The organism is Kitasatospora sp. NPDC058478 (assembly GCF_042720345.1).
GTDB lineage: Bacteria > Actinomycetota > Actinomycetes > Streptomycetales > Streptomycetaceae > Kitasatospora.
Genome location: NZ_JBHXML010000047.1, coordinates 1 through 57,671, shown reverse-complemented (window position 1 = coordinate 57,671; position 57,671 = coordinate 1). Strand labels below are relative to the sequence as shown.

The 57,671-nt window shown below is 71.6% G+C and carries 35 protein-coding genes, 1 pseudogene and 5 CRISPR repeat arrays (1 of these 41 running past the window's edge); of the genes and pseudogenes, 20 read left to right on the top strand and 16 right to left on the bottom strand.

Annotated elements, in window-relative coordinates; all coding sequences use genetic code 11:
- From ACFWPT_RS25265 to ACFWPT_RS25240, 6 genes are all read left to right on the top strand, one after another.
- A protein-coding gene (locus tag ACFWPT_RS25265) for an acyltransferase domain-containing protein (protein ID WP_380484449.1) crosses the window boundary here: on the top strand, nt 1-2,883 show its 3' portion. Its footprint begins 3,219 nt before the window's first position; 2,883 of the gene's 6,102 nt are visible here — the last part of the coding sequence; its start codon lies beyond the left edge, outside the window; it ends in the stop codon at nt 2,881-2,883.
- Nucleotides 2,880-4,706, top strand: a complete 1,827-nt coding sequence (locus ACFWPT_RS25260; protein ID WP_380484447.1) for an amino acid adenylation domain-containing protein — start codon at nt 2,880-2,882, stop codon at nt 4,704-4,706. The genes ACFWPT_RS25265 and ACFWPT_RS25260 overlap by 4 nt, the downstream gene beginning before the upstream one ends.
- Before the next feature lie 59 nt (nt 4,707-4,765).
- On the top strand, nt 4,766-6,559 hold the full coding sequence (locus tag ACFWPT_RS25255) for a beta-ketoacyl synthase N-terminal-like domain-containing protein (protein WP_380484445.1): 1,794 nt from the start codon (nt 4,766-4,768) through the stop codon (nt 6,557-6,559).
- A complete protein-coding gene (locus tag ACFWPT_RS25250) occupies nt 6,556-7,794 on the top strand; it encodes a cytochrome P450 (protein ID WP_380484443.1) in 1,239 nt (412 codons plus the stop codon). The genes ACFWPT_RS25255 and ACFWPT_RS25250 overlap by 4 nt, the downstream gene beginning before the upstream one ends.
- Nucleotides 7,795-7,799: 5 nt before the next feature.
- Nucleotides 7,800-8,495, top strand: coding sequence for a formyltransferase family protein (locus ACFWPT_RS25245; RefSeq protein ID WP_063346318.1), 696 nt, complete (start codon nt 7,800-7,802; stop codon nt 8,493-8,495).
- A gap of 172 nt (nt 8,496-8,667) precedes the next feature.
- Entirely contained in the window at nt 8,668-8,892 is a 225-nt protein-coding gene (locus tag ACFWPT_RS25240) for a holin (protein ID WP_063346317.1), read from the top strand.
- An 18-nt stretch (nt 8,893-8,910) separates the two neighbouring features.
- On the opposite strand, the gene ACFWPT_RS25235 is transcribed toward ACFWPT_RS25240, so the two are convergent.
- The 3 genes from ACFWPT_RS25235 to ACFWPT_RS25225 are packed head-to-tail and all read right to left on the bottom strand — an operon-like array spanning nt 8,911 to nt 9,496.
- Nucleotides 8,911-9,102 (bottom strand): DUF397 domain-containing protein, encoded by a 192-nt coding sequence (locus ACFWPT_RS25235; RefSeq protein ID WP_380484440.1) that lies wholly within the window; start codon nt 9,100-9,102, stop codon nt 8,911-8,913.
- On the bottom strand, nt 9,099-9,290 hold the full coding sequence (locus ACFWPT_RS25230; RefSeq protein ID WP_380484437.1) for a DUF397 domain-containing protein: 192 nt from the start codon (nt 9,288-9,290) through the stop codon (nt 9,099-9,101). Before ACFWPT_RS25230 ends, ACFWPT_RS25235 begins: the two co-directional genes overlap by 4 nt.
- Complete coding sequence (locus ACFWPT_RS25225) at nt 9,287-9,496, bottom strand: DUF397 domain-containing protein (protein WP_380484435.1); 210 nt, start codon at nt 9,494-9,496, stop codon at nt 9,287-9,289. Before ACFWPT_RS25225 ends, ACFWPT_RS25230 begins: the two co-directional genes overlap by 4 nt.
- 393 nt (nt 9,497-9,889) lie before the next feature.
- On the opposite strand from ACFWPT_RS25225, the gene ACFWPT_RS25220 reads away from it, so the two are divergent.
- Entirely contained in the window at nt 9,890-11,209 is a 1,320-nt protein-coding gene (locus ACFWPT_RS25220) for a cation:proton antiporter (protein WP_380484433.1), read from the top strand.
- 139 nt (nt 11,210-11,348) lie between these two features.
- Here the strand turns inward: ACFWPT_RS25220 and ACFWPT_RS25215 are convergent, their stop codons facing one another.
- Nucleotides 11,349-12,074: a TetR family transcriptional regulator gene (locus tag ACFWPT_RS25215; protein ID WP_380484431.1), complete on the bottom strand. Its 726-nt coding sequence runs from the start codon at nt 12,072-12,074 to the stop codon at nt 11,349-11,351.
- A gap of 205 nt (nt 12,075-12,279) precedes the next feature.
- On the opposite strand from ACFWPT_RS25215, the gene ACFWPT_RS25210 reads away from it, so the two are divergent.
- From ACFWPT_RS25210 to ACFWPT_RS25170, 9 genes are all read left to right on the top strand, one after another.
- Entirely contained in the window at nt 12,280-13,476 is a 1,197-nt protein-coding gene (locus ACFWPT_RS25210) for an FAD-dependent monooxygenase (RefSeq protein WP_380484428.1), read from the top strand.
- Nucleotides 13,473-13,640, top strand: coding sequence for a hypothetical protein (locus tag ACFWPT_RS25205; protein ID WP_380374333.1), 168 nt, complete (start codon nt 13,473-13,475; stop codon nt 13,638-13,640). The genes ACFWPT_RS25210 and ACFWPT_RS25205 overlap by 4 nt, the downstream gene beginning before the upstream one ends.
- A gap of 163 nt (nt 13,641-13,803) precedes the next feature.
- Nucleotides 13,804-15,159 (top strand): M64 family metallopeptidase, encoded by a 1,356-nt coding sequence (locus tag ACFWPT_RS25200; RefSeq protein ID WP_380484426.1) that lies wholly within the window; start codon nt 13,804-13,806, stop codon nt 15,157-15,159.
- Nucleotides 15,160-15,358: 199 nt separating this feature from the next.
- On the top strand, nt 15,359-17,188 hold the full coding sequence (locus tag ACFWPT_RS25195) for a glycoside hydrolase family 15 protein (protein ID WP_380374329.1): 1,830 nt from the start codon (nt 15,359-15,361) through the stop codon (nt 17,186-17,188).
- A gap of 261 nt (nt 17,189-17,449) precedes the next feature.
- Nucleotides 17,450-18,220 carry a ricin-type beta-trefoil lectin domain protein gene (locus tag ACFWPT_RS25190; RefSeq protein WP_107452810.1) on the top strand — a complete coding sequence of 257 codons (771 nt, stop codon included), beginning with the start codon at nt 17,450-17,452 and terminating at the stop codon, nt 18,218-18,220.
- A gap of 603 nt (nt 18,221-18,823) precedes the next feature.
- Nucleotides 18,824-20,009: a CRISPR direct-repeat array (repeat unit 22 nt; unit sequence ATCCCCGCGAGCGCGGGGCCGA).
- A 1,252-nt stretch (nt 20,010-21,261) separates the two neighbouring features.
- Nucleotides 21,262-21,645 (top strand): DUF6191 domain-containing protein, encoded by a 384-nt coding sequence (locus ACFWPT_RS25185; RefSeq protein WP_380484424.1) that lies wholly within the window; start codon nt 21,262-21,264, stop codon nt 21,643-21,645.
- Between the two features lie 20 nt (nt 21,646-21,665).
- A CRISPR array of direct repeats spans nt 21,666-23,219; the repeat unit is 28 nt; unit sequence GAGCAATCCCCGCGAGCGCGGGGCCGAC.
- Nucleotides 23,220-24,000: 781 nt separating this feature from the next.
- Nucleotides 24,001-25,158, top strand: coding sequence for a helix-turn-helix domain-containing protein (locus ACFWPT_RS25180; RefSeq protein WP_380484422.1), 1,158 nt, complete (start codon nt 24,001-24,003; stop codon nt 25,156-25,158).
- Nucleotides 25,155-25,682 carry a hypothetical protein gene (locus ACFWPT_RS25175; RefSeq protein WP_380484420.1) on the top strand — a complete coding sequence of 176 codons (528 nt, stop codon included), beginning with the start codon at nt 25,155-25,157 and terminating at the stop codon, nt 25,680-25,682. The genes ACFWPT_RS25180 and ACFWPT_RS25175 overlap by 4 nt, the downstream gene beginning before the upstream one ends.
- Before the next feature lie 1,228 nt (nt 25,683-26,910).
- Nucleotides 26,911-27,975: a CRISPR direct-repeat array (repeat unit 28 nt; unit sequence GAGCGATCCCCGCGAGCGCGGGGCCGAT).
- A 666-nt stretch (nt 27,976-28,641) separates the two neighbouring features.
- The gene (locus ACFWPT_RS25170; protein ID WP_380374319.1) at nt 28,642-28,914 is read left to right on the top strand and encodes a helix-turn-helix domain-containing protein; all 273 of its coding nucleotides are present in this window, start codon (nt 28,642-28,644) and stop codon (nt 28,912-28,914) included.
- A 204-nt stretch (nt 28,915-29,118) separates the two neighbouring features.
- On the opposite strand, the gene ACFWPT_RS25165 is transcribed toward ACFWPT_RS25170, so the two are convergent.
- Entirely contained in the window at nt 29,119-29,634 is a 516-nt protein-coding gene (locus ACFWPT_RS25165; protein ID WP_380374317.1) for a glycine-rich domain-containing protein, read from the bottom strand.
- Nucleotides 29,635-30,301: 667 nt separating this feature from the next.
- Between ACFWPT_RS25165 and ACFWPT_RS25160 the strand changes: the two genes are divergently transcribed.
- Nucleotides 30,302-31,060 (top strand): GntR family transcriptional regulator, encoded by a 759-nt coding sequence (locus ACFWPT_RS25160; RefSeq protein ID WP_380374314.1) that lies wholly within the window; start codon nt 30,302-30,304, stop codon nt 31,058-31,060.
- 154 nt (nt 31,061-31,214) lie between these two features.
- Nucleotides 31,215-32,707: direct repeats of the CRISPR family, unit length 29 nt; unit sequence GGAGCAATCCCCGCGCGTGCGGGGCCGAC.
- Nucleotides 32,708-33,389: 682 nt separating this feature from the next.
- A CRISPR array of direct repeats spans nt 33,390-34,514; the repeat unit is 27 nt; unit sequence GAGCAATCCCCGCGGGTGCGGGGCCGA.
- Between the two features lie 746 nt (nt 34,515-35,260).
- Here ACFWPT_RS25160 and ACFWPT_RS25155 read toward each other — a convergent pair.
- From ACFWPT_RS25155 to ACFWPT_RS25140, 4 genes are all read right to left on the bottom strand, one after another.
- Nucleotides 35,261-36,565, bottom strand: coding sequence for a cytochrome P450 (locus tag ACFWPT_RS25155; protein ID WP_380484418.1), 1,305 nt, complete (start codon nt 36,563-36,565; stop codon nt 35,261-35,263).
- 4 nt (nt 36,566-36,569) lie between these two features.
- Nucleotides 36,570-37,628, bottom strand: coding sequence for a cytochrome P450 (locus tag ACFWPT_RS25150; protein WP_380484416.1), 1,059 nt, complete (start codon nt 37,626-37,628; stop codon nt 36,570-36,572).
- 134 nt (nt 37,629-37,762) lie between these two features.
- Nucleotides 37,763-37,843, bottom strand: coding sequence for a tryptorubin family RiPP precursor (locus ACFWPT_RS25145; protein WP_224285092.1), 81 nt, complete (start codon nt 37,841-37,843; stop codon nt 37,763-37,765).
- A 196-nt stretch (nt 37,844-38,039) separates the two neighbouring features.
- A complete protein-coding gene (locus ACFWPT_RS25140) occupies nt 38,040-38,660 on the bottom strand; it encodes a TetR/AcrR family transcriptional regulator (RefSeq protein ID WP_380484414.1) in 621 nt (206 codons plus the stop codon).
- A gap of 87 nt (nt 38,661-38,747) precedes the next feature.
- Between ACFWPT_RS25140 and ACFWPT_RS25135 the strand changes: the two genes are divergently transcribed.
- A complete protein-coding gene (locus tag ACFWPT_RS25135; RefSeq protein WP_380484412.1) occupies nt 38,748-40,241 on the top strand; it encodes an MFS transporter in 1,494 nt (497 codons plus the stop codon).
- A 377-nt stretch (nt 40,242-40,618) separates the two neighbouring features.
- Here the strand turns inward: ACFWPT_RS25135 and ACFWPT_RS25130 are convergent, their stop codons facing one another.
- The 4 genes and pseudogenes from ACFWPT_RS25130 to ACFWPT_RS25115 all read right to left on the bottom strand — a co-directional run.
- Complete coding sequence (locus ACFWPT_RS25130; RefSeq protein WP_380484410.1) at nt 40,619-41,662, bottom strand: UDP-N-acetylmuramate dehydrogenase; 1,044 nt, start codon at nt 41,660-41,662, stop codon at nt 40,619-40,621.
- Between the two features lie 12 nt (nt 41,663-41,674).
- The gene (locus ACFWPT_RS25125; protein WP_380484408.1) at nt 41,675-42,709 is read right to left on the bottom strand and encodes a serine hydrolase domain-containing protein; all 1,035 of its coding nucleotides are present in this window, start codon (nt 42,707-42,709) and stop codon (nt 41,675-41,677) included.
- Complete coding sequence (locus tag ACFWPT_RS25120) at nt 42,706-43,917, bottom strand: hypothetical protein (RefSeq protein WP_380484461.1); 1,212 nt, start codon at nt 43,915-43,917, stop codon at nt 42,706-42,708. The genes ACFWPT_RS25125 and ACFWPT_RS25120 overlap by 4 nt, the downstream gene beginning before the upstream one ends.
- A gap of 529 nt (nt 43,918-44,446) precedes the next feature.
- A pseudogene (locus ACFWPT_RS25115) lies at nt 44,447-44,635 on the bottom strand (helix-turn-helix domain-containing protein); the annotation flags it as partial.
- Between the two features lie 117 nt (nt 44,636-44,752).
- On the opposite strand from ACFWPT_RS25115, the gene ACFWPT_RS25110 reads away from it, so the two are divergent.
- Nucleotides 44,753-45,301 carry a flavoprotein gene (locus ACFWPT_RS25110; RefSeq protein ID WP_380338703.1) on the top strand — a complete coding sequence of 183 codons (549 nt, stop codon included), beginning with the start codon at nt 44,753-44,755 and terminating at the stop codon, nt 45,299-45,301.
- Nucleotides 45,302-45,432: 131 nt separating this feature from the next.
- Here the strand turns inward: ACFWPT_RS25110 and ACFWPT_RS25105 are convergent, their stop codons facing one another.
- The 3 genes from ACFWPT_RS25105 to ACFWPT_RS25095 are packed head-to-tail and all read right to left on the bottom strand — an operon-like array spanning nt 45,433 to nt 56,192.
- Complete coding sequence (locus tag ACFWPT_RS25105) at nt 45,433-52,773, bottom strand: thioester reductase domain-containing protein (protein ID WP_380484406.1); 7,341 nt, start codon at nt 52,771-52,773, stop codon at nt 45,433-45,435.
- Between the two features lie 57 nt (nt 52,774-52,830).
- The gene (locus ACFWPT_RS25100; protein WP_380338709.1) at nt 52,831-53,688 is read right to left on the bottom strand and encodes a class I SAM-dependent methyltransferase; all 858 of its coding nucleotides are present in this window, start codon (nt 53,686-53,688) and stop codon (nt 52,831-52,833) included.
- Complete coding sequence (locus tag ACFWPT_RS25095; RefSeq protein WP_380484403.1) at nt 53,685-56,192, bottom strand: lantibiotic dehydratase; 2,508 nt, start codon at nt 56,190-56,192, stop codon at nt 53,685-53,687. Before ACFWPT_RS25095 ends, ACFWPT_RS25100 begins: the two co-directional genes overlap by 4 nt.
- Before the next feature lie 188 nt (nt 56,193-56,380).
- On the opposite strand from ACFWPT_RS25095, the gene ACFWPT_RS25090 reads away from it, so the two are divergent.
- The gene (locus tag ACFWPT_RS25090; protein WP_380484401.1) at nt 56,381-57,604 is read left to right on the top strand and encodes a M20 family metallopeptidase; all 1,224 of its coding nucleotides are present in this window, start codon (nt 56,381-56,383) and stop codon (nt 57,602-57,604) included.
- Nucleotides 57,605-57,671: the final 67 nt, after the last annotated feature.

Here is a 57,671-nt window from a genome sequence, read left to right as displayed (position 1 = left end):
CGCGAACTCCTGCGCTCGCACGCCGGCTTCCGCACCTGGATGACCGCCTGCGACGCCGCCGTGCGCGCGGCCGGCGGCTGCTCGGTGCTCGACCAGCTCGCCGCCCCGGCCGACGAGGCCAGGTACGAGGAGATGGACTTCCAGCAGCCCGTGCTGTTCGCCCTCCAGGTCTCGCTGGCGAAGGCCTGGCTCGGACTCGGCATCCAGCCGACCGCCGTCGTCGGGCACAGCCTGGGCGAGGTCGCGGCCGCCTGCGTGGCCGGCGCGCTGTCGCTGGAGGACGCCGCCCGCGTGGTGGTCGCCCGGTCGCACCTGCTGGAACGCAAGGCCGCCGCGGGCGCCATGATCTCCGTCGACCTGCCGGAGGCGGAGCTGCTGCCGCGGCTCGCCCCCTACGCCGCGCACGCGGCCGTCGCCGTCGTCAACAGCCCCACCAGCGCGGCGGTCTCGGGCTCGCCCGAAGCCGTCGACGCCCTGGAGGCCGACCTCAAGCGGGACGGCATCTCGACCCGGCGGATCCGGGTCGAACGGCCGGTGCACAGCCCCGGCATGGACCCGCTGCTCCAGCCGCTGCGCGCGGGCATCGACGGCATCACCCCGCTGACACCCGGCATCGACTTCCACTCCACGGCACTGGCCGACACGGTCAACCCGGTCGCCGACGTCGACTACTGGGTGCACAACCTGCGCAACCAGGTCCGGTTCGCCGAGACGATCGGCGCGCTGGTCGACCAGGGCGTCGGCACCTTCATCGAGATCGGCCCGCACGAGACGCTGCGCGGCGCGGTCGAGGAGATCGCGCTGACCCGTGGCGCCCAGGTGCACGCGATCAACTCCCTGCGGCGCGACGAGAGCGACGTCCGCTGCCTGCTGGGCGCCGCCGCGTCGCTGTACGTCAGGGGCCTGCCGCTGACCTTCGACCCGCTGTTCGGCGACGACGTCGAGGTCGTGGAGACGCCGCTCGTCCAGTGGCAGAAGGACCGCTACTGGATCGACACCGAGCCCCGCCCCGTACGCGCGACGGCCCCGGCTGCCGAAACCGTGGCCGCGCCCGTGGCCCGTGTGGTGGAGGAGGAGCAGCCGGCGGAGATCCGGCCGGTGGCGGAGGTCGTCCTCGCCGAGCTCGCCGACGCGCTCGGCGTGCCGGTGAGCAGGTTCGACGTGAACGCCAGCATGCTCGACTTCGGCCTCGACTCGATGCTGGCGATCCGCCTCGTCAACAGGCTGCAGTCGCTGTTCGGGCACCGGGTGTCGCCGGTGGTGTTCCTGGACGGCCGGTCCATCTCCGAGGTCGTCGGCCACTTCGTCGGGCTCACCGCCGGACCGGCCGCGCCCGCGACGGCCCAGCCCGTACCAGCAGCCGCTCCCGCCCCCTCCTCGGCCCCCGAGGCCGAGCCGGACCGGACGTACCTCGACGAGCTGTCCGAACTGGACGCCGAGGAGCTGGTCGACGAACTGGACGCGCGCGGACTGCTGGAGGCCACCGACGCCCCGGCCCTGGACCAGCTGCGCGCCGACGGCCTCGGCCTCGCCCTGGCACCGGCCTCGCACGGCCAGGCCTCGCTGTGGTTCATGCAGATGGTCGCGCCGGACGCCGTGCCCTACAACTTCATGGTGACCGCCCGGATCCGGACCGCCGTCGACGAGAAGGCCCTGGAGCGTGCCGTCCAGGCCGTGATGGAGCGCCACCCCGCCCTGCGCACCCTCTTCGTGGAGGCGGGCGGCAGCCCCTACCAGGTCATCCTGGACGAACCGGTGTACGAGTTCGTCGTGGCGGACGGCACCGACCTGGACGACGAACAGGCCCGCGAGGAACTGGCCCGCTGCGGGCACGAGCCGCTCGACCTGGACAACGGGCCGCTGGTGCGGATCGTCCTCATGACGCGCGGACCGGCGGACCACTACCTGCTGGTGCTCGTCCACCACATCGCGTCGGACGCGGCGTCGGCCGACGTCATGATCCGCGAACTCCAGGAGTACTACGAGGGCGCCGACCCCGCCGACAGCGCGCCGGTCGCCCCCTACACGGAGTTCGTCGAATGGGAGCGGCAGTGGCTGGCCGGCCCGGCGGCCGGCGCGGCCCTGGACTGGTGGTCGCAGAAGCTGGCCGACCCGCCCGCCCACCTCGACCTGTCCACCAAGGAGCGGCCGCCGGGCGTCACCTACGAGGGCCGCGACCTCGCCTTCCGCTGGAGCGCCGAACAGACCCGCCTGCTGCGGGAGTTCGCGGTGCGCGAAGGCGTGTCGATCAGCACCGTCGTACTGGCCGGGTTCTTCGCCACGCTCAACCGCGCGGTCGGCACCGAGGACGCCGTGCTGGCCACCGCCATCGCCCAACGCGCCGAACCCGGCTGGGAATCCGCCATCGGCTACTACCTCAACACCGTGCTGGTGCGGGCGAACCCCGCCGGCGACCGCAGCTTCCGCGAACTGCTGCGCGAGGTCCACGCCTTCTCGCTCGGCCTCCTGGAGCACATGAACTACCCCCTCGACCTGCTGGCCTCCCAGCTGCGGCCGCCGAGGGCCGAGGGCCGCTCCCCGTGGTTCGACGTGGTCGTCAACTGGCTGTCCTCGGACGCGTTCCCCCGGTCCGTCAAGCTCTTCCACGGCATCGGCGACACCATCACGCCCGACGGCGCGCTGCCGCTCGAACCGCTTCAGGTGCGCAGGCACCTCGCCAAGTTCGACCTCGAAATCTCGATGGCCGACATCGACGGCGAGGTGGCCGGCCACGTCCAGTTCAAACCGAGCTACCTGGAAAGGCAGACCGTGACGGCACTGCTCGCGCTGTACCGCACCGTGCTCTTCGACGCGATCGCCCAACCCGACCGGGCCCTCGGCGACTTGGCGCCGACCGGCCTCCCCGAGGAGACGGACCAGTGACCGAGACCCTGCACTCCGCGTTCGTCGAGCAGGCGCTCAAGAACCCCGACGCGACCGCCGTCTACTCCGACGCCGGCGTCCTGACCTACGGCGAACTGAACGAGCGCTCCCGGGCGTTGGCCGAACGGCTGGTCGCCGACGGCGCGGGCCCCGGCATCCCGGTCGGCATCTGCGTCGAGCGCACCCCCGACCTGCTCGTCGGCATCCTGGCGGCCCTGCGCGCCGGATCCTGCTACCTGCCGCTGGACCCGAACTACCCCGCCGACCGGCTGACCTTCATGGTCCAGGACAGCGGGACCCGCCTGCTGCTCACCACGCCTGCGTCCCGGGCCAGTTGCCCGCCCGGACCGACCGTGGTCGTGCTCGGGGAGAGCGTGACGACCGAGCCCGGCGCGAAGCCCGTGCCGGTCGTGCCCGGCGACACCGCGTACGTCATCTACACCTCGGGCTCCACCGGCAGGCCCAAGGGCGTGGCCGTCCGGCACAGCGGCTGCGTGGCGATGCTCGCCGAGATGGACCGGGTGCTCGACGGCTGCGACCTGAGCGGAGTCTCGGCGGCGAGCTCGGTCTGCTTCGACCTGTCCGTGATGGAGATCTTCAACGCGCTGTGCCGCGGCGGCGCCGTCGTGCTCGTCGAGAGCGCCGTGCACCTGCCGGAGAGCCGGTACGCCGACAGGATCACCCACCTGAACGTCGTCCCCTCGGTCATGAACAGCCTGCTCGACGCCGGAGCCCTGCCGCCGAACGTGCGCACCGTCGTGTTCGGCGGCGAGGCCCTGCGCCGCAAGCTGGTGGACCGCACCTACCGGGAGACCAGCGCCGACCGGGTGTTCAACGCCTACGGCCCCACCGAAGGGACGGTCTTCTGCTCGTTCGGGCCGGTGCCCGAGGACGGGACCGACGAACCGACGATCGGCCCGCCGACGACCAGCGACCGGGTCTACGTGCTCGACGAGCAGCTGAAGCCGCTCCCGGCCGGCGAGCCCGGCGAGCTCTACCTCGGCGGCGCCGGCCTCGCGCACGGCTACGTCAACCGGCCGCGCACCACGGCCGAACGCTTCGTGCCGGACCCGTTCCGCAACGGCGAACGCATGTACCGCACCGGGGACGTCGTCAAGTTCACCGACGACGGCGAACTCCGCTTCCTCGGCCGCACCGACCACCAGGTCAAGCTGCGCGGCTACCGCATCGAGCTGGAGGAGGTCGAGGCCCGGCTCACCGGCTGCCCCGAAGTCCGGGAGGCCGCCGCCGTCGTCCGGGGCAACCGGCTCGTCGGCTACGTCGTGCCCGTCGGCGACGACGCGCCGCAAGGCGGCCCCCGGCTGGACGCCGCGCTCCAGAGCGCCGTCACCGGCAGGCTCGCCGTCGAACTGCCCGACTACATGGTGCCCGCGACGCTCGTGTTCCTCGCCGCCCTGCCGCTGGGGCCGGGCGGCAAGCTCGACCGCAACGCGCTGCCCGAGCCGCCGGCCGCCGACAGCGGCGGGCCCCTGACGGCCGCCGGCACGCCGACCGAGGTCGCCCTGTCGGAGATCTGGGGCCAGCTGCTCGACCTCGAACCGTCGAGCATCGACGTGCAGTCCGCCTTCTACGACCTCGGCGGGGACTCCCTGCTGCTCATCCGCCTCGCCCGGCTGATGACCCGGCGCTTCGACCGCCGCGTCCGGGTGCCCGACCTCTTCAGCTTCCGCGACATCTCCTCCCTCGCCCGCTGGCTCGACGACGAGAGCGGCGCCACCCCCGAGGCGGTCCAGTCCGCCCGTGCGCGCGCCAACACCCGCCGGGCCGCGCTGCGCGGCCGCGGCGGCGCCACCGGCCGCTGAACCACGAGCCGCTGAGTCTGCTGAGCCACCCTCACTCGAAACGAAGCAGGAGCCTCCCCATGACCGACAACCCCGAGCAGGACTACGACCCGGGCGACGTGGCCGTCATCGGCATGTCCCTGCGGGCGCCCGGAGCCCGCACCAAGGAGCAGTTCTGGGACAACCTCGTCCACGGCCGGGAGTCCGTGTCGTTCCTGGCCAAGGACGACATCCACGTCGACGAGACCCTGATCCACAGCCCGTTCTACGTGCGGGCCTGCGGCGTGCTCGACACGTACGACAAGTTCGACCCGTCGGTGTTCGGCATCAGCGACCGGATGGCGGCCGCGATGACCCCGGAGAACCGGCTGTTCCTGGAGAGCGCCTGGGAGACGCTGGAGGACGGCGGCTACGACCCGGACCGGCTCCGGGCCGAGATCGGCATGTACGGCGCCAACAACCCGCAGACCGCCGCGCTCTACAGCTCCCCGCCGGACCGGGTGTCGGTCGGCCCCGAGGCGATCGAGGCCAGCCTGGCGTGGTCGCCGGACACCATGACCTCCAACGCCCTGTACTACATGGGGCTCATCGGCGAGGCCGTCACCGTCGCCGCCGTCTGCGCGGGCTTCCACTACGCGGTCCACCTGGCCTGTCAGTCGCTGCTGCTCGGCCAGACCGACCTGGCGATCGCCGGCGGCGCGATGGTCCGCCTGCCGCACCCGCGCGGCCACCTGTGGGAGGAGAACCGCATCCTGTCGAAGGACGGCCACTGCCGCCCGTTCGACGCCAACGGCACCGGCACCGCGCTGTCCAGCGGCGTCGTCACCGTGCTGCTGAAGCCGCTGGGCCACGCCGTCGCCGACCGCGACCACATCTACGCCGTCGTCAAGGGCTCGGCCGTCAACAACAACGGCGTCAGCGCGATGGCGTACGGCCTGGCCCAGCCCGAGCGGCTGAGCGCCTGCATCGCCAACGCCATGGAGGTCGGCGGCGTCACCCCGGACACCGTGTCCATGTACGAGGCCAACGGTCTCGGCCTGCCGATGACCGACGAGCTCGAAGTGCACGCGGCGACCATGGCGTTCGGGAAGCAGACCGCGACCACCTCGATCGGCGGGGTCAAGGGCAACGTCGGCCACGGCGGCGTGGTCTCGGGCGGCTTCGGCGCGATCAAGGCCGCGCTGGCCCTGCACCACAAGACGCTCCCGGCGACGATCAACCTCACCGAGGTCAACCAGGACCTCGACTTCCCCAGCACCCCCTTCGTGCCGCAGATCGAAGGGGCGCCCTGGGAGCCGCAGGCCGGCATCCGCCGCGCCGGCATCACCTCGATCGGTGGCGGCGGCTACAACGCGCACCTGCTGCTGGAGGAGGCGCCGACGGCCGCCGGGCGCGCCCCCGAGGACGAGGGCCGGCCGCGGCTGGCCACCCTGTCCGCCCTGGACGACGACACGCTGGCCCGGCAGCGTACGCGGCTCAAGGAGCGGCTGGAGGCCGACCCCGACCTGCGCCTGGACGACGTCTGCTTCAGCCTCAACCTCGGCCGCAAGGTGATGGCCCGCCGGTGGGCGGCCGTGGTCCGCAGCCGCGCGGAGCTGATCGCGGCGCTGTCCGACGACGCCGCCCGCGGCCCCGCCACCACGACCGCCGCCGCCCCGCAGACCGACTCGGGCTCCTTCTCCCGCTTCTCCCGCAACGACAACGGGATCGTGCCGTCCGGCCAGGACGAGCGGGCGCTGTCCGAACTGGCCGCCGCCTGGGTGACCGGCCAGCAGGTGGACTTCGACGCCCTGCACCGGGGGCAGGCCAGCCACCGGGTGCCGCTGCCCACCTACCCGTTCCAGCCGCGCCGGTTCTGGCGCACGGACTGGTGACCATGAGCACGCCGCCACCGGACACCGTGGACCTGGGCGACCCGGCCACCTTCGCGGACCACGACCTCGACGGGTTCTGGCGCACCCTGCGGGACACCGCCCCGATGCACTGGAACCCGCCCGTCGACGGCCGCCGGGGATTCTGGGTGCTCTCCCGCCACGACGACATCATGGCCACCTACCGGGACAACGCGAACTTCACCTCCGAGCGCGGCAACGTGCTCGTCACGCTCCTGGAGGGCGGCGACGCCGGGGCCGGCCGGATGCTGGCCGTCACCGACGGGCCCCGGCACCACGAACTGCGCAAGATCCTCCAGCGGGTGCTCTCGCCGAGGGTGCTCGACGAGGTCGCGCAGACCGTCCGCGTCAACACCCGGCAGTGGATCCGCGAGGCCGTCGAGTCCGGCGGCTGCGAGTTCGCCGAGGAGATCGCCAGCCGGATCCCGATGACCACGATCTCGAACCTGCTCGGCGTGCCCGAACAGGACCGGGACTACCTGCTCGGGCTGACCAAGACCGCGCTGTCGGCCGAGGACGAGGACGTCGACGAGGTCGACTCCGAGATGGCCCGCAACGAGATCCTGATGTACTTCATGGACGTCGTCGAGGAACGGCGCGAGTCCCCGGGCGACGACGTGATCAGCATGCTGATCGCCAGCTCCATCGACGGCGTGCCGCTGACCGACGAGGACGTCGTGCTCAACTGCTACAGCCTGATCATCGGCGGCGACGAGACCAGCCGGCTGACGATGATCGACTGCGTCCACACCCTCGCCGCCCAACCCGAGCAGTGGCGGCGGTTCAAACACGGCGAGGTCGCCGTCGAGACCGCCGTGGACGAGGTGCTGCGCTGGGCCTCGCCCACGATGCACTTCGGGCGCAGCGCCGTACGGGAGACCGAACTGCACGGCGTACGACTGCGGCCGGGCGACATCGTCACACTCTGGCACGCCTCCGGCAACCGCGACGAACGGGTCTTCGCCCGGCCCGGGGTGTTCGACCTCGGCCGCACCCCCAACAAGCACCTGGCCTTCGGCTACGGCCCGCACTTCTGCGTCGGCTCGTACCTGGCCAAGGTCGAGATCGCCGAACTGCTCACGGCCCTGCGGGACTTCACCACCGGATTCGAGCAGACCGAGGAGGCGCTACGGATCCGGTCCAACTTCCTGACCGGGTTCTCCACGATGCCGGTGCGGTTCCAGCCCGACCACCGCGGACTGAAAGAGGTCGACTGATCCGGATGAACATCTACATGTCAGGACAAGGGGGATTCGCGGTCGCGGTCGCGGAAGCCCTGCTGGACGACGGGCACAAGATCGTCGGCGCGGCCGCCCCCCGGCTGCGCAAGGGGAAGTCCGACGAGGGCGACGCGATGTGCTGGGACCGCCTGCGCTCCTGGGCGTACCACAAGGACGTCCCGTGGACGGACTCGGCCGAACTGCGCGCGCGGCACATCCCGGACGGGGTCGACATCATCGTCGCCGCCCACTCGCACGCCTTCCTCGGCCGCCAGACCCGCGCCCGGGCCGCCGTCGCCACCATCGGCTACCACCCCAGCCTGCTGCCGCTGCACCGCGGCCGGGACGCCATCCGGTGGACGATCCGCGACGGCGACAAGGTGACCGGCGGAAGTGTCTATCACCTCACCGAACGCACCGACGCGGGCCCGCTCGCCGCCCAGGAGCACCTGTTCGTGCCCCCGGGCTCGACCGCGCAGAGCCTGTGGCGCGACCACCTGGCACCGCTCGGCGTGCGACTGCTCCTCAAGGTGGTCGCCGACCTCACCGCGGACCGGCGGATCGAAGTCCCCCAGGACGAGAAGCTGGCCACCTGGGAGCCCGCGATGGGCGCGCCACCGCTGTTCAAACCCGAACTCATCGCGCTGCCCGGCACGGTGCAGGTCGACAGCAGCAAGTGGGCCCTGCACGACGGGTGACGGCCGGGCGGTCTCTGGAACCCGGTGCCCCGCACACTACGCGTGTGCGGGGCACCGGACTGGTCGCCGAGCCCGTCGTCGGAACTCGACAGCGTGAACGTGTACACCAGGGACGGCAATTCCGAGCGCCCCCCGTGTACCTCTGCACCTTCACCGCGAAGGAGTCCCGACCATGCGGAAGTTCATCATCGATCTGGCCGAACGCACCGTCGCCACCTACGCCGTGGCATTCCTCGGCCTGCTGCTGGCCGACGGATTCGACCTGACGTCGATCGGCGCGTTCAAGGCGGCAGCCGTGGCGGCACTGCCGGCCGCACTGGCCGTGGTCAAGGGAGTGGCCGCGACCTTCGTCGGCGACCCGAACTCGGCAGCCCTGCTGGCCCGCCCCCACGAGTGACCGGCCCGGCCGGGCGCGCTAAACCGGGAACTCCCCGTTCTGGACGGCCGCGACGAAGGCGCCCCATGCCGGGTCCGGGAAGGAAAGGACCGGACCGCTGGGGTCCTTGGAGTCCCGCACGGGCACGCGGCCGGGGAGGCCGGAGGCGACCTCGACGCAGTCGCCACCGTCCGGACCGCTGTAGCTGCTCTTGCGCCAGACCAACTTCATGCCGGGAACTCCCCGTTCTGGACGGCCGCGACGAAGACGTGCCATGCCGGGTCCGGGAAGGAAAGGACCGGACCATCGGGATCCTTGGAGTCACGCACGGGCACGAGGCCGGGGTACCCGTGGGCCACCTCGATGCAATTGCCGCCGTTGCCCCCGCTGTAGCTGCTCTTGTGCCAGAGCAGCTTCATACGGGGAACTCGCCCTCGTGAACGGCCGCGACAAAGGCTTGCCATGCGGCTGCAGGGAAGACGAGGGTCGGGCCGTCGGGGTCCTTGGAGTCACGTACGGGGACGAGGTCGGGGAACCCGGGGGCCACCTCGATGCAGTCGCCGCCGTTCGTGCCGCTGTAGCTGCTCTTGCGCCAGCTGGCCGCGTCGAGCTCGTTCTGCATCATCTCCGAACCCTTCCAGCGCCTCGGTGATTTGCCGCACCCGATCGCGGAGCTCGCGGTCGGTCCCCACTTGATCTTCCGTCGTGCCATCACTGCCCCCTGCTGTACACCACGTGCTCAACACGCGTATCTGGGCGCCACCGTACCTCCGCGTTCCGATCACCAGTATCGGAAAGCGATCTTTTGCTTGCACAGCGTCACGCCGCGCGCCCTTTGTGCGCCCCTGTCCGCCGGTCCGCCTGGTCAGGGCGTGAGGGTCCGGGTCGGGGCGCGGTGGGGGAGCCGCGCGCCTGCGACACGCGGGGAACGCTACGTCGACGAACGGGTCCTTCCCGATAATGCAGGGGCCGCGTCACCGGGCCGCGCACGCCCCCGTTCCCAGGAAGGCGCACGACCATGGAAGGCTCCTCCTCGACCGCGCTGGCCGACATCGCGACCATCCTGCTGATCGGACTCGTCCTGTCGCCGCTGCGCACCCGCCTGCGCCAACCGGTGGTGGTCGGCGAGATCGCGGTCGGGGTGATCCTGGGGCCGAGCGTCCTCGGGTTGCTGCCGGGCGACCTCCCGCACGTCCTCTTCCCGCCCCAGGTCCGCGAGCACCTGTCGGTGATCGCCCAACTGGGCATCGCGCTCTTCATGTTCGCCGCCGGCTGGGAACTCGACCTGAAGCAGCTGAACGGGCGGGTCCGCACCGTGGTGGCGGTCACCGCGGCCTCCGTCGCCGTGCCCTTCGCCCTCGCGGTCGCCCTGGCCGCCGTCCTCGCGGCCAGGTGGCCCCACCTCATCGGTACGGAGACGTCCCCCGTGCTGCTGGCCGTGTTCCTGGGCATCGCGCTGTCCGCCAGCGCGCTGTCGGTGCTCGCGCGCATCGTGGGGGAGAACCAGCTGCAGACGACCCGCACCGGGGCCATGGCCACGGCCTGCGGGGCGCTCACCGAGATCACCGCGTGGTGCGGCGTCGCCTGCGTCGCCTCCGCGGCCCGGAGCGGCGGATCGGACCACGTCCTCCTCGCGTTCGCCGAACTCGCCTGCTACGCGGCGGCGATGGCCTTCGTGGCCCGTCCGCTGCTGCGGCGCCTGCTGCGCCGGCCGGCCCGCGCCGACGGGCATCCCCTGCTCGTCCTGCTGACCCTCGGCAGCGGGATCCTGCTGTCCGCGTGGACCACCTCGTGGCTCGGCATGCACGCCGTGATCGGCGCCTTCGCCTTCGGGCTGGCCATGCCGCGCGACGCCGCCGAGGAGCTGCGGCACGCCGTCGAGGTGCCGCTGCGCCATGCGGGGGCGCTGCTGGTGCCGGTCTTCTTCGCGCTCACGGGGCTGTCCGTGGACATCGGCGGGCTGGGTTTCGGGAGCCTGGTCGCGGTGGTGGTGTTCCTGGCCGTCACCTGGGGCGGCAAGTTCGCCGGCGCCAGGCTGGGTGCCCGGCTGATCGGCGTGCCGCGCGGCGAGGCCACGACGGTGGCGGTCCTGCTCAACACCAAGGGTCTCAGTGAGGTCCTCATCCTGACCCTGGGCCGTGACCTGGGCATCATCGGCGACCGGCTGTTCACTGTTCTCCTCGTCACCGCCTTCGCCGCGACCCTGCCCGTCAACCCGCTCGTACGGCGCCTCATCCGTGCTCCTGACGCCCGTTCCGGGGCCGGGCCCGCCGCGCTGCCCCGTCAACAGCAGGACACCGCCGCGCGATCGGGCATCGAGGAGGCCAGGGGAGCGTGACGCACCGCGAGACCCGGGGCGCCGGCGGGGTGGAGACTCCCTGCGCCTGTCCAACCGGCGTCACCGCCGAGATGACCTTCACTGTCTCAATGAAGTCTCATTATTAGCCGCTGCCTGGCGGCCGCCCCCGTGTCTCCGGCTACGTCGGCAGGTGGCGGTAGACCGTCGCTCGGGAGACTCCGAGCTCTGCCGCGATCTGCTCGGCGGTGCGGCCGGCCGCGTGCAGGCGCCGGGCGGTGTCGACCATCGCCGGGCTCATCGCGCTCGGTCGGCCGCGCCGTTCACCGCCGCCGCGCCCGGGGCCGGCCGCGGCGGGGGGTTCGGGGCCGTCCAGCAGCCGGTGCACCCCGGCCAGGATGCAGGCGCGCAGGTCCTCGGGCGGGGCGTCGGCGAGCAGGATCACCGGGTCGGAGAGCATGGCGATCGTCTGGGCGGCGCGCACCCGGGCGACGAAGTCCGGGTGGGGCCCTGCCACCAGGACGTTCGCGCGCAGCATCCCGTCGCGGAACCGCGTGAAGCCCGGGCCCGTGAGGCCCGGCGCCGCGTCGTACAGGCTCATCCGCAGCAGGTCGCGGTGGCGCAGCCAGACGTCGAGCAGCCCCTCGATCGCCGCCCAGCGGGCTGCGGCCGGATCCGGCGGGTCGGTGGGCGCCAGCGCGGCGTCGAGGTCGTCCAGCATCGGTTCGATCAGCGCGCCGAGGATGTCCGCTTTGCTGGGGAAGTGGTACAGCACCGCGGCCTTCGTCACGTCCACCCGCTCGGCGATCCCGCGTACCGAGGTGGCGTGGTAGCCGTGCGCGGCGAACTCCTCCAGGGCCACCGCAAGGATCCGTGCCCGGGTGTCGGGGTTCTCGGCAGCAGTCATGTGGGGAGCTTAGGCCCTGTCCGTCGCCGCCCCTTGCCTGACCGACGGTCAGGGCGTAGCGTCGAAGTACTGACCGATGGTCAGTCCGGGAGCGCCGACGCGACCGCTGATCGGCGACGGCTGACGGCTGACCGGCGACGGCTGCCGCGAGTCGGCCTGGCTGCGATCAGGCGACGACGATCAGGCGATGACAGAAGGAGCGTCCATGAACGCCTCGACCAGGACAGTCGATCGCACCGTGCTGATCTCCGGGGCCGGCATCGCCGGACCGACGCTCGCCTACTGGCTGGCCCGCCACGGCTTCCAGCCGACCGTGGTCGAGCGGGCCGTGGCCGTGCGCTCCAGCGGCAGCCCGGTCGATGTCGCCGGCCGCGCGATGGAGGTCGCCGAGCGGATGGGGATCAGGGACCGCCTCCGTGCGGCCGCCACCCAGGTGACCGGCGTGGGCTTCTACAACGCCGCGGGCCGCCGGGTGGGCAGGATCGACCTGCGCGGCCTGTCGGGCGCGGCCCAGGCCGACACGGTCGAGCTGCCGCGCGGAGATCTCGCCGCGATCATCCACGAAGCGAGCCGGGACGACGCCGAGTTCGTGTTCGGCGACTCGATCGCGAGCCTGAGCCAGGACGAGGCGGGTGTCGACGTCACCTTCGCGTACGGCCGCCCCCGCCGCTTCGGCCTGGTGGTCGGCGCCGACGGCCTGCACTCCGCCGTCCGCCGGCTGGCCTTCGGTCCGGAGTCCGGGTTCGTCCGCCACCTGGGGATGTACGTGGCCACCATGCCGCTGGCCGGGGCGGCGGGCGACCTGCGGGAAGTGGCGATCCACAACGCGCCGGGCCGCGCCCTCTGCGTGCATCCCGGATGCGGCAGGCCGCTGGCCGCGTTCATGATCCGGTCCGCCGCCGTGCCGGACTTCGACCACCGCGACACCGAGCAGCACCGGCGACTGCTGACCGCCGCGTTCGCCGGGATGGGCTGGCGCGCGCCCGAGGTGCTGGCGCAGGTGCGCGAGAGCGAGGAACTGTACTTCGACGCGGTGAGCCAGGTCCGGCTGCCGCAGTGGTCGCGGGGCCGGGTCGCGCTGCTCGGCGACGCCGCGTCCTGCGTGTCGCTCTTCGGCGGCGGCTCCAGCCTGGCCGTGGCGGGCGCCTACAGCCTGGCCGAGGCCCTGGCCGCCGATCCCGCCGACCACCGCGCGGCCCTGGCCCGCTACGAGGCCGCGCACCGGGGGCTGGTGGACGAGGCCCGGCAGTCCGTACGAGCGGCCTTCGCGCTGCTCGTCCCGGCCGGCCGCGGCGGCATCCTGGCCAGGAACCTCGCCACCCGGCTGTCGCCGGTCGTGCTCGCGACAGCGCGGGCCGGGAGTGTGCTCAAGTCCCGTGCCGTGCGCGGGGATTACTCATGACCGGGCCCGAGCTTCCCTCCTTCGTCCGGCTGCGAGCAGGCGGCATCGTACGAGCGGACCTCACCGGCCGCCTGGCCGTCGTCGACCACTTCGAGGACGCCGTCACCACCGTGGCGGCAGTCGGTGTGAACCGTTCGTGGGCAGCCGGACGTATCCACCGGTGAGGTGGTGAGCGGACGGTGTCGCCCCGTCAGCTCCGGCCTTGTGCGGCGGTGGTGGCGGCGGGTGGCGGTGTCGCGGCACGGGACGGTGCGGTATTGCACGCACGTCCCCTGTCGGGAGTCTCGCCACCGGCCCTCGCTGCCCGTCGATTTCGGAGAAACTCCTTTGCGCAACAGCAGGTTCACCTCGGTCCTCCTGGCCGGTGTCACGACGCTGGCGGCCCTCGCCGTCGGCGTCGGCCCGGCGGTCGCCGCCCCGTCCGAGCCGGCCGCCATCGCCGGCTCCCCGGACGCCTCCCCGGACGCCTTCCCGGGCGGCCAGGACGTCGAGGTCTTCGCCGAGGACGGCGCCATCAGCCGGACCAAGGTCCCTTCGGCGTCCCCCTTCGTCGCCGAGCAGTCCATGAGCGCGGCCGCTGCCGGGGCTGCCGCCGGGGACGGCGCCGTCACGAAGGTCGTCAACAACGGGAGCACGGACAGCAAGCTGGACGTGGTCATGATCGGCGACGGCTACACGGCCTCGGAGCAGGACAAGTTCCGCAAGGACGCCGCGGCGAAGTGGAAGGACATCAGCGCCGTCGAGCCCTACGCCACCTACCGCAAGCTGTTCAACGTGTGGGCCGTGGGCGCCGTCTCCGCACAGTCGGGCGTCTCCGGGGACCCGAAGCAGGACACCGTCCGCAAGACCGCCCTCGGCTCGCACTTCTGGTGCAACTCCATCGAGCGGCTGCTGTGCGTGGACGTCAAGGCCGTCGACGCCTACGCCGCCAAGGCCCCGCAGGCCGACCTCGTGATCGTCGTCGCCAACACCGCCAAGTACGGCGGCGCCGGCTACGGCAGCACCCAGTCGCCGCTCGGCTACGAGGGCATCGCCACCGTGGCGGGCGGCAACGGCGCGTCCGGCCAGATAGCGGTGCACGAGACCGGCCACTCGCTGGGCAAGCTCGCGGACGAGTACTGGGCCGATGGGGCGGGGCCCTACAAGGGCGCGGAGCCCACGCAGCCCAACATCACCACCCTGAGCGCCGACCGGATGCGCCAGGACAAGACCAAGTGGTACCGCTGGCTCGGCAAGACCTCGCCCGACGGCGGCACCGTCGGCGCCTACCAGGGCGGCAGCAACTACCCGTCCGGCCTGAACCGGCCGACCGACAACTCGGTGATGCGCTCCCTCGGCCGCGAGTTCAACCTGCCCGGCCGCGAGGCGATGATCGCCGGCTTCTACCGGCACGCCTCCACCCTCTCCAGCGCCACGCCCGTCACCACCCGGCTGACCGCGACCGACCGCCTCACCGTCGACCTCCCGGTCTCCGGCACCAAGCTGCGGTGGTACCTCGACGGCAAGGAGGTGACGGCCCTGCGCGACCGCAAGGCGATCGCCGTCTCCGACCTCGGCCCCACCGGCCCCAAGCCCGCCGCCCACGAGCTCAAGGCCGTCGCGAACGACCCCACCTCGTCCGTCATCGACCCGGCCCTGACCCCGGCGCTGACCCGCAGCCTGGTCTGGAGCGTCACCCGCTGACCACGGGGCGTGGCCCCTCGCGTCCGGCTGGGACGGGAGGGGCCACGCCCACGGCGGAAGCTTCACCGGCCGGGCCCCCCCCCGCCCGGGGCCCGGGAGGCCCGGCCGGTGCTCGGCCCGGCCCCCGCGCCGACGGCGATCTACCATGGCTGGGAAGGCTTCGTCTCCAAGCCCGCGCCACAGCGGCGGGGAGGTCGGCATGGCGTTCGACACGACGGGGTTCGAGCAGGCGGACAACGGCCGGTACCTGCCGATCTCCGAGCACGGCCTGATCGGCGACCTCCGGACGACCGCCCTGGTCGGCACGAACGGCACCATCGACTGGTACTGCTGTCCGCGTTTCGACGCGCCCAGCGTGTTCGGGGCCATCCTCGACGCGGAGCGGGGCGGATCGTTCGAACTGGCCGCGGACGTCCCGACCCGCACCCGGCAGTTCTACTTCCCCGACACGAACGTGCTGATCACGCGCTTCTTCGCCGCGGACGGCGTGGCGGAGATCCAGGACTTCATGCCCGTGGCCGAGGGGTCGCCCGAGGTCGCCCGGCACCGGCTGATCCGGCGGCTCATCTGCGTCCGGGGCATCCTCCCGTTCCGGGCGCGGATCGCCCCGCGCTTCGGCTACGGCGCCGAGACGCACACCGTCTCCCTCGAAGGCCACGTCGCGGTGTTCCGCTCCCCGTCGCTGACGCTCGCGCTGACCGCCACCGCGCCGCTGGAGACCGACGGCCTGGACGTGTGGTCGCACTTCAAGCTCCTGGAGGGCGACTCCGTCGTGTTCGCCCTCGACCAGATCGGCGACGACGTCCCGGCCCGGTCGTGTCCGCGCGCCGAGGCGGAGGAGCAGTTCGAGGCGACCGTCCGGTTCTGGCGCCACTGGCTGGCCGGGTCGCGCTACCAGGGCCGGTGGCGGGAGATGGTGCACCGCTCAGCCCTGCTGCTCAAACTGCTCACCTACGCGCCGACCGGCGCGATCGTCGCCGCACCCACCACCAGCCTGCCCGAGCAGGTCGGCGGCGAGCGCAACTGGGACTACCGCTACATGTGGGTCCGCGACGCCGCCTTCTGCGTCTACGCCATGCTGCGCCTCGGGTTCACCTCGGAGGCCGAGGCGTTCATGGGCTTCCTCTTCGAGCGCATGCGCGACACCGCCGCGAACGGCCCGTTGCAGATCATGTACGGCATCGACGGTCGCACCGAGCTGCCCGAGTACGCGCTGCCGCACCTGGAGGGCCACCTGGGCTCCGCACCCGTGCGGGTCGGCAACGCCGCCACCGGCCAGCTCCAGCTGGACATCTACGGAGCCATGATCGACTCCATCTACCTGTACGACAAGTGGGGGCAGCCGATCAGCAGCGCCGGCTGGGAGGACGTCGGCATGGTGGCGGACTGGCTCTGCGAGAACTGGGACCAGCCCGACGAGGGCATCTGGGAGACCCGCGGCGGCCGCAGGAACTACGTGTACTCGCGGCTGATGTGCTGGGTGGCGCTGGAACGGGCGATCCGGATGGCGAACCGCCGCGGCCTGCCGGCCGACCTGCCCCGCTGGCGGCAGACCCGGGACGCGATCTACCACCAGATCATGCGGCGCGGCTGGTCGAGCGAGCTGGGCGCGTTCGTCCAGTCCCTGGACGACGGCGAGCTGGACGCCTCGCTGCTGATGATGCCGATGGCCAAGTTCATCTCGCCCACCGACCCCAAGTGGCTCTCCACCCTGGACGCGCTCACCAAGGGCCTGGTCTCCGACTCCCTGGTCTACCGCTACAACCCGGCCACCAGCCCGGACGGCCTGAGCGGCTCCGAGGGCACCTTCTCGATCTGCTCCTTCTGGTACGTCGAGGCACTGGCCCGCGCCGGCCGCCTGGAGGAAGCCCGGCTCGCCTTCGAGAAGATGCTCACCTACGCCAACCACCTCGGGCTGTTCGCCGAGGAGATCGGCCCGACCGGCGAGCAACTCGGCAACTTCCCGCAGGCCTTCACCCACCTCTCGCTGATCAGCGCGGCCTTCAACCTCGACCGCGCGCTGGGCTGAGATCGCGTCAATTCGGCTGGATCCAGCTCCTGTTCGGATCCCATCCGACTCCTGTCCGGTGCGCGCACCGGTGCTTTCCCCGAGGAACAAGCAGGTCGCGGATGAGCTGAGGTGAATGGCGACATCTTGTCGGCTCACATCCGTTGACGACCCCAGGCGGCACTGCAATGCTCATGACCAAACCTGCGCAACATCTGAGCAGTGCCATCACCCTGTCATCACGGAAAGGGCCCAACCCTCATGCGCCGTACCGCTGTTGTCATGATGACCACGCTGCTGGCCTCCGCCGCGGCACTCACCGTCCCCGCCGCCGCCCAGGCCGCATCCACCGCCGCGCGCCAGGCCGCGCCCGCCACCGCCCAGGCAGAGCAGGCGAGTTCGAGTGCGGCGCTGGCCGGCGGGTGTAACGCCATCGCCGCCGGCGGCGGCCAGGTCATCGGAACCTGTTCGGGCATCAGCCCCCTGCAGATCTGGCGCGTGCAGGCGCAGTGCCAGTACTACGTCAACAACACCGGCCCGTACATGCGCATGGCGATCGGCGGAGCCGTCGTCGGGAGCGGGATGAGCACCGCCATGTGCAACTTCGGCGACACCATCATGTTCCCGCAGGTCGTCTTCCTCGGGACGGTGCCGCCGCCGGTCGCCGGGCCGCAGGGCCAGATCAGCGGCTACGCGAGCAAGTGCGTCGACGTCCGGGGCGGCGAGAACAAGAACGGCACCGCGGTCCAGATCTATGACTGCAACGGCACGAACGCCCAGAAGTGGACCGTCGGAGTGGACGGGACGATGCGCGCCCTCGGCAAGTGCATGGACGTGGAGGGTGGCAACACCGCCAACCACACCATGGTCCAGCTCTACGACTGCAACGGCAGCGGAGCCCAGCAGTGGAAGGCCCAGCCCGACGGCTCGCTGCTCAACCCGCAGTCCGGCCGCTGCCTGGACGACTTGGGCTTCGCCACCAACAACGGCAACCAGCTCGGCATCTGGGACTGCAACGGCGCCGACAACCAGAAGTGGAACCTCCCGCACTGATCCCCCCGCCCCCTCGGCCCGGCCGTGATCGCCCCCACGGCCGGCCCGAGGGGTCCCTCGAATCCCACCTCCGGAGCCACGGGGTCCGGAGGCGGGATTCCCGCCGGCAGCCCGGCCGCTGCCGGCCGGTGGTCCCAAATCGTCTCGCCTATAACCCAGTTGACCACGCTGGCAACGGGGGTGTCGTGCCCCGACCTGGAGGTCGACACCTTCCCGAAGGAGAAAGAAGCACGCATTCGATTGAGCCCGTGTGGACACCATGACGGTTTCCGAAGACCCGGATGTCTCCCCAGAGATCACGCCACGGGTCCGGATCCGGGCCCATAAGTGACCGAGCACCAAGATCAGCGGGACTCGACGGCATGCCCCAAGGCCAACCGGGCGTTCCCGCCGACCAAGAACCACGCGAACGTGGCACATGGGACGAAGGAGCGGCACCACGAAGTCCTGGCCCCCACCGACGACGGCATCACTCTCAACTACCGGGAGAGCCGGAATCCGTCGCCCAGACAGCGAGCCGACCAAGATCCCCCTGATGTCAGCAACCCCCACCCGGAGGCGCGAAGCCGAAAGGCCTGATTCTCCTCCTGGGCCGTCACCCCGGAACAATCCCCACAAGCGCGGGGCCGACGTCCGCATGATGGCGGAACAGTGCGCGTCACAGCAGTAATCCCCGCGGGCGCGGGGCCGACCGCCGGTCCGTCTCTGACGAGAACGGACTGATGGAGTAATCCCCGAGTGTGCGGGGCCGATCCGGCGAGTCCGACGTCGTCGTACATGCACCAGGAGCAATCCCCGCGAGCGCGGGGCCGACCTCGGTCGGGGAAGCCACGCCCTGGACCATAGCGAGCAATCCCCGCGAGCGCGGGGCCGATGCCGCGAGCGCGACGACGATCAGCAAGATCGGGGAGCGATCCCCGCGAGCGCGGGGCCGATTGGACGAGCTTGAACATCAGCGCGTACTTGTGGGAGTAACCCCGCGAGCGCGGGGCCGGTAGCCCCTGGAAGTAGGCGGAGGCCTTGGCGTCGGAGTAATCCCCGAGAGCGCGGGGCCGACGCCACCTTCGGCACTCCTGCCGACGCGGGTCTGGAGCAATCCCCGCGAGCGCGGGGCCGACGCCGGAAGGTCGCGGCCGACGCCCGGCAGGCCAGAGCAATCCCCGCGAGCGCGGGGCCGACCCACCACCACAACTACCGCGTCGATCTTCCGTGGAGCAATCCCCGCGAGCGCGGGGCCGACTACTGGCTGGCCGAACCCGACGGCACCGACCGGGAGCAATCCCCGCGAGCGCGGGGCCGACCTCGGGAAAGCTGCCCGCCAGGGCCCGGCCGGCGAGCAATCCCCGCGAGCGCGGGGCCGACCGCCATCGCCAAGCGGATGGGCATGAGCGGCCCGAGCAATCCCCGCGAGCGCGGGGCCGACCGCCCGCCCCGGTACCCGGCCCATCGCTGCCGAGAGCAATCCCCGCGAGCGCGGGGCCGACGCTGCCGCCGCGTTCTGGGCCCCGGCTGGGGAGGAGCAATCCCCGCGAGCGCGGGGCCGACCGCGTTGAGGACTACCTCCGCCAGGACGGCCAGGAGCAATCCCCGCGAGCGCGGGGCCGACTCGTTGCTCTGCTCGGCGCCGTGTTGTGGGGGAGAGCAATCCCCGCGAGCGCGGGGCCGACACGCGGCGCAGCGCGGGCGTGTCAGGTGACGGAGAGCAATCCCCGCGAGCGCGGGGCCGACCACCCCCCCCGACCGCCGGCCCTCCCCGCCGCGGAGCAATCCCCGCGAGCGCGGGGCCGACACTTCCTGACCTGTGGTGATTCGTGTCAGGGGCCGTCAGTTGCTTCAGTTCGATTAGGCAGGCGGTCTGTGAAGGAGTTCATGCTTCTTCGTGCGCGTGGGGGAGTTGTCAGCTGTGTCTTGCGCTCCCGAAGCGTACTCGTGCGGGAAGGTCCGGGGCGATGCTTGGGGACAGTTGGCGTTGGTATCCGCCCGAGGTCAGGAGGTGGCTGGGTGGGCGGGGGCGACGTGTTGCTGTCGCAAATGCTGTGTGCCGTGGTGGTGGCGGAGGTTCTCGGTAGGGTCGAGGTGCGGTGCCGAGCGGCAGGTTCGCCGGCAGCCTCTCGCTCGCCAGCTTGCCGCTCGTTGTCCCGGTGCCGGGTTCTGGGGTGTTGTCCGCTGTCGTGGAGGCCGTTCCGGTGGGTGGTGCAGGTGTCGATTTCGGGGCGTTGGTAGACGGTTCGGCGAACTCGACGGTGTCGCGGCGGGCGTCGGGCAGCACCGTGGTGTGTTGCCAGTGGTGCGGGCCCGCGTGCCGGTCGAAGGCGGTTGGACACCGTCTTCGACCAGCCCTGGCAGGCTCGTGTCCGCCTTGCTCGCACCCTCGACGAGACCAGCTCCCGGTGGTCACCGATGCGAGGGGCTGGTCTCCTGAACCATCCCCGCGAGCGCGGAGCCGACATGAAGCGGTTGTGGATCCGGTGGCAACCCTTGGAGTAATCCCCGCGAGCGCAGGGCCGACCGCACCATCACCGCCGGCGACCCGGTCGAGCAGGAGCAATCCCCGCGTGTGCAGGCCGACCACGCTGACGACCACGAAGCGGACTTCCGCCGGGAGCAATCCCCGCGAGCGCGGGGCCAGCCAACTGCTCAACCCGGACGACCTGACAGCCGCAGAGTAATCCCCGCGAGCGCGGGGCCGATTGTCTGGGCGGGGCGTCAAAGATGCAAGAGGTGGAGCAATCCCCGCTTGCGCGGGGTCGGCTCCTCCAGGATGGTCATGTCGGCGCGGACAACGGAGCGATCCCCGCGAGTGCGGGGCCGAGCTCTCCCAAGCCGTCCCCTTGGCCTTGTTCGGAGAGTAACCCCCGCGTGTGCGGGGCCGACCGGGTGTCATGCAGGAGCATTTCGCCGGCCCGGGAGCAATCCCCGCGAGCGCGGGGCTGACAGAAGCCCGCCCCTTCCGCTGGACCTACGACGGAAGCCCCCTCAAAGCCGCCTGAACCAACGCCCGTTGACGGAACTGCCGTCGGCGGAGCGGACGTTACCCGGGCATGCTGAGCATGGTGAGCGTCATGGGAAGCCTGCTGTTTCCCGTTGCCCTGGTCGCGGCGTTCTTCCTTCTGGCCGCCGCGAGACAGTTTGTGCTGCGAGCCCAGCGGCCCGCATGGGTGCTTCAACGTCTGCAGCGGCGCGACGACCTGAGCGAACGCGGGGTCGGAGCCACCGCGACGGAGGAGCTTCACGCTCTCCTCTACGCCAGCAAGCGGGTGCAACTGGAGCAGCGCCGGATCGAGCTGGTCCTCCGTGATGACGAGAACGATGGCGCACCCCCCAGGACCGGAATCGACCTCAACGCTGGTACCGCGACCATCATCCGGTCCCCGGCTGGCGACCCCAGCACGCCAAATCGCGCCGAATCACCCCAGCAGGACTAAACGCGCGGTAGCACCAGCGGAGAGCAATCCCCGCGAGCGCGGGGCCGACTGGGCCGCACTGTTCCCCGGTGAGCCGGTGCTGGAGCAATCCCCGCGAGCGCGAGGCCGATTCATTCTCGCTCGTGCAGTCCGGGTCGGGCCCGGAACTATCCCCGCGAGCGCGGGGCCGATTTCAGCTTCGCGTGCTGGATCTGGTTGCCGCCGGAGCAATCCCTGCGAGCGCGGGGCCGACCTGAGCTGGTACCAGCGGCTGTAGATGGTCCCGGAGCAATCCCCGCGTATGCGGGGCCGATGATCCGATCGCCGACCTCGCGCCGTTCCTGCAGGAGCGATCCCCGCGAGCGCGGGGCCGATTGGAGGCGGTAGTGGACGACGCGGCGCCGGCCGGAGCGATCCCCGCGAGCGCGGGGCCGATAAGGAGCGCAAAGCCCGATACCGGCCGGCGGAGGAGCAATCCCCGCGAGCGCGGGGCCGATAGGAGACCGGGATCGACGTCGAGGTGGCCACGGGAGCGATCCCCACGAGCGCGAGACCGATCAAGTGTCGACGGAGCTGCACCGGGCTGCCCGGGAGCGATCCCTGTGGGTGCGGGGCCGATGGCAGCGAGCGCGGCCGGAACGCGGAAGCCTGAGAGCGATCCCCGCGAGCGCGGGGCCGACTGGGCCGTGCTGTTCCCCGGCGAGCCGGTGCTGGAGCAATCCCCGCATGTGCGGGGCCAACCCGTACAAGGTGGAGCAGGACATCGAGCGGCGGGAGCAATCCCCGCGTGTGCGGGGCCGATCGCAGATCGACGTCGCCATCGCGCGGATCCCGGGAGCGATCCCCACGAGCGCGAGACCGATCAAGTGTCGACGAAGCTGCACCGGGCTGCCCGGGAGCGATCCCTGTGGGCGCGGGGCCGATGCTCCAGAGCTCAACTGCGCTTCACTGAACAAGGAACGATCCCCGCGAGCGCGGGGCCGATAGGTCACCGAGGACGGCGAGGCTGGCCGCGATGGAGCGATCCCCGCGAGCGCGGGGCCGACTGCTCCAGCGCGCCGAGGCGGGTACCGATCGTGGAGCAATCCCCGCGAGCGCGGGGCCGACAATGGCTCCGTCCGTCCGCCGCCCGCCGACACCGAGCAATCCCCGCGAGCGCGGGGCCGACTCGACCCGTTCGAGCGCAAGCCGGAGCCAGTAGGAGCAATCCCCGCGAGCGCGGGGCCGACGTGCAGGTAGGACGGCCCGCCGGCGCGGACGAGGAGCAATCCCCGCGAGCGCGGGGCCGACTCCGCGCCCGCGCGCTCACCGTCGCCGCCGCAGGAGCAATCCCCGCGAGCGCGGGGCCGACGTGATGGCGTGGCGGACGTCGGAGAGGGCGTCGGAGCAATCCCCGCGAGCGCGGGGCCGACTGCCGGGCCGGGGACGACTCTGCCCACAGCGAGGAGCAATCCCCGCGAGCGCGGGGCCGACACCGCCACCGCCGAGCAGAACGTGCCGGCCGCGGAGCAATCCCCGCGAGCGCGGGGCCGACTGCTCGTGCAACTGGTGGCGGACGGCCGCCGCCGAGCAATCCCCGCGAGCGCGGGGCCGACACTTCGTGACCTGCGGTGATTCGTGTCAGGGACCGGCAGTTGATTTAGTTCGATTAGGCAGGCGGCGTGTGAAGGAGTTCATGCCTCTTCCCCTCGACGAGACCAGCTCTCGGTGATCACCGGTGTGATGGGCTGGTCTCCTGAACCATCCCCGCGAGCGCGGGGCCGAGCTCGCCCAAGCCGTCCCCTTGGCCTTGTTCGGGGAGCAACCCCCGCGTGTGCGAGGCCGACACCGCGGCCTTCGCCTTGATGGTGCCGAAGGTGGAGCAATCCCCGCGAGGGTGGGGCCGACCCGTGCAACTGACTTGGCACTGATGCTAGCGGAGAGCGATTCCCGTGGGCGTGGGGACGACTGCTGCCGAACGAGGAGGCGAGCCGCGTCACAGTTCTGCAGATCACCAGCCTCTCCTGACCGCTTGAGTGGCTGCGTCCCACTGGCCCTCCCCAGTGGGGCACAGCCCTGTCCTGGCCTACGCGGGGAGGCCTTAGGCGGACGCGGACGCGGACGCGGCCATCGGCTCGACAAGCCGGCACGTTCCCGAAGCAATGACGTGTGGCGTGGTCTGTACCAATGATTGCAGCGGTCATTGTGGGCCTGGCTCGCCACTGCGCCCGGCAGCGCCCAATCACCGTGTGGCCGCGATTGCATTTCCGCAGGTCAGAGCACCTGTCGTGGCTTCGCCGCCAGTGCGCGCCGCGCACTCACTCGGGCGGGTGAACCCCAGGTCACAACCTGGTCATGTCGATTGCGAGAATCGCAACGCGACTGTACGGTCACAGCATGGATGCCGGACTGATTGAACGCGTGCGTCAGGTCATCGGCTCAACGGGTGAGACCCAGGCCGTCATGGCGGAGCGCATTGGAATCTCCCCAGACAAGCTGTCGAAGTCGCTTGGCGGGAAACGCCGCTTCACCTCCCTCGAACTAGCGCTGATCGCCGATTTCGGCGGCAGAACCGTTGACTGGCTGCTGCGCGGCGTCGAGCCGCGCTCGGCGCTCGGCGCCGCCGCGCGGAAGACGGGCGCCTGTGAGCACACCACCGACGAAGTGCGCAGACTCCTGGGCCGGTACGAGCAGGTGATCGACGCCTTGGCGCGGATCGGGAGCGACCTGCCGAGGCGCGCCCACAACCGCCCAGAGGGAACCGACGGCACACAGCTCGCCCAGGCCGCCTTGGCGGCAGTGGGAGTTGACCCCTGGACCCTCTCGACCCAGAACCTCGCTTCAAGCTTCGAGCAGGCCTTCGGCGTGGAGATCGCGGGCGTCGATCTTCCCGACAAGCTGGACGGCCTGTCCTGGTCGACCGAAAGCTTCGACCTCATCCTCGTTGCCAAAACCAATGTGTGGACTCGTCAACGGTTCACTCTTGCCCACGAACTCGGCCACATCCTCGCCGGCGACGCGCATGACGAGGCGGTCGTCGAGAAGGTGCAACCGGGCCGGTCGACCACCGCGATGGAAGTGCAGGCGAACGCATTCGCCGCGGAGTTCCTGATGCCGCGCACCACCGTTCTGGCCGACGCCCGGGACCGAACGGCCGGCGGTGACCTGGTGGCGGATCTGGCCTGGAAGTACCGCGTTTCGCCGAGCGCGATGGCAACCCGGCTGAAGGTGCTGGGAGTCCTGACCGCCGATCAGCGTCGGCAGTGGGGCGCGATGTTGACAGCCGACGGCGCCAGGATTGCCGGTGCCGCGGGGGCCTTGGAGCAGCACATGGTCAACACCGAGCGCAGCCAACGGGGTTGGCATCCTCGACGACTAACAGAGCTGGCAATCAAGGCTTATGCTTCGGGTGATACGACAGTCCGGCCGCTGGCAGCCCTCCTGGACCTCGACCCGGACGTGCTCCTGGACCTCCTGGAGCCCGCCCAGTTCGAGCCCGAGCAGCAGCAGGCGGCACCGTCCGATCCCGGAACGGAGCTCGCGTTCAGCCCATGATCAGCTGCTTTCCCGACAACACGGTCCTGTGCAACTTCGCGTCCGTCTCCAGGCTCGACATCCTGGAAAACGTACTGAGCGGCCGGGGTCGATGGACGGAAGCAGTGGCGTACGAAGCCAAGCGATCATCGCGATATCTGCCGGCCCTGGACCTACCCGACGTCTCCCGCTGGCTGGGGGAGCCGATCGAAGTCGACGACCCCGAGGCCGTGGAGCGGATTCGACAGGGCGTGTTCTTCGGCAGCCCGTCGGATCCGCTCAAGCATCTCGGGGAGTCCGAGACCCTGCACGTCATCAGCACCCGGGTGGAGTTCAAAGAGGCCACGTGGATCAGCGACGACAAGGCGTCGCTGGACCTCGCGCGACACAGAGGCATCCCGACGATGTGCACCAAAGACGTGATGGCGGTGGCCTGCGTCGGATTCATCGTCTCGAAGCAGGAGGGGTTCGCCCTCCTCCAGCAAATGGTGACGAACGGTCAGTCCATACGACTGCCCGCCACCGCAGATGAACTGATGCGCTGAACACGCCGCTGCGCCCCACCCCGAGTCTTCGGGGTGGGGCGCAGCGGCGTCCGGCGTCGTCACGCCGAACCCCTACTCGGATCGGTACGGCAGCGCCCCCGCGGGCGCGGGGCCGACTGGGCCGCCGGGATCGCCAGCCGGGAGGCCAAGGAGCAATTCCCGCGGGCGCGGGGCCGATGCGGCGCGTCCCGGGCCACCGAAGACCGAGACAGAGCAATCCCCGCGTGTGCGGGGCCGACCCCACTCTCCCGGAGGGTCCGGCGGGTGCGCGGGAGCAATTCCCGCGTGTGCGGGGCCGACTTGACGCCCTCGGGGACGGGCCGCTTGCCCGGGGAGCAATCCCCGCGTGTGCGGGGCCGATTACTTGTCGTGCACCCCCGCCAGCCAGCTGCCGGAGCAATCCCCGCGCGTGCGGGGCCGACGAGGCGGTGCGGTGGCGGGCAGGTGACGGGTGGGAGCAATCCCCGCGCGTGCGGGGCCGACTGGGCCAACCGTCTTAGCCATAGTGCGCCCAAAGAGCAATCCCCGCGCGTGCGGGGCCGACACTTCCTGACCTGTGGTGATTCGTGTCAGGGGCCGTCAGTTGATTCAGTTCGATTGGGCAGGCGGTCTGTGAAGGAGTTCATGCTTCTTCTTGCGGGTGGGGGAGTTGTCAGCTGTGTCTTGCGCTCCTGAAGCGTACTCGTGTGGGGAGGTTCGGGGCGGTGCTTGGGGGCGGTTGGCGTTGGTATCCGCCCGAGGTCAGGAGGCGGCTGGGTGGGCGGGGGCGACGTGCTGCTGTCGCAAATGCTGTGTGCCGTGGTGGTGGTGATGGAGGTTGTTTGGGATCGCTTCCTGCCGCTGGTGACGTCGGGGCGTCTGGATGCTCGCGCGCGGGCCGAGGTGCGGTGCCGAGAGGCAGGTCCGCCGGCAGCCTCCTGCTCGCCAGCGTCCCGCTCGTCGTCCCGGTGCCGCGTTCTGGGGTGTTGTCCGCTGTCCTGGAGGCCGTTCCGGTCGGTGGTGCAAGTGACGATTGCGGGGGCGTTGGCAGACGGTGCCGGCGAACTCGAAGGCGTCGCGGCGGGCGTCGGGCAGCACCGTGGTGTGTTGCCAGCGGCGCGGGCCCGCGTGCCGGTCGAAGGCGGTTGGACACCGTCTTCGACCGGCCCTGGCAGGCTCGTGTCCGCCTTGCTCGCACCCTCGACGAGACCAACTCCCGGTGGTCACCGGTGCGACGGGCTGGTCCCCTGAACCATCCCCGCGTGTGCGGGGCCGATATGGCGGCGAGGTACTTCTCGAAGCACGGACAGGAGCAATCCCCGAGAGCGCTGGGCCGACCCCGATATCGTCCGCTCCACGGTGCCTGCGGCCGAGTAATCCCCGCGAGCGCGGGGCCGATCGCCGGTCGAAGGAGTCCCGGCGGTGCCAGCTGGAGCGATCCCCGCGAGCGCGGGGCCGATAGCGTCGGCCACACCACCGAGGACAGCCTCAAGGAGCGATCCCCGCGAGCGCGGGGCCGATTCACCCTGCTCGTGCTGCCACAGGGTCTGCGGGGAGCGATCCCCGCGAGCGCGGGGCCGATGAGCCGCTCATCCATCCAGCGCGCGAGGGTAGAGAGCGATCCCCGCGAGCGCAGGGCCGATAACCGGCGGGCGTGGAAGGCCAGGTCGGGGGCGGAGCGATCCCCGCGAGCGCGGGGCCGATGCACCCGGGCCGGAGCAGGCCGCCGACATGACGGAGCGATCCCCGCGAGCGCGGGGCCGATCTGTCCACGTGGCGCCGCACCCGGCACCCGGAGGAGCGATCCCCGCGAGCGCGGGGCCGATGAGTACTTCGACTTCTTCCACCGCGGCATGGAGGAGCGATCCCCGCGAGCGCGGGGCCGATCGAGCCGCGCTTGCCGGCCGCGACCCGGAACAGGAGCGATCCCCGCGAGCGCGGGGCCGATGTGTCCAAACCGGGCCGGTCGACAACGTAGGTGGAGCGATCCCCGCGAGCGCGGGGCCGATGTCACCACCGCGGTGACGGACGGCACGACGGAGGAGCGATCCCCGCGAGCGCGGGGCCGATTTGACCATGGAGGCCTCGAAGTCCCCGGCCATCGAGCGATCCCCGCGAGCGCGGGGCCGATGAAGGAGCTCATCGGTGGCCGCACCCCCTGTCTGAGCGATCCCCGCGAGCGCGGGGCCGATCTACTGACCACACCAGAGGAGTTCACCACCATGGAGCGATCCCCGCGAGCGCGGGGCCGATGTCGGGCAGCGCGGCGATCATGTGGGCGGCGAGGAGCGATCCCCGCGAGCGCGGGGCCGATACTTTCTGACCTGCGGTGATTAGCGACTGAGGGGCTTGATTGATTCAGTTCGATTGGTAGAGGTCCCGTCGAACAGTCGATGTGTTGTCATCTCTTCTTGCCTCAGGGCTGGTTGTCAGTGTCGAGGCCTGACTCCCCGAAGCGTACCCGCACGTGGAGATTGAGACGATAATTGAGGACCGCTGGCATCGGTACCTGCCCGAAATCAGGAGCTGGGTGCACTGTGGGGTAAGTCCGCCGGGCGGGTTGGGGATCTGCCGCGGAACAGTCCCCGCAACTGTGTTGCCAACAGCGTGAGTTCGGCGATGGCAATGTGCGGAACAATCCCTGCGAGCGCTGGGCCGATGAGACTGCGAGCAGCTGGGGCCGGGTCAGGTCGGAGCAATCCCCGCGTGTGCGGGGCCGATGCGCTGAGCGTACCCGCCCGATCCCGCAGACCGGATCAATCCCCGCGAGCGCGGGGCCGATCCGAGAAGAGCGCAGACCGCATAGTGGGCCTCGGAGCAATCCCCGCGGGCGCGGGGCCGATAGAGCGTAGGTGGCGCTCAGAGTGTGCTCTCAGTTGGTCCCTCCGGGCTGCGGTGGGTCAAGCCTATCGAACGGATGATCGATAAGTGGCGGCATATCGGTACAGACTTTTGATCATGATCCGGTCAGCGCCAAGGGGTGACCGCCCCGTACCAACCCGACGAACAGCAGATCCGCGACCGGCGAGGCGTCGGGGCCCGGATCCTCTCGCTCAGGCGACAGGCGGACCCCACGCAGGAGCGGCTTGGGGAGCGCTCCGGACTTGACCGGCGCACGATCGGGCGGATCGAGAACGGCCTCGCACCTGCGACGCCCAACTCGGCGCCATCGCGCGGGCAATCGGCGTGCCACTCTGGCGCCTGGTCCGCGACGAGCAGCCCTGGCCGGCCATCGGGCCGGCCAGGGCCTTGACCTGCTGCTACTCGCCTCGAAGCGGCTCCATGACGAACCCGAGCCGCGGGGGCACAGGCTCGCCGTCGGGACGTTCGAGCAATGGCCCGAAAGCTTCGAAGTCCTGCTGCCGGTAGCACGCGACCAGGTCTGCGTACCGCGGATCGATCCACTCCATCGGATGCCTCCTACTCGTGTGCCGGCAGCGTACGCGTTCCGAGTCCGCTATTCAGCGGGCTTGGTGCAGGGCTTCTCCGGTTTCTTCATCGGCCTGATTGAACAGCTGGGCGAGTGCTGACAGCTCGCCGCTACGGTCACCAGGCTGTCGTCCGTCGGCGGCCGCCACAGTTCCTGGTCGACCTCGAAGCCCGCCTCCCGGATGGCAGCCTGGGTCTGCTCCATGATGTCCTGGTCGAAGTTGCCCGGGTCGAATCCCGGGCTGTGGTGCACGAACCGGCCCTCGCGCTCGCACAACTCGGCGTACGCCTCGGTGTGGACGAGGAACGCGTGCCAGCCCTCGTCCACGATCCTGGACGGCGCCATGGCCAGGTGCGGGCGGCGGGCGCCCACGACCACGAACGCGATGGCTTCCCGGGTGATCCGGGTGGCCATCGCGACGTCCATGCCCTCGTTGTTGGAGAGCACGGTGGAGATGACGGAGTCGAACGTCGCCGCGCTCACGAACTGGTCCGGAGCGGTCGGGGGCGGCGCCAGTGCCGGGGTGGGTTCGGGAGTGATCATGGTAGTGCTCCTCTCGGTGTGGCGAGTGGTGCAACCTCCTGGGCCGACCGTCAGGCCCGGGGAGGAAACGGAGGGTTGATCAGGGCGTTTCGACCTGATCGCGAGGGGGCTGGTTCGGGCCACCGGTGGGAGATCCGCTCGGCAGGTTGCGAACGCAGGGGCACCCCGACTGGCCGCAGAGGCATACCAGCACCCGAGCACCGCACTCGTCCCACAGGCCGCCGGGACACCCGTGGTGGGCGTCGAGTTGGCACTCGGCGCTGACGTAGCACCCGGCCTGGGCTGTGTCCAGAGTGATGACGATGCCGGAGGGGACGTCCGGTCTGGAGATCATTGCGGCTCCTCCAGTTCGGCCCAAACGACCACCGCGCCAGTTGCGTCCGTGGATCCCCATGAGGTGCAGGACTGCACGATGGCCAGGACATCAGCCCAGCGTTCGACTGATTCGTCGACAGGCGCGGGGACGCTCAGGCGCACTACTCCAGCGTTGGGGCGCGTAACGCGTACGTGGGCGCCTGTGGCCTGACCGAGCGCAGCCTTCACGGCTCCTGCGCACATGCCGATCTGCACCGATCCCCCAGTACATGTAAGGATTAGCTCTACACATACAGTAGGGCCTGGCCGCATACTCTGTCACCCACCGAGCACGGAACGTAGGAGGACATGCATGGCAGGCGACGCCGAATCCCCCTACCTCCGCATCGCAGACCACATCCGCGAACGGATCCTCACCGGCCAGCTCGCAGCCGGAGCCCAGTTGCCATCTCTCGCTGCACTGCGTGAGGAATTCGGCTACTCCCACGGCGTCGGCCAGAACGCCTACCGGCTACTCGAATCCGAGGGCCTGGTCGTCGCCCGCCATGGCCGCGGCTACTACGTCCGCAGCCAGGAACCGCCCACCGTCCTGGTGCGCCGTCAACGCGTACCCCGCGGCGACGGCAGCCCGACGGAGGCCACCCTCGCCAGACAGGGTGTCGCCGGTACTTGGCGGCACGAATCTCAGCCTCGTGCCGCCGAGGCCCGCATCGCGGCCCGGCTGGAAATCCAGCCCGGCGATCCGGTGATGCACACGACCTACGTGTACCTGGCCGACGGAGACCCGGTGCAGCTCGCAGAGAGCTGGGAACCGATGGCCACCACTGGCGGTAGCTTGATCGTCCTGCCCGAGGCCGGTCCACACGCTGGTATCGGCGTCGCCGACCGCATGGCGATCATCGGCATCGACGTGGGCGTGCCCGTTGAGCGCGTGAGTGCCAGGGCTGCCACGCGACCTGAGGCTCAGGCCCTCGGCGTTGCACCCGCTGTCCCGGTGATGGCAATTGAACGGACCTTCTACGACCAGGCCACCGGGCGCCCAGTTGAGACCGCAGACATCGTGCTCACCTCGCGCTGGGTTGCTGAGTACGGGCGCGCCCCACGTTCCTGACCTGCATGGTCCGATGCCGGTCGCACGATGGCGGCATGGCCGATACGCCGACGGACGGTCCTGGTACGAGCCGGACGCGGACAGCGTGTGGCGGTGGACGCAGGACACCCCGTAACGACGAAGCGCCCCCGCCCGGCCGAAGCCGAGCGGGGGCGGAGCGATCCCCGCGAGCGCGGGGCCGATCCCCGGCCGAGGAAAATGCCGGAGTGTCCCACAGAGCGATCCCCGCGAGCGCGGCGCCGATAGGGCCGTGCTGTTCCCCGGCGAGCCGGTGCTGGAGCAATCCCCGCATGTGCGGGGCCAACCCGTACAAGGTGGAGCAGGACATCGAGCGGCGGGAGCAATCCCCGCGTGTGCGTGGCTGATCGCAGATCGACGTCGCCATCGCGCGGATCCCGGGAGCGATCCCCACGAGCGCGAGACCGATCAAGTGTCGACGAAGCTGCACCGGGCTGCCCGGGAGCGATCCCTGTGGGCGCGGGGCCGATACTCCAGAGCTCAACTGCGCTTCACTGAACAAGGAACGATCCCCGCGAGCGCGGGGCCGACCCCTGGAAGGTGCCGGTCGACTTCCGCAGCTCGGAGCAATCCCCGCGAGCGCGGGGCCGACCGCCCCGAGTGCACGCCGGCCGATCACAGCAAGGAGCAATCCCCGCGAGCGCGGGGCCGACATGCCCGCGATCTGCTGGAAGGCGGTGCCGGCGGAGCAATCCCCGCGAGCGCGGGCCCGATCAAGCACGTCCGGATTCGTCTTCCGGTCTGGAGGAGTAATCCCCGCGTGTGCGGGGCCGACACCGCGGCCTTCGCCTTGATGGTGCCGAAGGTGGAGCAATCCCTGCGGGCGCGGGGCCGACTGGGCCGTGCCGTTCCCCGGTGAGCCGGTGCTGGAGTAATCCACGCGTGTGCGGAGCCGACCCGCGCCTGCGGACGCCGAAGAGCATCGGCCAGGAGCGATCCCCGCGAGCGCGGGGCCGACACTGCGTCAAGGACGCACCCGGGGACGTACCCCGAGTAATCCCCGCGAGCGTGGGGCCGACCGCCCCCACAAGTCCCGGTCGACCAGGCCCGCGGAGCGATCCCCGCGAGCGCGGGGCCGATACCCGAACAACATCGGGGCTGACCGACGTCCCAGAGCAATCCCCGCGAGCGCGGGGCCGATGGCGAGGGCCTGGACGGCGGTCTCCACCAGCGGGAGCAACCCCCGCGAGCGCGGGGCCGATACCGACCGGGCACCCTGCCGGGGCGACCTGCGAGAGCAATCCCCGCGCGTGCGGGGCCGACAGAGCAGACGGGACACCGCCCGCCTGGCTCGCGGAGCAATCCCCGCGCGTGCGGGGCCGACAAGGTGCACAACGCGCTCGACATCCTCGACGAGGAGCAATCCCCGCGCGTGCGGGGCCGACTGGACCCGGGACGCACTCCGCGCGGTGGAGGAGGAGCAATCCCCGCGCGTGCGGGGCCGACTCGCAGTACCGGGGCGTCGAGGCGAAGTACGAGGAGCAATCCCCGCGCGTGCGGGGCCGACTTGTGCTCGGCGGCTCTGATCCGCCACGGGTGGGAGCAATCCCCGCGCGTGCGGGGCCGACGGCTTCGACCTGGCGGAGCACCCGGCCCTGCCGGAGCAATCCCCGCGCGTGCGGGGCCGACACTTCCTGACCTGCGGTGATTCGTGTCAGGGGCCGTCAGTTGATTCAGTTCGATTAGGCAGGCGGTCTGTGAAGGAGTTCATGCTTCTTCTTGCGGGTGGGGGAGTTGTCAGCTGTGTCTTGCGCTCCCGAAGCGTACTCGTGTGGGGAGGTTCGGGGCGGTGCTTGGGGGCGGCTGGCGTTGGTATCCGCCCGAGGCCAGGAGGCGGCTGGGTGGGCGGGGGCGGCGTATTGCTGTCGCAGATGCTGTGTGCCGTGGTGGTGGTAATGGAGGTCGTTTGGGATCGCTTCCTGCCGCTGGTGACGTCGGGGCGTCTGGATGCTCTCGCTCGGGTCGAGGTGCGGTGCCGAGCGGCAGGTCCGTCGGCAGCCTCCCGCCCGCCAGCTTGCCGCTCGTCGTCCCGGTGCCGCGTTCTGGGGTGTTGTCCGCTGTCCTGGAGGCCGTTCCGGTCGGTGGTGCAGGTGACGATTGCGGGGCGTTGGTAGACGGTTCGGCGAACTCGACGGTGTCGCGGCGGGCGTCGGGCAGCACCGTGGTGTGTTGCCAGTGGCGCGGGCCCGCGTGCCGGTCGAAGGCGGTTGGACACCGTCTTCGACCGGCCCTGGCAGGCTCGTGTCCGCCTTGCTCGCACCCTCGACGAGACCAATTCCCGGTGGTCACCGGTGCGACGGGCTGGTCTCCTGAACCATCCCCGCGAGCGCGGGGCCGACAGCATGGCGTCGATTTGCTTGGTGAAGAGCCCCGAGCAACCCCCGCGGGCGCGGGGCCGACAAGGCGTACGGCTGGCACCGCTGCGGAACGCTGGAGCAATCCCCGCGAGCGCCGGGCCGACTCCTCGTCCTCATGTAGCGAGAACGCGAGGTAGGGGCAATCCCCGCGTGCGCGGGGCCGATTACGAAGGTGGTGGCGTCGATGACGAAGGCGAGGAGCAATCCCCGCGTGCGCGGGGCCGACCGGGCATCCGAACCACGCGCCAGCGAAGCGGAGGAGCAATCCCCGCGAGCGCGGGGCCGATACCGCCGCCGCCTGCATGGCCGGCTGGTCCCTCGAGCGATCCCCGCGAGTGCGGGGCCGAAAGCTTGCACGGCGCGGCCTTCTGCTCGATGCGGGAGCGATCCCCGCGAGCGCGGGGTCGACGCGGCAGCCGCGAAGGTATGCGCCCACAGAATTGAGAAATCCCCGCGTGTGCGGGGCCAACCCGTACAAGGCGGAGCAGGACATCGAGCGGCGGGAACAACCCCCGCGTGTGCGGGGCCGATTCCGAGAAGCGCGGCACCACCTGGCGCGCACGGGAGCAATCCCCGCGAGCGCGGGGCCGATCCGGGAGCCGCCGGTGGAGACAGCTTCGGCGAGGAGCAATCCCCGCGGGCGCGGGGCCGATTACCCGCCGCCCTTGTCTCGGTGCGGTGCCCGGGAGCAATCCCCGCGGGCGCGGGGTCGATGAGAACCGGAGAAGGCTCCGCGTCGTACCACTTGAGCAATCCCCGCGGGTGCGGGGCCGACCACGACAACTGCCACTGCACGCTCCTGCCGGTGGAGCAATCCCCGCGGGTGCGGGGCCGACCCGACGCCGGTCTCGTCGAGGGTGTCGTCGCTGGAGCAATCCCCGCGGGCGCGGGGCCGATCCACCTCCACCGAGTACGCGGACGAGATGGGCAGAGCAATCCCCGCGGGTGCGGGGCCGACGATGCCCCGGCCGGCCTCCGCGTCCGGGCCCGAGAGCAATCCCCGCGGGTGCGGGGCCGACTCGGTGATCCCCAGAAGCCGGGCCCGGACCTCGGAGCAATCCCCGCGGGTGCGGGGCCGACGCTTTTTGACCTGGGGTGATTAGTGGCCGAGGGGCTTGGTTGATTCAGTTCGATTGGTAGGGGTCCCGTCGAACAGTCGATGCGCTGTTGCCATCTCTCCTTGCCCCAGGGATGGTTGTCGGCGTCGTGGCCTGAGTTCTCGAAGCGTACCCGCACGTGGAGGTTGAGGACCGTCGGGAGTGGTACCCGTCCGAGGTTAGGGTCAGCCTGTTGCTGTCGTACATGCTGGACACTGAGGCAGTGGCCGAGACTGTCCGGGGCCGCCGACTGCCGCCGGTGACGTGGCTCCGTCTGGATGGTCTTGTGGGCGGTGCAGTTAGGGGCCGCGTCTGTTCGGCTGGTTGTGCGGGATGCGCGGCTGAGGAGGTTGTCCGCCGGGTGGTGTTCATGTGGGACAGGTGCGCGGTGGGCGCTGCCGGGCGAAGCGAGGTGGGGCGGGGGCTGGTCGCCGGTTGCCGCGGAGTGTTGCCGGCCTTGGGGTAGTTGGCCTCGGGCATGAGGAAGGTCGTAGAGCTTCAGAGCCGCAGTGAGTCCTGGAAGTCGGCGCGTGGGAGCACGGTTATCAGGGGGAGTTGCCGCTTACCGTGGTGGAGACCGTTCTGCTGTGTGCAGCTTCAGCTGTCCGGCTGGCCCAGGTGTTCGCGGGATTTGGTCCTCGACGTGGTGCGTCGGATGGGCGGGTCCGGACCGAGCAGGTGATGTGCTCGGCCCCCACCGGCTTTGGGTGGGTGGGGGCCTGGCGGCGTCAGTGCAGCAGCACTCGCAGGTTGAGCAGCCCGCGGTGCCTCGGGTTCTCCTGCCACTGCGCGGGTTCGGCCGGTTCGGCCAGGCGTAGGGCGGGGAAGCGGCGCAGCAGTTCGGTGAATGCGACCTCGGCCTGGAGGCGGCCCAGTTGTGCGCCGAGGCAGTGGTGGATGCCGTGGCCGAATGCGAGGTGTCGGGTGGCGTCCGGGCGGGTGATGTCGAAGCGGTCGGGGTCGGTGAAGACGGCCGGGTCGCGGTTGGCGGCGAGCAGGGCGATCTGGACGAACTCGCCGGCCGGGATCGTGGTGCCCGCGATGGTCACCGGCTCGGTCGTGCGGCGCAGCGAGGCGATGCTGAACGGGCTCTCGTAGCGCAGGACTTCATCTATCGTGCCGGGAAGCAGTGCCGGATCCGCGCGCAGCGCCGCGAGTTGCTCGGGGTGGCTGAGCAGCGCGTGGATGCCGTTGGTGATCAGGTTGACGGTGCTCTGGTGGCCGGCGATCGCGAGCAGGAACGCCATCGAGGTGATCTCGGCCTCGGTCAGCCGGTCGCCGTCCGCCTGGGCGGCGAGGAGTTCGGAGATCAGGTCGTCGCCCGGGTGGGTGCGCTTGTGGTCGACCAGGGCGCGCAGGTAGTCCGCCATGCCTTCGGCGGTCTCCACCGAGACTTCGCCGTCTGCTCCGCCGTCTGCTCCGCCGTCCGCCTCGCCGTCGTCCTCCGGGTCGGCATCGACGGCGTTGCCGCGGACTTGGAGGTTCTCCCGTTCGGCCTGCGGCGCGCCGAACAGCTCGAAGACGACCGCGAGTGGCAGCGGCAGCGCGAACTCACTGATCAGCTCGACCGGGTTGGGCCCGTCGAGTTGGTCCAGCAGCGCGCCGACGTGGCGCTCGACCATCGGGCGTAGAGTCGCCACCTGCCGTGCGGTGTAGGCCTGTTGGACCAGCTTGCGCAGCCGGGTGTGCTCCGGGGGGTCGGAGTTGAGCATGTGCGACATCAGGTCGCGGCCCGGGCCGCCTTCGGAGTTCCCGACGTGTCGGGCGAACGCCTCGGTGACGGCCTTCTTGCTCAGCCGGGGGTCGGCGAGGGCGGCCCGGCACTCGGCGTGGCCGGTGACGACCCAGCCTTCGAGTCCGGCCGCGCCGCCGAACCGGACCTTGCGGGCGCCGCCCTCGGTGCGCCAGCGGCGGTACGCGGCGTGCGGGTCGGCGTAGAACTGGCCGTCGGCGAGCTCCGGTTCGGTGGCGTTGTGTTCGGTATCGCTGTGTTCGGTGGCGCTGTGTTCGGTACGTATGTGATCGGCGTGCATGTGATCAGTGTGCATCCCGTGGCTTCAGGACGCGGATCTCGCTGACGCCGAGCAGGCCGAGCAGTGGCACCTTGGCGGTCCGCTGCTCGGGGTCGACGACCAGGCCGGCCGTACGGATCTGGTCCAGCAGCAGCTCGGCGAGCGGCATCACCATGTGCCGGCCCCAGCAGCGTTCGGAGGTGTGCCCGAACGGCAGGTAGCCGGGAGTGTTGTCCGGGTCGAGGTGGTCCCAGCGTTCCGGGCGGAACTCGTGCGGGTCCTCCCACAGGGCCGGGTCGCGGTGCGAGAGCAGCGGCAGGACGAGGACGTCGTCGTCGGCGCCGATCCGCGGGTCGATCGCGGGGTACTCGGGCGAGGCGCGGCGCAGGATGTTCCAGGACGGCGGCAGCAGGCGCAGCGACTCGAAGATGATGTTCCGGTTCGGCGTGCTGTCGTCGAACGGCGCGCCGAGCCAGAGCGCGTTCGCGACCAGGGTGGAGATGGTGAAGCAGACCGGTGCGGCGGCTCGGCGGTACATGCCGAGCGCGTACCGGCGGTCCTGGTAGTTGGTCGCCTTCGCGGTGAGCTTGCCGAGTTCGGTGAGGTCGTCGCCGGGCTTGGGCCTGCCGGGCAGTGCGGCGCCGGCCGAGATCACCAACCAGGTGAGCAGGGGCGTCAGTTCGAGGTTGCGGCTCATCAGGATCCGCAGTCGGCGCGGGTCCCGGCCGAGGATGAGGTCGCGCAGGAAGAGGTGTCCGGTGAGCGGCCACGGACCGGACAGGTCGATGTTCGGCGGCAGCGGAGCCTTCAGTGCCTCGCGCACGTCGCTGCCGATCGTCCGCGTCACCGAGGATGCCTCGGTGCGGGTGATCGAACGTCCGTGCAGCGGTTTGAAGGTGGGCCGTTCGATCTCGGTGGCGCGCCGGGCGGCGAGGATCCGGTCGGTGAGCTCGGGCCCGGCGACCCCGATCGTGTCGGGTTCGAGCCGGACGGCGTCCTTGCCCAGATGGTCCCTGAGCAGGGCCTCAAGTCGGGGCGAGAGCACGGTGGTTCGCGAACGGGCGGAGGCGGGGGAGAGGGCCATGTGATGTCTCCGAGACTTTGCCGGGACCGGTCTCCGCCCCCGCCCCGGGCCCGATCTCCCGGCGGAGGCCGCGAGGGGGGGCAGGGGCGGGGGCGGATCAGCTGTTCAGGTACCGGAGGTACCGATCAGCCGGCTTAGTACCAGATGTACCAAGCGCTGGCCTTCAGGCTCTTCTTGGCGAAGGACGCGTCACGGATGGCGAACAGGATCTTCATCTTTGGGTCTCCCTTTCGTTACCAGGTGGCTGAGCGAATGTAAGGCCACTCTGCAGTCGCCCTACAGACGTAGACACGCGGCCGGGTCTCCATCGGGTTCACCTTTGGGGGGAGTTCTTGCCGAGGGAGTTGGGGAGGTGGGGGGTTTGCCGGCGGATTTCCTGATTCGCCCCCCGGCGGCGGGCGATGGGCGGTGTCAGTCGCGGGAGCAGTCCGCGCACCGCCGCGGGCGCAGCCCGTCGAGGATGATGCCGAGGTAGCGGCGCCAGTCGGTGACCCCGGCCTGTACGACGTGGCAGAGGCCGATGTAGAGCGGTGACACGTCCGAGACGGTCAGGTCCTCTCGCACCGAGCCCTCGGCCTGGGCGCGTTTGAGCACCTTGTCGGTGAGCTCGTTGAGTTCGGCGATCGCCGCCGCGTCGAACGTGCTGCCGCCGACCATCGCGGTGACCGTCTCCGCGTAGCCCCGGTCCTGTTCCTGCATGATTCCGCAGAACTCCAGGGAGCGGGCGAGGCCGTGCCAGGGGTCGGGGTCGGGGAGCACCTCGTTCCTGAGGAAGTCCAGGGTCTGCTGGAACCGGTGTTCCACGATCGCTTCAGCCAGCGATTCCTTGGTGGGGAAGTGGCGGTACACCGTCCCGACGCCCACCCCGGCCCTGCGGGCGATGTCGCCCATCTGGGCGTCTCGGCCGGACTCGGAGAAGGCGGCTCGGGCGGCGTCGAGCACCTTGAGCCGGTTGCGGGCGGCGTCGGAGCGCAGCTTGCCGCCGGTGGGTGTGCTGGAGCGGGAAGGGGGAGGGGAAGGGGTGTTTGACAAGGGGAACCGCGCCTCCGTATCGTCGCCATCCGGAACCGTGAGTCCGATTCCGGTTACCACTTTAACCCACAGGAGCGTATCCCTCCCATGGCCGTGCCTCCCACTTCCTCCTTATCGACCTCGACCTCGACCTCGACCCCCTCCCCGGATCCGCTCCGCTGGAAGGCGCTCGTCGTCCTGGCCGTCGCCCAGTTGACGGTGGTGCTCGACGCCTCGATCGTGAACGTCGCGCTGCCCTCGATCCAGCGGGACCTGCACTTCGCCGACTCCGACGTCCAGTGGATCGTCAACGCCTACGCACTCGCCTTCGGCGGCTTCCTGCTGCTCGGCGGCCGGACCGCCGATCTGCTCGGACGGCGGCGGGTGTTCATGACCGGGCTCGGCCTGTTCGCCGCCACGTCACTGCTCGGCGGTCTCGCCCCGAGCGCGGGCCTGCTGATCGCCGCGCGGGTCGGGCAGGGCCTCGGCGCCGCGATCATCGCGCCGGCCGCCCTGTCCATCGTCACCACGACCTTCACCGAAGGCGCCGAACGCAACAAGGCCCTCGGCATCTGGGGCGCGCTCGCCGGAGCGGGCGGCGCCATCGGCGTGCTGCTCGGCGGTGTGCTCACCCAGTGGGCGGGCTGGGAGTGGGTGATGTTCGTCAACGTGCCGATCTGCGTCGTCGCCGCCGTCCTCACACCGAGGTTCGTCCGGGAGAGCCGCGGCCACGAACGCACCGGCATCGACTTCGCCGGTGCCGCACTGGTCACCGGCGGTCTCAGCGTGCTGGTCTACGCGCTCGTGGACGCCGAGCGGGCGGGTTGGGGCTCGGCCAGGACCATCGGGCTGCTGGGCCTCGCGGCCGTCCTGCTGCTGGTCTTCGCCCTGGTCGAACTGCGCCTCGTCAAGCACCCGGTGATGCCGTTGCGGATCTTCCGCAACCGCAACCTCTCCAGCGCCAACGCGGTGTCCCTGCTGGTGGGCGCCGCGCTGCTGTCGATGTTCTTCTTCATCTCCCTCTACCTCCAGCAGGTGCTCGGCTTCTCCGCACTGGAGGCCGGACTGTCCTACCTGCCCTTCTCGGTGGCGAGCATCGTCGCCGCCGGCGCGGCCTCGCAGCTGGTGACCAAGGTCGGGCCCAGGCCCGTCCTCGCCTGCGGGTTGGCGCTCACCGCGGTGGGACTCCTGCTGTTCACCCGCATCCCCGCCGACGGCACGTTCGCCGGGGACGTGCTCCTGCCCTCGGTGGTCGCGGCACTCGGACTCGGGTTCTCGTTCGTGCCCGTGACCATCGTCGCCGTCTCCGGTGTGACACCGCAGGAGTCGGGCCTCGCCTCCGGCCTCATCAACACCACCCAGCAGATCGGCGGCGCGCTCGGGCTCGCCGTGCTCTCCTCGGTGGCCAACGCCCGGATCAGGGAACTCCTTGAGGGCAAGCAGGCCGGTGGCCCGGCCATGGCCGACGCGATGACGGAGGGCTTCCGGCTCGCGTTCGCCGTCGGGGCGGGCTTCGCCGTGCTCGGCGTGCTGATCACCCTGCTGGCCGTACCCAAGGGCGAACGGCCCGCACACGACGACCTTCCGGTCACGCTGGTCTGACGAACGGCGACGTCCGGACTCGCCACGGCGCTCACCCCGCCTCCACGGCCACGGGGTGAGCGCCCTGCGGACTTCCCGTAGCCGGGGGACAACTCCTCAGTCGTGAAGAAGGTCAGCGAAAGGCTGTAGGCCTAAAGCCTGTTCGTCGATCCTTCACCCCGATGGGCAGCAATCCGGCCTGCGACCTCGGTCAACCGGGACACTCGGACGATGTAGCTGACGGTAAGCCTGCTGATCAGATTCCAGCCCTCGGTGGAGGATCGCACTGCCTCATTTCGCGGGCCAAGAGCTGTTCGGCAATGTGCGCTCGGCCAGCCCAGCCACCTTGATCGACCGGCGTGTGGCGGAGGTGGCAAGTAGCTGAGGCCAGCGGGAGATCAGGGGCCGGTGACCCACTGGCCGACGCGCGTCGGCTCGGGCTGGAGGATGATTCCGGTTGCAGCTGCGACCTGGGCGGTGAGGTCAGCGAGCGCCCGGACGAACGCTGCCGCTGTGGCCTCTCCTTGAGCGGTGACCGTGAGAGTCCGGCGTTCCGAGCAGCGCACGCCGTCGGCGACGGCTTGGCCGGGCCGGCAGCCGACATGCTCCAGGAGCCACCCGGCGCTGGCTCGGAGGCCGCCATCGCTGTCCTGGTGGACCGGGCAGCCGCGGTCGGACCAGCGCGTGGCCTGGGCGGTGGTGATTCGAGGGTTGAGGAAGACGGATCCGACCTGCCGGGAGTCCTGGTCGCTCGGGTCGAGGAAGAGGCCGCGCCGACGGCGGTTGGCGAGTACGGCCGCGGTGACCTCCGGAACGGTCGGGCGCGCGCCGACGGGCACGCCGAGCTCGTCCGCGAGCGGCTGGTAGGTGATCGGGGCCGCCGGCGTGTGGGTCAGGTGGAGCGAGGCGGCGAGGATGGTCCAGCGGCCGGGGGTTCGCTTGAAGCGGCTGCTGCGGTAGCGCAGGCGGCAGGACTGGGCCGGGAAGGTCCGCAGGCAGCCCATGCCCCAGTCCCAGACCGTGACGCTGTGGAGGGAGTCGGCGATCTGCTGGCCGTATGCGCCGGCGTTCTGGACCGGCGCGGCGCCGACGGTGCCCGGGATCCCGGCCAGGCACTCGATGCCGGCAAGCCGTTCGGCAGCGGCCCATTGGACGAGGTCGGTGAGCGGCTGGCCGGCCTGGACGGTGACGGCCACCGTGGTGTCGTCGAGCTTCTTGGCGGTGATGCCGCGGGTGTTCATGACCACGACGGTGCCGGGGTGGCCGGCATCCGCCGCGATCACGTTGCTGCCGTGCCCCAGGACGACGGGACCGTTCTGCTCCTGGGCGCTGATCGCACGGGCGGCGTCGAGCCAGTCCGCGGGGTCGGACAGGTTGAGCACGGCGCCGGCGGGCCCGCCGAGCCGGAGGGTGGTCAGCGACGCGAGCGTGGCCTGGGGCACGGCAGGGTCCTCTCAGTCGGCGGCGACGGCCTTGAGCGCGAGGTTGCGGAGCGGGGCGAGCCGGGTGCGGTTGTTCTGGTGGTGGTAGACGGCGTTGGTGCAGATGGCCAGGTAGCGGCCGGTGTCCGGGGCGAGGTAGAGGCTGGTGCCGGTGAAGCCGTGGTGGTAGGCGACCCGGCCGTCGTCGGCGAGGATCCAGGCCAGGCCGCGGTGGAGCCCGGGCTCGATCTCGGCCTTCGGTTCCATGCTGGTGCGGAGCCAGGCACCCAGTCCGTGGCTGGAGGTGTACGCGGTGAGGAGCCGGTCGGCGAAGGTGGCCAGGTCGGCCGGGGTGGTGAAGACGCCGGCGTGGCCGGCGACGCCGCCGAGCAGGGTGGCGTTGTCGTCGTGCGGGATGCCCCACAGCCGCGGGCCGCCGGGGAGGCGCTGCTCGGTCGGGGCGACGTCGGCGGAGCGGCTGACGGGTCCGTAGGCGGTGTGGGGCATGCCGAGGGACTGCCAGAGGTCGGCGGCGAGCTCGTCCAGGCAGCGGCCGTGGAGGTGGGCGAGCGCGAGGCCGAGGAGGATGAACCCGCGGTTGATGTACCGGTGGCCGATGCCGGGTTCGGCGATCAGCGGTTCGCCGCAGATCAGCTCCGCGAGGGGTTCGGTGCGGCCCCGGTACTGGTCGAGGCGGGTCTCAGGCTGCAGGCCGGAGGTGTGCGCGAGGATCTGCCCGACCGTGACGTTCGCGCCGGGCACCTGGTCCGGCAGGTCGGGCAGCAGGTGCCGCACCGGTGTCTCGGCTGTGATGCCGTCGGTGAGTCCGATCAGCGGCCAGGTGGCCAGCACCTTGGTCAGCGACGCGGCGTCGTAGAGCGTGTCCGGGCCGGGCCCGGCGTTCCCACACTCGGGCGCGATGACGCCGGAGGAGACGAACGCGGGCCGGCCGTTCCGGGCGCCGTGGGCGAGGACGCCGCCGGGCAGGGCGCCGTCGTCGACCAGCAGGTCGAGGCACTGCTGCAGCTCGGCGACGGTGTCGGGGCTCAACGGCTTGGTGCTGGTCACGGCATCTCCCGGTCGATCGTCAGGCTGGCACCGAGCGCGGCGAGTTTGGGCAGCAGGTCGCCGTAGCCGCGCCGGAGGTGGTACATGCCCCGGATCGTAGAGGTGCCCTCGGCCGCCAGCGCGGCGAGCACGAGCGCGGTCGCGGCCCGGATGTCCTCGCCCGCCACGTCAGCGGCGGCGAGCCCGGAGGGCCCCTCGACGGTGATCAGCTGGCCCTCCGCGTTGACGACCGCGCCGAACTTGCGCAGCGCGGCGAGGTGGGTGTCGCGCCGGCTGTAGATCCGCTCCTCGATCCGGGACGTTCCGGCGGCCTGGGTGAGGACCGCGGTCAGCTGGGGCTGGACGTCGGTCGGGTAACCCGGGTGGGGGCCGGTGGCCGTCTCCGTCGCATGCAGTCCGGCCGGTACGGTGACCGTCGTTCCGCCGCGCTCGGCGGTCAGGAGGATCCCGGTGTCGGCGAAGACCGAGACCAGGCCTGGCGGGAAGCCGCAGGGCGGGAAGGCGTCGAGGTGGACGGTGCCGCCGGTGATCGCGGCGGCGAGCGCCAGTGTGGCGGCCTCCAGCCGGTCGGACGGGACCGGGAAGACGCCGCCGGCGATGTGGTCGGTGCCGGTGACGTGCAGGGCGTCCGTGCCTTGCCAGGTGATGCCGACGCCGGAGCGAGCCAGGAGTTCGGCGGATACGGTGACCTCGGGCTCGATGCTCGGCCCGAGGATGGACGACGTGCCGGGCGTGCGGGCGGCCAGCAGCATCGCGGTGACCGTTGCGCCCAGGCTCGGGCCCCACTTCTTGGTGCTGACGTTGGTGATGAACGGAAGGCGCTTCGTTCCGGTGAAGCGGGCGCGCACACGGCCCCGGTTGACCTCGACGTCGGCGCCGGCGGCTTCCATGGCGGCCAGGTGCAGGTCGATGTACCGGGCGCAGAAGGCGTCGCCGCCGGGCAGTGGGAAGGTGACCGTGCCGGAGCGGGCCAGCAGGGCGGCGGCGATGACCGCGGTGGTCCGGATGCACCGTCCGAGGTCGTCGGGGATGACCGGGAAGTAGGAGTCGGCGGGCCGGGTCTCGAACTCACCCTCGGCGATGGTGGCTCGGGTGCCGGTGCGGTGAAGGATCTCCGCGCACACGCCGGTGTCGAGGATCGCGGGGGCGCCGGTAAGGGTGAGCGGCTGGTCGGCGAGGATCGCGGCAGCGTACAGGTGCAGGGCGATGTTCTTGCTGCCCTGGACGGTCGTCGTACCGTGCAGCGGGTGGCCGCCGGTGATCCGGAGGGTGAGCCGGTCGGGGGTACTGGCCGGCGCGCAGGTAGGCCAGCGCCCGGCTGTACTGCCTGATCGCCGCGGTCACGGCGTCGGACGCCCGCTCCGCCGCCCATCCCATGCGGTCGAGGGAGATCGACGCGAGGTCCTGGAACCCGAGCTTGCTCGCGAGGTCGTAGCCGGAGCGGTACTGCATGGCGAGGGCCTGCCAGAGACGTCGATCACCGCTACTGTGCGCCGCGGTCGTGGTCTCGGTGATCAAGCCGGGCAGCTCGGCCGCCGCGCTCCGCAGATCCGACGCCCGGATCAGGCGGCACACCCGGTCGGTGTGCGCGACGAGTTCCTCGGTCGGACGCGGTGCCACGTCCGGGTCGGCTCCCAGGTCGAAGATGTCGAGGGATTCCCGGATCGGCTGGATCAGCCCGTCGAGCTGGTCGCGCCGCAACTCCTCGATGTACGGGCGTCCTTCGAGATCGGCCGGGGGCACGGTCAGTGCCCTGGCGATGGAGGCGAGGACAGCCGGGCCGGCCTGCCGCTTGCCCTGCTCGATCTGAGCCATGTGGGACGCCGAGATCCGCGCCTTCAGGGCGAGTTCGGTCTGGGTCATGTGTCGGAGCTTGCGGGTCTGCTTGATCCGCTTGCCTACGGTGTCAGGCGTGAAGTCGGTCATGGCGCGTTCCTTGAGGAGTTCGGCCCGGTGGTCCGACGGTAGCGCCAAGTAGTCAGGCGCATCATCGAATTCGGCAGGGTTTGCCGCCGGCCATCCCCACGGGGTTCGATGACTGCCATGTCCACCACGCGCCCGGTCCTGTACCTCTTCGGCTCCGCCGCCCCGCCGGTCCTGAACATGGCGCAGGTTGTGCGCCACGCCCAGTTCAGGGGGTGGGAGGTCGCGCTCGGGCTCACCCCGACCGCGGCGAGCTGGCTCCAGGACGAGCTTCCCATGCTGAACCGCCTGACCGGCCACCCGGTGAAGTCCACGTACCGTCGGCCGGGCGAGCCGGACGTGCTTCCGCCCGCCGACGCGGTTCTGTTCGCTCCCGCGACGATGAACAGCATCAACAGCCTGGCGCTCGGCCTCACGACCTCCTGGGTCATAGGGTCCGCGGCCGAGGCGATCGGCAAGGGAATCCCGCTGTCGGTGATGCCGTGTACGAACACGGCGCTCACCGGGCACCCTCAGTTCCCCCGGAGCGTTGCCACCCTGCGTGACTCCGGCGTCCGCGTGCTGCTCGGCGAAGGAGGCTTCGTCCCGAACGATCCGGGCCAGGGGAGACCGGAGGCTTACCCGTGGGAGGCCGCACTCGGGGCTGCCGAGGAGTCCATCGGGCGGTGACACCCGGCTGCGGAGCCCGGCCGCCGTGACCGCTGGGGCCGTTGGCCAGAGATTTCTCCCGCCAACGGCCTTCCGACTCGCGTCGGGACGACAGGGCTTGGACCAACGCGTCCCTCGCCTGCGGCGGTGCCTCAGTAGGACAGCCCCGGGCAGTACACCCCCTGCTGCGGCGCCGTGTACGAGCCGCGCGCCACCAGGGTCTCCAGTCGCTCCAGGGTGATGCCCCGGGTGTGGAAGGCCCAGCTCAGGGTCTCGGGCAGCAGCCGGCCCGGGATGCGCAGCCGGGGCGGCGGGCCGTCGGGGACGGCCCGGCGCATCAGCTCGCCGGCGCCCGTGTACAGCGCCCGTGCCGCGGCCTCCGAGGCCGCCGTCAGATGGCCCAGGTCGGACAGGCCCGTGGTGTAGCCGGCGATCGTACCGCTCGACCGGTCCAGGACCACGTACGGCTGCGACCAGCCGAAGGCCCGCTTGGCCGCCATGTGGATCTCGCCGTCCCGTGCATGGCCGTTGACCGAGCGGTACAGCTCCTGACACGCGGGTACGTCGTCCTCGGTCATCGCGCGCACCGTGAAGCCGGCCATGTTCGCCGGGGTGGGCGGTGCGTACCCGGCGACCAGGGACAGCTGCTCGTGCGGGACGAAGCCGAGCGAGGAGTAGAGCCGGTACGCGCCCAGGTTGTTGGTCACCTGGACGGCCCGGACCGAGCCGCGGTCGTGCCGGGCGGCCGCGCCGATCACCTCGTCCATCAGCAGTCGGCCCACGCCGCCGCCCTGCGCGCCGGGCGCGACGCTGAGCGGGCCGAAGGCGGCGACGGACTCGCCCAGGACCAGGAAGTTGGAGCCCGTCACGGAGTCCGCGCCGTCGACCGCCACGTAGGCGAGGCAGCCCGGGGCCGCGAGCCGGTCCCGGAACATCTCCGTCACCTCGTCCACCGACGACCACTCCGGGGCGAGGCCGAGCGAGGCGTTGAGGGTGTTGAAGGCCTCGAAGCAGATGCCTGCCATCGCCGGAAGGTCCTCCCACGCCGCCTCCCGGACCCGGAGGGCCTGCGTACCGGTGTCGACGAGGCCGCCCCCGGCGCCGGCGCCCGGTTCGGGGAAGTAGCCGACGCGGACGAAGAACCCGACGTACTTCTCGAAGAGTTCACGCGTCATCGGCGGGCAGTCGACGCCGGTACCGGCCAGCAGCTCGCGGGTCTGCGAGGTGTCGACGGACAGGTAGTGGTTGCGTCCGCTGTAGATGGTCGATTCGAACGCGTCGATCATCGGGACCATCGCGTTGTCGCGGTCGGCGCGGATGCGCCGCACCCAGGCGTCCCAGCGGAGTTCGTCCAGCCGGTAGCCGAGGGAGCGGAGGGATTCCGTCATCGCGGAGAACGGGAGGTGCGTCCCGTTGGCGAGGTGGTGGTTGCGGCCCGCCGCCCGGTCGTCGCGGGACAGCCGCAGGATCGCCGCGCTGACGTGGTCGACCGGCACCAGGTGGAAGATTCCGGCGGGATCCTGCGGTACGGCACCGGCCTGCACGATGCCCTTCATGCTCAGCCAGACGAAGTCGTGGGTCTGGCAGAAGCCGCGCTCCGAGTCGCCGGAGATCTCGTCCACCCGGTAGACCGAGACCGGCAGGCCCCGCCCCCTGGCGAGTTCGATGATCTGCTCCGCCACCAGCTTCGTCTGCCGGTAGCCGGACGACAGTGCCTCGGCGGGGCCCGGCGGGTCGGTCACCTGGAGCGCCTGCCCGGGGACCGCCTCCGCGGCGAACACGCCGGTGGACGAGACGTGGTGGACGGGCACGGTGCGGTGCCGTGCGGCCAGGCGCAGGATCTCGGCGGTGCCCGTGACGTTCGCGTCCTTCAACGCCGAGTACGGGTAGAGGCCGTTGACGGTGGCGGCGGCGTGGTAGACGCTGTCCACGCTGCGGGCGAGGGCGTCGAACCGTTCGGGGGCCAGCCCCAGCAGCGGCCGGGCGAGATCGCCGACGATCACGGACAGGCGGTCCGGGTCGATGCCGTCCCAGAACTCGTACCACTCAAGGTTCTTGCGCAGCCGCGCCCACGCGTCCGCCTCGTCGGCCCCGCGGACCAGGCAGTGCACGGTCGCACGGGTCGTCCGCAGCAGATCGCGCAGCAGGTACGCGCCCAGGAACCCGGTCGCACCGGTGAGGAGCACCTCCCGCGGGTCGTCCGCGACCCGGATCACCTCGTCGGCGGGGGAGATGTCCGCCGCCAGGACGACCTCGGCGGCGAAGTCCACCGCGTCCTCGTCGACGCCCGGCGTGGCGGACACCGCGGCCAGCACCTTCGCGAGCAGGTGGTCGGCGAGCACCGCCGGGGTCGGGTGCTCGAAGACGAGCGTCGGGCGCAGGCTCACCCCGCAGAAGTCGCTGAACTGGTTGCGCATCTCGACGGCCATGAGGGAGTCGACGCCGAGTTCGAGGAACGGCACGTCGGGGTCGATGGCGTCCGCGCTGTCGTGGCCGAGCACCGCTGCGACCCGGGTGGCGATCCGGTCGATCATGTGGAGGAGCTGCTTCTCCTCGTCCAGTCCGGCGAGCACGCCGGCCAGGCGGGCGGCGACCTCCGGGCGCTCACCCGGCTTGAGTACCCGCCCGGACGGGGCCGCCTCCTCGGCTGTGGCCTCCGCCTCCGCCTCGGCGATCGCGGTCGGTGCCGGGGCGGGGGCGGGGCTGGGGCCGGCGAGTGCGGGCAGCCAGTAACGCTTGCGCTGGAAGGCGTAGGTCGGCAGCGTGACGTGGCGGGCGCCGGTGCCGTCGAAGAACGCCGCCCAGTCGACCGGGACACCGGCGGTGTGGAGCGCGGCGGCGACTGCGACGGCGGTCGCGGCACCGGGTCGGTCGCGCCGGGAGACCGGCAGCGCACGGTGGCCGCCCGTCCGGTCACCCCCGTCGGCGTCGTCACCCCCGTCACCCCCGCCGGCGTCGGCGTCGGCGTCGTCGGCGATCTGGCGCACCAGGGCCGTCAGGGACGCGTCCGGGCCCAGTTCGACGAAGGTGTCGGTGCCCCGCTCCCGCAGGGTCCCCACCGCGGCGGCGAACCGGACGGCCGAGCGCAGCTGCCCGGTCCAGTACGCGGGTGTCAGCAGTTCCGCACCGGCGAGGGCGCCGGTGACCGTGGAGACGATCGGCAGGTCCGGCGCACGGTAGGTGACGGTCCGGGCCACGGCCTCGAACTCCTCCAGCACCGCGTCCATCCGGGGCGAATGGAAAGCATGACTGACAGTCAGGCGCTTGGTCCTGCCGCCCAGTTCGGCCACTAGCTGGGCGACGTCCGCCGCGGCGTCCTCGTCGCCCGAGACCACGACGGAGCGGGGCGCGTTCACGGCGGCGATCCCCAGCCGGGACTCCCGGCCGGCGAGCAGCGGCAGGACCTCGTCCTCCGTGGCCTCCAGTGCGATCATGGCGCCGCCTTCGGGCAGCGCCTGCATCAGCTCGCCCCGGGCGGTGACCAGCCTGGCCGCGTCCGCCAGTGAGAACACCCCGGCGACGTGCGCGGCGGCCAGCTCGCCGAGGGAGTGGCCGGCGAGCGCGTCGGGACGCACACCCCAGGACCGCAGCAGCGCGAACTGCGCGACCTCCAATGCGAACAGGGCGGGTTGGGCGATACCGGTGCGATGGATGCGCCCGTCCTTCGCCGCGTCGCCGGCGGCGAGGAGCAACTGTCGTACCTGCGGCGCCAGATGATCGCACACCGCGTCCAGCGCTTCGGCGAACACCGGGAACGCCTCGTACAGTTCACGGGCCATGCCCGCCCACTGGGAGCCCTGGCCGGTGAAGAGGAACGCCGTGGTCCGGGCGGCACCGGCGTGATCGGTGGTCAGTCCGGCCGCGGGCTCGCCCTCCGCGAGCGCGCCGAGTGCGCGCAGCAGACCCTCCGCGCTGTCCGCCCCGTCCGCACCGCGACCGCGGTCCGCGACGACGGCGGCCCGGTGTTCGAGCCCGGCCCGGGACAGTGCCAGGGTGCGCCCCACGTCCACGGCATCCCGGTCGGGCGCCGCGCGCAGGAACGACTCCAGCCGGCGGGCCTGGTCGCGCAGCGCGGCCGGGGACTTCGCGGACAGCAGCCACGGTACGGCGCTGAGCGCCCGGACCGGGGCCTCCTCGGGCGAGACCGGGGCCGGGGCCTCCTCCGGCGCGGGGGAGTGCGGCGCCTCCTCCAGGACGACATGGGCGTTGGTGCCGCTGATGGCGAAGGAGGACACTCCGGCGCGCCGGGGCCGTCCGTCGGCGGCCGTCCACGGCCGCGCCTCGTCGAGCAGCCGTACGTTCCCCGACGACCAGTCGACGTGCGGCGACGGACGGTCCACGTGCAGGGTCGCCGGGAGGACGGCGTGCCGCATCGCCTCCACCAGCTTGATGACACCGGCCATGCCCGCGGCGGCCTGGGTGTGGGCGATGTTGGACTTCACCGAGCCGAGCCACAGCGGCCGTTGAGGGTCCCGGCCGCGCCCGTACGCGGCGAGGATCGCCTCGGCCTCGATCGGGTCGCCGAGCATGGTCCCCGTGCCGTGGGCCTCGACCAGGTCGACCTCGTGGGCGGCCACCCGGGCGTTGGCGAGCGCCCGGCGGATCACCCGCTGCTGCGCCCGGCCGTTGGGCGCGGTGAGCCCGTTGGACGCGCCGTCCTGGTTCACGGCGCTGCCCCGGATCACGGCGAGCACCCGGTGGCCCGCCCGCTGCGCGTCGGAGAGCCGTTCGAGCAGCAGCACCCCCGCGCCCTCGCCGAAGGCGGTGCCGTCCGCCGCGCCGGCGAAGGCCTTCACCCGGCCGTCCGGGGCGAGGCCCCGGTGCCTGCTGAAGGTGATCATGTCGTCCGGGGTGGACATCACCGTGACCCCGCCCGCGAGCGCGAGCCGCGACTCACCGGAGCGCAGGGAGCCGCAGGCCAGGTGGAGGGCGACCAGGGACGCGGAGCAGGCCGTGTCGACGGTGACGGCGGGGCCGTGCAGACCGAGGGTGTAGGCCACCCGGCCGGACATCACGCTGCCCGAGGTGGCGAAGCCGAGATGGCCCTCGTACTCGGACCCGGGCGCGGCGAGCGTGCTGTACGTCTGTCCCTTGGTGCCGACGAAGACGCCGGTCTCCGAGCCGGCCAGGCGGGTCGGGTCGAGGCCCGCCCGTTCGAAGACCTCCCACGCGATCTCCAGCATCAGCCGCTGCTGCGGGTCCATCGCGGTCGCCTCGCGCGGGGCTATGCCGAAGAATCCGGCGTCGAACGCGGACGGGTCGGTCAGGAAGCCGCCGCGCGAGACGTAGCTGGTGCCGGGGTGGTCGGGGTCGGGGTCGAACAGGGTGTCCAGTGCCCAGCCCCGGTCGGTGGGGAAGTCCGAGGTGGCGTCCCGGCCTGCGGCGACGAGGTCCCACAGCTGTTCGGGTGACTCCACCCCGCCGGGGAAGCGGCAGGCCATGCCGATGATGGCGATCGGCTCGGCGCCGTCCGGGTCGGGCCCCGCGGGGGCTGTGCGCTCGGCCGGGAACGCTTCGGAGAGCGCGCGGGTGTCCGACGGCTCCGTCAGCCCCGTCAGCCCCGTCAGCCCCGTCAGGTCCGTCAGCTCCGCGACCAGCCGGTCCGCGAACGCGGCGGGCGTCGGGTGGTCGAACACCGCCGTCGCCGGGAGTCGCAGCCCGACCAGCGCGCACAGCCGCCGCCCGACCGCCACGACGGCGAGGGAGCCGAGGCCGAGATCCACGAACGGCCGTGTGGGCGCGACCCGTTCGGCTTCGACGCCGAGCGCGAGCGCCACCTCGGCGCGGACCAGGTCCAGTACCGTCCGGGCCCGCTCGGCCGCCGTGAGCGCCGCGAGCCGGCCCGCCCACTCGCCCCGGTCGGGCTCGGCCCCGAGGCCCTCGCGCTCCCCGGGCCCGCCGGTGGATGCTGTGCCGAGCAACCGGGGGTCCGCGTCCGCCAGCAGATGCCGGGTGACCTTCCCGGACGCGGTGCGCGGAACGTGCTCGACGGCGTACACCTTCTCCGGCACCTTGAAGAAGGACAGCCGCGTCCGGCAGTGCTCGAACAGAGCCTGGACGTCGACGCCTTCGGGACCGGGCACCACGTACGCGACGGGCACCTCGCCGAGCACCTCGTGGGGCTCCCCGCCCACCGCCGCGTCGGCCACGCCCGGCGCCGTGCGCACCACGTCCTCGATCTCGACGGGGTGGATGTTCTCGCCGCCCCGGATGATCAGCTCCTTGAGACGGCCGGTCAGGGTCACCTGCCCGAGGGCGTCCCGGCGGGCCAGGTCGCCCGTGCGGTACCAGCCGTCCCGCAGCACCTGCGCCGTGGCGTCGGGCTGCCCGTGGTAGCCCAGCATCAGGTTGGGGCCGCTGACCCAGACCTCGCCCTGCTCGCCGTCGGGCACCTCGGCGCCGGAACCGTTGTCCACCAGGCGGATGTCCACCCCCGGGACGGGCGGCCCGGCCGCCCCGGCGACCCGGTCGCCCGTCGGCCGGTTCGAGGTGATCGCGCCGGTCTCGGTCGATCCGTACTGGTCCACCAGCGGGACCCCGAACGCCTCCTCGAAACGGCTGCCGAGGGAGGCGCCGCTGGCCGAACCGGCGACGAACCCGAGCCGCAGCGAAGGCAGCCGGGTGTGCTCCTGGCGGGCACGGTCCAGCAGGTAGTGGTACGTCGTCGGCACCCCGGCGAGGAAGGTCACCCCGTCGTTGCGCAGGGCGTCCAGCACCTCGGAAGGGGCGAAGCCGCTCATCAGCCGGGCTCCGGCGCCCACGGCCACGACCGCCATGACGCACAGGTTCTGGCCCAGGCCGTGGAACAGCGGCATCGGCCACAGCAGTCGGTCGTCCTGCGTCATCCCGAGCACGCCCACGTGGCAGGCCTCCACCAGCCACAGCGAGCTGCGCAGGGAGTAGAGCACTCCCTTGGGGCGGCCGGTGGTGCCCGAGGTGTAGAGCATCCAGGCCGGAGCGTCGAGCGGGCTCTCCTCGGGCGCCGGTCCGTCGTAGGGGGTGGCCGCGAGCGTCTCGTACGCGGTGATGTCCGCGGTTGCGCCGGAGGCGTCCGCCGGTGCCATGGGGGAGTCGCCGGTGAGCACGATCGAGGGCCGGGGCAGGCCGGACGAGGCCACCGCGCGCAGCAGCACGTCGAGCCGCGCCGGGTCGCACAGCACCACCGACGCCCCGGAGTCCCGCAGGAAGTGGACCAGTTCGGCCTCGGACGCCTGCGGATTCAGCGGCACGGTGATGCCGCCCGCCCGGATGACGGCGAGGCAGCTCTCCACCATCTCCACGCTGTTGCCCATGAGGACGGCGGCGCGGCCGCCCTTCTCCAGTCCCAGCGCGGCAAGCCGGCCGGCGAGCCGAGAGGTCCGCAGATCCAGTTCCCGGTAGCCGACGCCCCGCCGGGCGTCGGCGAAGGCCACCTTGTCCCCGATCCGGGCGGCGTGTCCGCCGAGCAGTTCGGACAGCGGACGGATCAGCGAAGGGGTCGTGTCAGGAGCCATGTCATCGCACCTCTCGGCTCTGTGTTCAGCGCTTGGTAGACGGTTGCGGTCGTGCCGTCAGCGGACGGCCAGCACGGTCCTGGTCGGGCAGGAGAACTCCAGGGAGCCGTCCGGCCCCGCGAGCACCCGCAGCGCCTCGCGCGCCTCGTCGGTAGCTTCGGCCACCCGCTCCGCGGGCACCAGGTCCCACTGCACGCGGGTGGTCACGGTCCTGGTCCACGCCAGGTAGTCGTCGATGGTCTCGAAGCGGGAGTCCGCCGGGACGTGGCGGATCCGTACATCGCTGAAGCCGGCGGTGAGGAAGGCGGCGGCCGTGGACTCCTCACCGGCCAGCGGGCCGCCGAGGCCCAGGACCACCTGCCACGGGTCGTCCACACCCTCGGGGAGGTACTTGGCGAGCACCCCGGAGAGGATCTCGGCGGACTCCCAGCCGGCGGCCAGCCTGCCGTTCTCGGTGGGGAAGGTGGTCGCGGCGAACCTGCCGCCGGGGCGCAGCGCCGCGGCGGCGCAGGACAGGGCCTTCTCCGCCTCGGGCAGCAGGAACAGGACCATCCCGGCGCTCGCCGCGTCGAACGGCTCGGCGAAGGCGAAGTCCTGGGCGTTGCCCAGCTCCGCGCGGGCCCGGCCGGCGACCCCGCGGGCCGTGATGTCGGCCGTGCAGGCGTCGACCATGCCCTGGGCCTGGTCGATGCCGAGCACGAAGCCCTCCGGGCCCACCGCGTGGGCGATCGGGAACAGGCAGGCGCCGCGCCCGCAGCCGATGTCGAGCACCCGTTCGCCCGGCGAGAGCTCCAGGGTGTCGGCGATCATCTTCCCCAGCGGGTGGAAGATCATCTGACCTGCGGAATCGTACTGCTCGGCGGCCTTGTCGTAAGCGTCCCTCACCAGTGAGGTGATGCGGAGGTCCTCGGTCATGACGCGCTCTCTTCCTGTTGTTCCGGGGTCGGCGGATTGTCGGATGTCACCGGCCGCACGATGCAGCCGAGACGGAATTCGGCACAATGCGTTTCGTCCGCCACGCGCCACCACAACTGGTCCGGGGTGGGCAGCATTTCGGACACGACGACTTCCCCTTCGGGAAGTCGCGCGATATCGATCACCGACAGCGGATCGGCGAAATCGACGTACAGCGGCTTCGGTTCGGCCGGATGCTTCACGTAGACGTGGCGCGGAATTCCCTGGGCGGCCCGGAGCCGCTGCACGGACAACCACTGGGCGACGGTGTCCGCGGCCTTCTCCGGAGCCCTTTCCGGAATGCTCAGCCGCCAGCGGGCACGCTGGACCACGACACCGTCCACCACGATCCTGGGGGTGTACGCGCCGAGGTCGACCGGCACCGGGACCAGCGCGGGCCTGGACACCGCGCGGTGCAGCGTCGACGACAGGTCGCCGGGGTAGAGCAGCCGCCGCCGGCCGCCCACCACCACCGCGTCGGCCGACGCGGGCACGACGGCGTCCGCGATCGGCACCACGTCGGCCCGGTCCTTGCCCGAGAGGCCGCTCAGTTCGATGGCGGCACCGGGGAGTTCGGGGGTCACGTGGGCGCTGCGCCGGCGCGAGACGATGGTCGCGGCGGTCCCGGGCGGCACGGCTCGTGCCACCCGCTCGGTGAAGCCGGCCCACAGCCCGTCCGGGTCGCTGTGCAGCGGACGCTCCAGCCCCCCGAAGATCGAGCTGCAGTCGTCGTGCAGCTCCGAGAGCACCCAGTCGGCGGTGGCCGGGTCGGGGCCCGCCACCATCAGGTCGGGGCTCGGCAGGCAGGCGTCGTCGGGGCCGTACGTCACGGTGTCCCACAGCGGCGCCAGCGCCTCGGCCAGTTCGCTGCCGCTCAGCTCCACGACCGGGGGGCGGCCGTCGGCCGTTCCCGCGGCCTCCACGGCCCGCCCGACCAGTCGGCGCAGCACCGCGTCCAGCCGGTCGCGGCGCGGTGAACGAGCGGGTATCTCCCGTGCGGCCAGGGCGGCGAGCGGCACCGGGGCGCCCCCCAGTTCGGCGCGCAGGGCGTCGCGGGCGTCCTCCCTGGCCAGCAGCGCCGCGAGGAACACCAGCGGGAACACCGCCTCGGTGACCTCCCGGATGCGCTCCACGACCGGCGCCCCGAAGCCGACCCGCTCGCTCACCGGACTCGACCTGTCCTCGTGGAACAGCTCGCGGTCGGCGTAGTGCCGTCCGCTGTCCTGCGAGACCCGCCCGCCGTCCGCCGCGCGGGCCGCCCGCACGGCGAGGAGGTGCGCCGCCCGCTCGGGCCAGGGCGCCCGCGCGTACGTGTCGCGGACCTCCGCCAGGTTCACCGCCGTGTCCGTGGGGTGCTCGGCCGCGAGCCTGGTCAGCGCGTGCAGTTCGGTCGCCGGCAGCCGCCAGGGGGAGACGACCAGGGCCGGCCCGAGTGCCTTCACCAGCCCGGCGGCGTACGCGTCGTCCGCCCCCGCCCGGTGCGGGGGCGGCACGGGGCCGGCGGCGCTGACGAGCGAGTCGAGCCGGCTCCCCGGCGCCGCGGCGGCGGCGCTCCACAGCGCCAGCGCGGGCGCCGCGACCTTGAACCTGCGCCCGTCCACGGCCCGTTCCAGCACCGGGGACGAGTCGGGCCGGCGGAACAGCGGATTGGGCCACACGCGCTGCCGCGTCAGCGGCACCTCGCGGGCGGCCTGCTCCCGCAGCTCCTCCACCAGCCAGGCGCTCGCCTCCACCACGACCCTCTCGCGGCCGGGCGCGCCGACCAGCAGGGTCTCCTCCTGCTCCGGCGCCAGGAGGCCGAACAGCACCGGGCCGAAGAACGAGACGGTCTCGCACTTGGTGGCGAACCGGCGCAGATAGCGGTGCAGGGTGTCGACCCGGCGACGCAGGGTCTGCGGCAGGGCGCCGCCGCTGTCCCGCGCCTGCGCCCAGCCCGGGTGCGTCAGCGGCGGCGTCTCCAGGGCGGTGTGGTGGAACGAGGGGTTCGACACGAACACGGCGTGCCCGAAGTCCTCGCGGCCGGCGGCCCGCGCGGTGTGCAGCCGGGCCCGCAGCAGGGCCGCCTCCAGTTCGACTTCGGCCGCCGCCAGCCGCTCGTCGAGCGCGGCGACCAGGGCGTTCCAGCGGGGCGCCCAGTCCGGCGCGCCGGTCGCCGCGAGGACCGCCGCGCACCGCTCGTCCAGGGGCGCGCCGCCGTCCACCAGCCGGCGGCAGCTCTGGAGGGCCCGCAGCGACCGCTGGCGCGGTTCGACCGTCCGTACGGCCTTGCGCAGCCCCGGCCACAGCGCGTCCAGGAAGTGCGCACGTTCGGCGGCGACCGCCTGCTCCGCCGCGAGCACCCCGGCGGCGGTGCCGAGCAGTTCCTCGGATGCGAGCCCGTCCAGGAGCCCGGCGGGGAAGCCGGTCGCGCGCAGCAGCGACCAGGGCATCATCTCGACCGAGAGTTCCCCGTTGCCCGCCCGCACGTTCCATGTCAGTGACGCTGTCAGTGGGTCTTTCAGTGAATCTGTCAGTGAATCTGTCGGTGACGCCATGTCAATTCTCCAGACTGGTCTCGCTTTTCGTCGGAGACTCCGGTAGGAAGGAAAAGGCCAGGGAATTGTCCGGCCATCCGGCCGACGGAGATCCCGGTCATGCGGAGGGGAAAGAGAAGATGCGAATCTCGTCTCGGATCATGCGTGGTTGTCGCGAAAGCGTTGAACGCGCCGAACACGAACTGATAGCACTGTCCAGGAGTATTCACGCCGAGCCGGAGACCGCGTTCAAGGAGCACCGCAGCGCCGCCAAGGTGAGCGGCCTGCTGCGGGACGAGGGATTCGAGGTGGTGCCCGGCGCCGGCGGCCTGGACACCGCGTTCACCGCCCGCTACGGCAGCGGCCCGCTCACGGTCGGGCTGTGTGCGGAGTACGACGCGCTGCCGGGCCTCGGTCACGCCTGCGGCCACAACATCATCGCCGCCTCGTCGGTGGGCGCGGCCCTGGCGCTGAGGGACGTGGCCGACGACCTCGGCATCACTGTCATGGTGCTGGGCACCCCGGCCGAGGAGGAGGGCGGCGGCAAGATCGCCATGCTGGAGGCCGGCGTCTTCGACGAGGTGTCGATGGCGATGCTCGTCCACCCGGCCCCCGAGGACAACTGCGCTCCCCGCCCCCTCGCCCTGGTCGAGCTCGAAGTCCGCTACACCGGGCGGGAGTCGCACTCCGCGCTCGCCCCGCACCTGGGCGTCAACGCCGCCGACGCCCTGACCGTGGCGGAGGTCGCCGTCGGCGTGGGCCGCCAGCACTTCGAGCCGCGGCAGCAGGTGCACGGCATCGTGACCCGGGGCGGCGAGGTGCCCAACGTCGTCCCCGCGCACACCAGCGCCCTGTACAACCTGCGGGCCGGCGACATGGAGTCCCTGGGCCGCCTCGAAGCACGCGTCAGAGCCTGCTTCGAGGGCGGCGCCGTCGCCACCGGCTGCACCCACGAGGTCCGCTCGACACCCGCGTACGCGGAACTGGCCCACGACCCGTTCCTGGTGGCGGCCTACCGGGCGGCGGCGACCGAACTGGGCCGCCCCCTGGTGTCCCCGGAGGAGGAGCGCGCGATGCCCACCGGCAGCACCGACATGGGCAACGTCAGCCGGGTCCTGCCCAGCGTGCACCCCAGCATCGGCATCGACAGCGGCGGCGCGGTCAACCACCAGCCGGAGTTCGCCCGGGCCTGCGTGGCCCCGGCCGCCGACCGGGCACTGCTCCAGGCGTCCGTCGCACTGGCCTGGACGGCGGTGCAGGCCGCCGAGGACGACCAGGCCCGGGAGCGGCTGCTCACGGCCCACGCGGCTCGTCGTGACGCGGGCCGCACTGCTCGTCGTGACGCGGGCCGTACGGTCGGCTGACAGCCGCCGTGCCGACCCCCCCCACCCGGCGGGGACCGGCGCCCCGGGCGCGGCGGGGGGGCGTCCG

Coding starts and splice junctions, on each gene's coding strand:
- ACFWPT_RS25185 (WP_380484424.1), top strand. CDS start 21,262: ATGCTGAGCATGGTGAGCGTCATGGGAAGCCTGCTGTTTCCCGTTGCC.
- ACFWPT_RS25210 (WP_380484428.1), top strand. CDS start 12,280: ATGAACGCCTCGACCAGGACAGTCGATCGCACCGTGCTGATCTCCGGG.
- ACFWPT_RS25255 (WP_380484445.1), top strand. CDS start 4,766: ATGACCGACAACCCCGAGCAGGACTACGACCCGGGCGACGTGGCCGTC.
- ACFWPT_RS25105 (WP_380484406.1), bottom strand. CDS start 52,773: ATGGCTCCTGACACGACCCCTTCGCTGATCCGTCCGCTGTCCGAACTG.
- ACFWPT_RS25100 (WP_380338709.1), bottom strand. CDS start 53,688: ATGACCGAGGACCTCCGCATCACCTCACTGGTGAGGGACGCTTACGAC.
- ACFWPT_RS25215 (WP_380484431.1), bottom strand. CDS start 12,074: ATGACTGCTGCCGAGAACCCCGACACCCGGGCACGGATCCTTGCGGTG.
- ACFWPT_RS25110 (WP_380338703.1), top strand. CDS start 44,753: ATGTCCACCACGCGCCCGGTCCTGTACCTCTTCGGCTCCGCCGCCCCG.
- ACFWPT_RS25240 (WP_063346317.1), top strand. CDS start 8,668: ATGCGGAAGTTCATCATCGATCTGGCCGAACGCACCGTCGCCACCTAC.
- ACFWPT_RS25160 (WP_380374314.1), top strand. CDS start 30,302: ATGGCAGGCGACGCCGAATCCCCCTACCTCCGCATCGCAGACCACATC.
- ACFWPT_RS25235 (WP_380484440.1), bottom strand. CDS start 9,102: ATGAAGTTGGTCTGGCGCAAGAGCAGCTACAGCGGTCCGGACGGTGGC.
- ACFWPT_RS25220 (WP_380484433.1), top strand. CDS start 9,890: ATGGAAGGCTCCTCCTCGACCGCGCTGGCCGACATCGCGACCATCCTG.
- ACFWPT_RS25205 (WP_380374333.1), top strand. CDS start 13,473: ATGACCGGGCCCGAGCTTCCCTCCTTCGTCCGGCTGCGAGCAGGCGGC.
- ACFWPT_RS25195 (WP_380374329.1), top strand. CDS start 15,359: ATGGCGTTCGACACGACGGGGTTCGAGCAGGCGGACAACGGCCGGTAC.
- ACFWPT_RS25245 (WP_063346318.1), top strand. CDS start 7,800: ATGAACATCTACATGTCAGGACAAGGGGGATTCGCGGTCGCGGTCGCG.
- ACFWPT_RS25090 (WP_380484401.1), top strand. CDS start 56,381: ATGCGAATCTCGTCTCGGATCATGCGTGGTTGTCGCGAAAGCGTTGAA.
- ACFWPT_RS25150 (WP_380484416.1), bottom strand. CDS start 37,628: ATGGCCCTCTCCCCCGCCTCCGCCCGTTCGCGAACCACCGTGCTCTCG.
- ACFWPT_RS25180 (WP_380484422.1), top strand. CDS start 24,001: ATGGATGCCGGACTGATTGAACGCGTGCGTCAGGTCATCGGCTCAACG.
- ACFWPT_RS25225 (WP_380484435.1), bottom strand. CDS start 9,496: ATGATGCAGAACGAGCTCGACGCGGCCAGCTGGCGCAAGAGCAGCTAC.
- ACFWPT_RS25155 (WP_380484418.1), bottom strand. CDS start 36,565: ATGCACGCCGATCACATACGTACCGAACACAGCGCCACCGAACACAGC.
- ACFWPT_RS25135 (WP_380484412.1), top strand. CDS start 38,748: ATGGCCGTGCCTCCCACTTCCTCCTTATCGACCTCGACCTCGACCTCG.
- ACFWPT_RS25165 (WP_380374317.1), bottom strand. CDS start 29,634: ATGATCACTCCCGAACCCACCCCGGCACTGGCGCCGCCCCCGACCGCT.
- ACFWPT_RS25190 (WP_107452810.1), top strand. CDS start 17,450: ATGATGACCACGCTGCTGGCCTCCGCCGCGGCACTCACCGTCCCCGCC.
- ACFWPT_RS25145 (WP_224285092.1), bottom strand. CDS start 37,843: ATGAAGATCCTGTTCGCCATCCGTGACGCGTCCTTCGCCAAGAAGAGC.
- ACFWPT_RS25175 (WP_380484420.1), top strand. CDS start 25,155: ATGATCAGCTGCTTTCCCGACAACACGGTCCTGTGCAACTTCGCGTCC.
- ACFWPT_RS25230 (WP_380484437.1), bottom strand. CDS start 9,290: ATGAAGCTGCTCTGGCACAAGAGCAGCTACAGCGGGGGCAACGGCGGC.